The sequence below is a fragment of the Chitinophaga sp. CF118 genome (assembly GCF_900112615.1).
Taxonomy (GTDB): Bacteria; Bacteroidota; Bacteroidia; order Chitinophagales; family Chitinophagaceae; genus Chitinophaga.
Genome location: NZ_FOMK01000006.1, coordinates 57,672 through 115,342 on the forward strand (window position 1 = coordinate 57,672; position 57,671 = coordinate 115,342).

41 protein-coding genes and 1 pseudogene (2 of these 42 cut by a window edge) are annotated in these 57,671 nt (G+C 41.0%); 31 read left to right on the forward strand and 11 right to left on the reverse strand.

Going from position 1 to position 57,671, the window contains the following annotated elements; all coding sequences use genetic code 11:
- From BM176_RS22420 to BM176_RS22440, 5 genes are all read right to left on the reverse strand, one after another.
- Positions 1-223, reverse strand: partial view of a PKD domain-containing protein gene (locus tag BM176_RS22420; RefSeq protein WP_090106577.1) — the start only. It extends 2,231 nt beyond the left edge of the window; the window shows 223 of its 2,454 coding nt (coding positions 1-223); it begins with the start codon at positions 221-223; its stop codon lies off the left edge, out of view.
- 242 nt (positions 224-465) lie between these two features.
- Positions 466-765: a protease inhibitor I42 family protein gene (locus BM176_RS22425; protein ID WP_090106578.1), complete on the reverse strand. Its 300-nt coding sequence runs from the start codon at positions 763-765 to the stop codon at positions 466-468.
- A gap of 119 nt (positions 766-884) precedes the next feature.
- Positions 885-2,555 (reverse strand): DUF8189 domain-containing protein, encoded by a 1,671-nt coding sequence (locus BM176_RS22430; RefSeq protein WP_090106579.1) that lies wholly within the window; start codon positions 2,553-2,555, stop codon positions 885-887.
- 298 nt (positions 2,556-2,853) lie between these two features.
- On the reverse strand, positions 2,854-4,437 hold the full coding sequence (locus BM176_RS22435) for an ATP-binding protein (RefSeq protein WP_090106580.1): 1,584 nt from the start codon (positions 4,435-4,437) through the stop codon (positions 2,854-2,856).
- Positions 4,434-5,615: an ATP-binding protein gene (locus BM176_RS22440; protein WP_090106581.1), complete on the reverse strand. Its 1,182-nt coding sequence runs from the start codon at positions 5,613-5,615 to the stop codon at positions 4,434-4,436. The genes BM176_RS22435 and BM176_RS22440 overlap by 4 nt, the downstream gene beginning before the upstream one ends.
- A gap of 164 nt (positions 5,616-5,779) precedes the next feature.
- On the opposite strand from BM176_RS22440, the gene BM176_RS22445 reads away from it, so the two are divergent.
- From BM176_RS22445 to BM176_RS22485, 9 genes are all read left to right on the forward strand, one after another.
- Complete coding sequence (locus tag BM176_RS22445; RefSeq protein WP_177230495.1) at positions 5,780-6,352, forward strand: RNA polymerase sigma factor; 573 nt, start codon at positions 5,780-5,782, stop codon at positions 6,350-6,352.
- A 76-nt stretch (positions 6,353-6,428) separates the two neighbouring features.
- A complete protein-coding gene (locus BM176_RS22450) occupies positions 6,429-7,409 on the forward strand; it encodes a FecR family protein (protein ID WP_177230496.1) in 981 nt (326 codons plus the stop codon).
- A gap of 50 nt (positions 7,410-7,459) precedes the next feature.
- Positions 7,460-11,086, forward strand: coding sequence for a SusC/RagA family TonB-linked outer membrane protein (locus BM176_RS22455; RefSeq protein WP_090106584.1), 3,627 nt, complete (start codon positions 7,460-7,462; stop codon positions 11,084-11,086).
- A 21-nt stretch (positions 11,087-11,107) separates the two neighbouring features.
- On the forward strand, positions 11,108-12,484 hold the full coding sequence (locus tag BM176_RS22460) for a RagB/SusD family nutrient uptake outer membrane protein (protein WP_090106585.1): 1,377 nt from the start codon (positions 11,108-11,110) through the stop codon (positions 12,482-12,484).
- Positions 12,481-14,400, forward strand: coding sequence for a TlpA family protein disulfide reductase (locus BM176_RS33075; protein ID WP_090106586.1), 1,920 nt, complete (start codon positions 12,481-12,483; stop codon positions 14,398-14,400). Before BM176_RS22460 ends, BM176_RS33075 begins: the two co-directional genes overlap by 4 nt.
- A gap of 73 nt (positions 14,401-14,473) precedes the next feature.
- Positions 14,474-15,532, forward strand: a complete 1,059-nt coding sequence (locus tag BM176_RS22470) for an alpha/beta hydrolase family protein (protein ID WP_255373574.1) — start codon at positions 14,474-14,476, stop codon at positions 15,530-15,532.
- An 86-nt stretch (positions 15,533-15,618) separates the two neighbouring features.
- Positions 15,619-16,626, forward strand: coding sequence for a DUF2157 domain-containing protein (locus BM176_RS22475; protein ID WP_090106588.1), 1,008 nt, complete (start codon positions 15,619-15,621; stop codon positions 16,624-16,626).
- Complete coding sequence (locus BM176_RS22480; protein ID WP_090106589.1) at positions 16,623-17,777, forward strand: hypothetical protein; 1,155 nt, start codon at positions 16,623-16,625, stop codon at positions 17,775-17,777. Before BM176_RS22475 ends, BM176_RS22480 begins: the two co-directional genes overlap by 4 nt.
- A 405-nt stretch (positions 17,778-18,182) precedes the next feature.
- Positions 18,183-20,198 (forward strand): RagB/SusD family nutrient uptake outer membrane protein, encoded by a 2,016-nt coding sequence (locus BM176_RS22485; RefSeq protein ID WP_090106590.1) that lies wholly within the window; start codon positions 18,183-18,185, stop codon positions 20,196-20,198.
- A gap of 71 nt (positions 20,199-20,269) precedes the next feature.
- Here BM176_RS22485 and BM176_RS22490 read toward each other — a convergent pair whose 3' ends face one another.
- Entirely contained in the window at positions 20,270-21,244 is a 975-nt protein-coding gene (locus BM176_RS22490) for a fatty acid desaturase family protein (protein WP_090106591.1), read from the reverse strand.
- Between the two features lie 33 nt (positions 21,245-21,277).
- A complete protein-coding gene (locus tag BM176_RS22495) occupies positions 21,278-22,213 on the reverse strand; it encodes a lysophospholipid acyltransferase family protein (protein WP_369823752.1) in 936 nt (311 codons plus the stop codon).
- Positions 22,214-22,353: 140 nt separating this feature from the next.
- Between BM176_RS22495 and BM176_RS33155 the strand changes: the two are divergent.
- From BM176_RS33155 to BM176_RS22535, 9 genes and pseudogenes are all read left to right on the forward strand, one after another.
- Positions 22,354-22,680, forward strand: a pseudogene (locus BM176_RS33155) (DUF4369 domain-containing protein); the annotation flags it as partial.
- A 33-nt stretch (positions 22,681-22,713) separates the two neighbouring features.
- Positions 22,714-23,526: a TlpA family protein disulfide reductase gene (locus tag BM176_RS22500; protein ID WP_369823753.1), complete on the forward strand. Its 813-nt coding sequence runs from the start codon at positions 22,714-22,716 to the stop codon at positions 23,524-23,526.
- A gap of 65 nt (positions 23,527-23,591) precedes the next feature.
- A complete protein-coding gene (locus BM176_RS22505; protein ID WP_255373575.1) occupies positions 23,592-24,917 on the forward strand; it encodes an alpha-L-fucosidase in 1,326 nt (441 codons plus the stop codon).
- A gap of 38 nt (positions 24,918-24,955) precedes the next feature.
- Positions 24,956-25,405 carry a DoxX family protein gene (locus tag BM176_RS22510; protein WP_090106595.1) on the forward strand — a complete coding sequence of 150 codons (450 nt, stop codon included), beginning with the start codon at positions 24,956-24,958 and terminating at the stop codon, positions 25,403-25,405.
- A 184-nt stretch (positions 25,406-25,589) separates the two neighbouring features.
- Positions 25,590-26,108, forward strand: a complete 519-nt coding sequence (locus tag BM176_RS22515; RefSeq protein WP_090106596.1) for an RNA polymerase sigma factor — start codon at positions 25,590-25,592, stop codon at positions 26,106-26,108.
- Positions 26,109-26,190: 82 nt separating this feature from the next.
- Positions 26,191-27,105, forward strand: coding sequence for a FecR family protein (locus BM176_RS22520; protein WP_090106597.1), 915 nt, complete (start codon positions 26,191-26,193; stop codon positions 27,103-27,105).
- Positions 27,106-27,110: 5 nt separating this feature from the next.
- The gene (locus BM176_RS22525) at positions 27,111-28,004 is read left to right on the forward strand and encodes a glycerophosphodiester phosphodiesterase family protein (protein WP_090106750.1); all 894 of its coding nucleotides are present in this window, start codon (positions 27,111-27,113) and stop codon (positions 28,002-28,004) included.
- 77 nt (positions 28,005-28,081) lie between these two features.
- A complete protein-coding gene (locus BM176_RS22530) occupies positions 28,082-30,892 on the forward strand; it encodes an FAD-binding and (Fe-S)-binding domain-containing protein (protein WP_090106598.1) in 2,811 nt (936 codons plus the stop codon).
- Positions 30,893-30,967: 75 nt separating this feature from the next.
- Entirely contained in the window at positions 30,968-32,314 is a 1,347-nt protein-coding gene (locus BM176_RS22535; RefSeq protein ID WP_090106599.1) for a DEAD/DEAH box helicase, read from the forward strand.
- A 463-nt stretch (positions 32,315-32,777) separates the two neighbouring features.
- On the opposite strand, the gene BM176_RS22540 is transcribed toward BM176_RS22535, so the two are convergent.
- From BM176_RS22540 to BM176_RS22550, 3 genes are all read right to left on the reverse strand, one after another.
- Positions 32,778-33,548, reverse strand: coding sequence for an isocitrate lyase/PEP mutase family protein (locus BM176_RS22540; RefSeq protein WP_090106600.1), 771 nt, complete (start codon positions 33,546-33,548; stop codon positions 32,778-32,780).
- Between the two features lie 93 nt (positions 33,549-33,641).
- Positions 33,642-34,454 (reverse strand): helix-turn-helix transcriptional regulator, encoded by an 813-nt coding sequence (locus BM176_RS22545; RefSeq protein WP_090106601.1) that lies wholly within the window; start codon positions 34,452-34,454, stop codon positions 33,642-33,644.
- Between the two features lie 76 nt (positions 34,455-34,530).
- Positions 34,531-36,789: a glycosyl hydrolase 2 galactose-binding domain-containing protein gene (locus BM176_RS22550; RefSeq protein WP_090106602.1), complete on the reverse strand. Its 2,259-nt coding sequence runs from the start codon at positions 36,787-36,789 to the stop codon at positions 34,531-34,533.
- A gap of 287 nt (positions 36,790-37,076) precedes the next feature.
- On the opposite strand from BM176_RS22550, the gene BM176_RS22555 reads away from it, so the two are divergent.
- From BM176_RS22555 to BM176_RS22565, 3 genes are all read left to right on the forward strand, one after another.
- The gene (locus BM176_RS22555) at positions 37,077-39,494 is read left to right on the forward strand and encodes an ABC transporter permease (protein ID WP_090106751.1); all 2,418 of its coding nucleotides are present in this window, start codon (positions 37,077-37,079) and stop codon (positions 39,492-39,494) included.
- Between the two features lie 112 nt (positions 39,495-39,606).
- Positions 39,607-40,137, forward strand: coding sequence for an isoprenylcysteine carboxyl methyltransferase family protein (locus tag BM176_RS22560; protein ID WP_090106603.1), 531 nt, complete (start codon positions 39,607-39,609; stop codon positions 40,135-40,137).
- Positions 40,138-40,532: 395 nt separating this feature from the next.
- On the forward strand, positions 40,533-43,145 hold the full coding sequence (locus BM176_RS22565) for a leucine-rich repeat domain-containing protein (RefSeq protein WP_090106604.1): 2,613 nt from the start codon (positions 40,533-40,535) through the stop codon (positions 43,143-43,145).
- 51 nt (positions 43,146-43,196) lie between these two features.
- Here the strand turns inward: BM176_RS22565 and BM176_RS22570 are convergent, their stop codons facing one another.
- The gene (locus BM176_RS22570; protein WP_090106605.1) at positions 43,197-45,056 is read right to left on the reverse strand and encodes a helix-turn-helix transcriptional regulator; all 1,860 of its coding nucleotides are present in this window, start codon (positions 45,054-45,056) and stop codon (positions 43,197-43,199) included.
- A gap of 279 nt (positions 45,057-45,335) precedes the next feature.
- On the opposite strand from BM176_RS22570, the gene BM176_RS32995 reads away from it, so the two are divergent.
- The 10 genes from BM176_RS32995 to BM176_RS22610 all read left to right on the forward strand — a co-directional run.
- Positions 45,336-45,464 (forward strand): hypothetical protein, encoded by a 129-nt coding sequence (locus BM176_RS32995; RefSeq protein WP_255373576.1) that lies wholly within the window; start codon positions 45,336-45,338, stop codon positions 45,462-45,464.
- Between the two features lie 50 nt (positions 45,465-45,514).
- Positions 45,515-48,781: a leucine-rich repeat domain-containing protein gene (locus BM176_RS22575; protein WP_090106606.1), complete on the forward strand. Its 3,267-nt coding sequence runs from the start codon at positions 45,515-45,517 to the stop codon at positions 48,779-48,781.
- Between the two features lie 69 nt (positions 48,782-48,850).
- Positions 48,851-50,374 carry a hypothetical protein gene (locus BM176_RS22580; protein WP_090106607.1) on the forward strand — a complete coding sequence of 508 codons (1,524 nt, stop codon included), beginning with the start codon at positions 48,851-48,853 and terminating at the stop codon, positions 50,372-50,374.
- Positions 50,375-50,386: 12 nt separating this feature from the next.
- Positions 50,387-51,181, forward strand: coding sequence for a hypothetical protein (locus tag BM176_RS22585; RefSeq protein WP_090106608.1), 795 nt, complete (start codon positions 50,387-50,389; stop codon positions 51,179-51,181).
- A gap of 38 nt (positions 51,182-51,219) precedes the next feature.
- Positions 51,220-51,951, forward strand: coding sequence for an SMI1/KNR4 family protein (locus BM176_RS22590; protein WP_090106609.1), 732 nt, complete (start codon positions 51,220-51,222; stop codon positions 51,949-51,951).
- Positions 51,952-52,052: 101 nt separating this feature from the next.
- Entirely contained in the window at positions 52,053-52,673 is a 621-nt protein-coding gene (locus BM176_RS22595; protein WP_090106610.1) for a hypothetical protein, read from the forward strand.
- Positions 52,670-54,220: a tetratricopeptide repeat protein gene (locus BM176_RS22600; RefSeq protein ID WP_090106611.1), complete on the forward strand. Its 1,551-nt coding sequence runs from the start codon at positions 52,670-52,672 to the stop codon at positions 54,218-54,220. Before BM176_RS22595 ends, BM176_RS22600 begins: the two co-directional genes overlap by 4 nt.
- A 9-nt stretch (positions 54,221-54,229) precedes the next feature.
- Positions 54,230-54,397 carry a hypothetical protein gene (locus BM176_RS32560; RefSeq protein ID WP_177230498.1) on the forward strand — a complete coding sequence of 56 codons (168 nt, stop codon included), beginning with the start codon at positions 54,230-54,232 and terminating at the stop codon, positions 54,395-54,397.
- Positions 54,398-54,424: 27 nt separating this feature from the next.
- Entirely contained in the window at positions 54,425-56,002 is a 1,578-nt protein-coding gene (locus BM176_RS22605) for an SMI1/KNR4 family protein (protein WP_090106612.1), read from the forward strand.
- Between the two features lie 59 nt (positions 56,003-56,061).
- Positions 56,062-57,671, forward strand: partial view of a leucine-rich repeat domain-containing protein gene (locus BM176_RS22610; RefSeq protein WP_090106613.1) — the 5' portion only. 166 nt of this gene lie beyond the right edge of the window; only the first 1,610 of its 1,776 coding nucleotides appear in the window; its start codon is at positions 56,062-56,064; its stop codon lies off the right edge, out of view.

Below are 57,671 nucleotides of genomic sequence, written 5' to 3' on the forward strand. Positions count from 1 at the left end.
TACCTCCCGTTACACCATTAAGTGTTGCAAAGTTAGTGGTGTAGATGACGTGATTGCTTCCGTCTATTACGGTAGATGTTACAGCAACCGCATTGTTACCCGCTTCAGCTACGATATCACTATTAAAACCTGTAACTGGTACAGGGATAAAAGTTTGGGCCAATAAGATCTTTGTACTGAACAGAAATACTGCCAGCAGGGTAGTGGTAAGGGTACGATTCATGAATGGTCATTATAGGTTAGCATTAAACAAAAATGTCTGCGGTAAAGGCATAGGCATACCGCGACTGTAAATGGATATGATAAGGGCATAGCCGCACACAAGGCATGGAACATCGGGAAAGCGATGCTCCTGCCTATACATTTAACCTTCACCTTTAAATACTGTGGGAGAGAAAAAATGGGGGGGTAGGGGAATATATATATTTTATTCCAATAGCTAAATTCTGTGTAAAATAAAGGGTTTTATACAACGTTGATATCGAATTTTCTGGTATTAATAGCATTGCCATCCTTTTCCCAGACTCTTCTTTGTTCAAAAATAATGGTTGTATGGCCGGGAGCTTTGCCGGTTAGCATGAAAACATCATCATGACTGGTACCTGCTTCCCGGTATATGGCATCTACGGTATAATCATAAGGTCGTACGTCTATACTATCAGAATTGTCCAGCTTGAAAAACCACTGAAAGCCTGCCGTCCCCAGGCCTGGTAATATAATAGGTAAGGAAGTGCCCACCTTGAATTCTTTAGACTCGCTTTCCATAATGTGTTATTTAATAAAATTGCGGATCACATATCACTATCAGGTTAAGTGGCTCAATCATCGGGCCAGATTCTCCTGTAGTAATGTGCAATCCGCAATCTACAATCAATCAGTATTTGTTACACATACCATTTATGGTACATAGCGGAGTCAGTACCTTGTACAAAGCAGTCAAGTCTGCCTGACTGCCAGGAGGAAACTCCTACATCAGAAGAAAGGATGCCTCCAAGGTTTTCTTCGCCACTCCATGTAGCGCCATCCCACCATTTGTGCATCATGTTAAAGGTTTGACCGGGATAGAATACATCTATCCTGTTTGGACCCCATGATTCAGCAGCAGGACTGCCCATCATGCTAACGCCCAGGTCTTCCCAGTTGCTCCAGCCACCACTGAACCATTTATGGAACAGATGGTTATTGGTACCGCGTGCAAAACAATCCAGTCTGCCTGCAGACCATGATGACACTGCTGGTGCAGAAGTGATCACACCACCCAGGTCTTCCCATCCATGCCAGTTGCCATCATACCAAAGATGCCACATAGATGAGTTCATGCCACGGGCAAAGATATCGATGCGGTTAGGTCCCCAGCTTACGCATGCTGGTTCTGAAGAGAGAACGCCGCCAAGATCTTCCCATTTGCTCCAGCCACCCTGGTAGTAGCGATGCCACAGGTGATGGTTTAATCCTACACCAAAGACATCCAGTCTTCCATTGGCCCATGAGCAGATAGAGGGAGCACCCTGTATTTGTCCGCCAAGAGATTCCCAGCCTTGCCATGAACTACCATTCCACCATTTATGATATACAGCAGAGTCCAGGCCTCTAACTACTACATCAATACGGTTAGCTGCCCATGAAACTGCATTAGGTCTTGAAGTCAGCAGACCACCCAGGTTTTCATATCCATGCCATCCATGTGCAGGAGCTGGCAGTTTAACGCCGCTGGCTGTCCAGAATGGGAATTCAGTATCTATACCGGCTTGTCCGTAACCTATTTTAAAGAATCCGCCTTTACCCCATCCGGCACCCCAGGAGTTCTTACAGATCCAGCAATGTTCAGTTTCAGAGTAACCGATCACTGTTACGCAATGCAGACCTTTATCTGCACCACTTACGTGAGTATATACGCCATTCGCATAAGAGAAGAAATCTTCAAACACGTGCATCACAGCAGAACAAGGCCCGTTGTTGGTCAGGTAGTTCTTACGTTCTGTGATATTGGCAATTGTAGTAGAGTTGGTGATCTTTACCGCTCTTGAATCACGGTTAGGTCCTACTGTGCAATGAGGAGGTTGCTGCCAGATGTTATTGCTCGGAAAAGCGGTTGCATAAGGGAAGCAGGCTTCGTCCGGAATACCACGGGTTTTTATTTGTGTAAAGGCATCTGTAGGCCACCATCCGCCGCAATTCGCGCCGTGTGATGAGCAGAAGTGCAGATCTGCTTCAGAAAGATCCAGTAGTTGTCCCAGTTCAATAGAAGCCATTGCTTCTGTTACAGATGTTGTACAGAAAGATACGCAGGAGCCGCATCCTCCCTGGTCTTTTACCGGGGTAATATGATTTCCGTTGTGGTTACGCCAGTCAACTGACTGTGCATAATTTACAACAGGAGCAGCAGCAGCAGTGGGCTTCATCACTGACGCCAGTTCTGATTGGTTTACTATAACGCCTAATAAGGCCAATTGCTGTGGTTCGGACAGTTGAGAAACAGACGTTTCTCTGGCTTGCCACTGGAGGTTAGACTTGTCAATGTCTGCTACCAGGTCCTTAATTTTGAGAGTGGACATGATTGTGATGGGTTGTTTATTGAAGTGAATAAAATAAGAGTTCCCCTGCCTTCGGACAGATAGAAATTAAGGTTCAATAAATTGGGTAAATCCAGACTGTTGTGTTAGAAATTGGGGTATATATAATAGAATTCACATAACATTAAAAGGAATCACATGCATGTCAGTTTCCTGATGAGACTAAAGCTAAAACTAAGGATGATAGAAAAAAAATAAACTTTGGTTGCAATCAATTGCAGGCGAAAAATAGGTATTTATACGTATGGAGGTAAAATGTTCTTTAATTAGTAAGGAGTCATTAGATTCCCCCTGTCTTCTCAAATTTAATTTGTGTTTGAACTAAAGACGTAATCAACTTTAATACGGTCTCTTTTTTTTCAGAGCCTAAAGATATAAATAGGTCTTCATTTTTATTTTCTGTGAAATATTTTGTAATATAAAATATGACATGATGCTTTAAATATTCTGAATCTTCTGTCATTGATTTATTTAAAGTATTCAAAGCTAACTGATAATGTTTTGTTATTAAAAGTGCAAAAACCGAGTCAATTAATTGTGAAAAATGTTCAGGAATATTATTTTTAAGAGATGACTTAATTTCTGGTTTTATCTTTTCAAAGAAGGAATAAGTCTGTGCATAAAATTCTTCACTTCGTTTATCCAAATCTCTTTTCTGGATTTTACTGATATAGTTAATTGTTCTCTTTTCCAGTTCCTTCTTGTCACTCCACATCTCCAGGAACTTCACCAGCCATATCACACTTTCCCTATCCTGTTTACGACCATAGCGCATCAGATACCAGATATTAAAAAACCTTTCCTGTAATAAGTAAATATGATTCTTGGTACTGGTAGCTCTTTTTTCTATTACCTGGTTTTTTTCTAATTGCCCTAACTGTGCAGATATTATTTTACTTTCCATACGCAGGCGCTCTGTCAGCTGTTTAACACTGATTGCTTCCCAGTTTCTGGCTACAGCATCTACAATCCTCTGTTGTTGCGCAGGAAGATCGTCCATTCTGTGTTTGTAGAGTGGGGTAAAGGCATCCAGTACTTTTTCCAGATCATTCAATGCATTGCCGTATTCATTATCAACAAATATCTGGAAGAGTAACGCAATCGTTCGGGGAGTGCCTCCTGAAAGCATTCTAAGTGTTTCAATACGGGATGGATTCTTATCAATAATCCGGTCTATTTTCTTTGTTTCATTATTTAACGCTGCCAGTTTACTTAAAAGCAGTACGCTTTCATCATAGTCAAGCCCCTGAAGATATATAACTTTGAAAAACTCAAATAAAGGTTGTGTATAATCAATGACTTCAATTAATACTTCAGGAGTAGTAGCTATTAACCGGATATGAGCATCTGTTTGCAAAATCGCTCTTAACCGGTGGACTTCAATTCTATCGAATCTTTTTAGCAGATCCCCGATATTATCTACCAGCAGGATTATTTTTTTCTTTTGTTTATCTAATGCTTTAGTAAGGATATTGAAGACATTTTCTTCAAAATATTTGTCTTGCACATGTTTTACAATTTCTTTGGTTAGACCATCAAAACCATATTCATCTTCAAGATATGTTGCAATCTGTTCCCATACATCACTTAGCTTCCAAATATGATACTGCTCTTCCCTGAAAATAACAGGTAGCAGCCATTTATTTAATACAGGATCATCTTCTACTGCGTATTTAAGCCGCAGCAGCAAAGTGGTTTTTCCAGTGCCCTCCGGCCCAAGCAATAAGTAATGTTGCTCAGGATACTTCATATCCCCGGACTGAATGTCTGAGAATATTCCTTTCAATACTTTATTACGGATAACAAATTCGTCGATGAGATCTTGTTTGTTCTTACGATCAGGGTTATATAAAAAAGTGCTCATGTTTCACAAATGAATTTAAGCCACCAGCGTTGTAATATTGGAGAATTGAATCGATAGAATCTGGTAGCATCTTCAAAATAAATATAACCATCATATAACAGGCTTTCGATAATATGTCTGTGCTCGGTTACCTGGTATTGTAATGCTAATTCTCCAAGGATTTTTTTATTAACAGCATTCTTTTCAGCTATTTCCTTCAATACGGCATTTGCATATTTAAAACTCTCATCCGTGAAATGTGTTTTCAGTCGCGTATAATAATGATCAAAATGATTCTTATATCTCAGGTCAATGATCTTGTTGAGGGCTTTTTCTACTACCGCAACAGTAATTAAATCATTATCGGCAGTATTATTGACTATTTCCTGAACAAGCAATTGTATATGAAATGGAATATACCATTGTAGTACTTCCTGAAGACATTCTTCTGCAGATGAATGAACTATTCTGGTGTTACTTTCCAACAATTTCCGAAACAGGTCTTTGGCTTCTGTTTCACTCAATGGCCCTACTTCTATGGAATTAAGATCATTGATAGTCGCTGTAGCACTTAATACGGATACAGTCTGATTCAAACCTATAGATCCGGTATAAATGAATTTTACTTTTTTACTTATTTCCGGATTCAGTCTTAATGCCCTTTTTCTCTGCAAAAACTGAATAGCGCTTTGTTCACTATTCTTCCTGATATTTTCAATAGTTTGAGGAAATTCATCAATTAATATCACCAGTTCTGCATCTTCAGCTCCCGCATATCCAGTTAAAAAATCCTCAAATTCATCACAATAATCTCTTTCAGGAGACTCATTATTGAATGCTATTCCTGTGTTCAGTAACTGTATACTCTTTATTTTTCTGAAAAAACGGTTAGTCCCATTTTTAAAACCAGCTATTAATTGCCGGGAGCCGGATATCTTATCGTTTTTCAATATTTCCATTAATAACTTCTGGTAGAATGATTGCTCATCTGTAATATTTTCAGTATCCACATATACATAGTGATGTCCTGCAATGTCATTATCCAGTAAGTGTAATAGAATAGAAGTTTTACCCACACGGCGTGGGGCAGTTATCTGTATATTATTCCCATTCCTTAAACTATCTGTAATTTTTTTTACTTCCCTTCCCCGTTCATAAAAGTTATGACCTCTTGCTGGGGAACCTATAATATTCTTCATACAATGGATTTATCTCCCAAAATTAATGACAATAAATTTATTGTCAAAATATTTAACAATGAATTTATTGTCAACTCGTAAGAGCCTCTTCCTGCCCCTTACTTTGGGAATACTTAAATCTATAGTACATTTATACAGCAAACCGGGCTAATAAAATAATCGTATTGTCAAGTGAACAGTCTTTATGGGATGGATTAAAAAAGGGCGATGTACAAAGCCTGGAAGCATTATATACACAGTATAATGAATTGCTTTATGGCTATGGGAAAAAGTTTACGACCGATACACACCTCGTACAGGACGCCATCCAGGAAACATTCATCTCACTCTGGAAGTATCGTAACACCATCAATGCCGGAGGCACTTTTAATTATTATCTGCTCAAATCGTTCCGTAACCAGTTACTGAGGCTGATCAAAGAACGGGCAAATACCACTTATACAGATGAGAATAATGAATTCTCCTTCGAAGTAGGTTTTGATAACCACATCATAGCCGGTGAGGAGTATGCATTGTTATCCAGGCAGGTGAAGAATGCCCTGGAACAGTTAACAGCCAGACAGCGGGAAATTATCTATTTCCGTTTTTTCGAAGGACTATCATTTGAAGAAATTGCCGGTATTATGGATATGCAGGTAAGAGCTACCTATAAATTAACAGCCCGGGCATTGGCCGCTTTAAAAGAAATTATGGATGGAAGCCTGTTATTACTGTTCATTGTCAGTCATTTATCCTGAAAAATAAAAATAATTCAAAATCATGGGGCACTTTCTGTGCCCTTTTGTCTTTTATATCCGGAACACCACATTAAACATGCAACACTCTATTCATCATTATAGCAATTACACCATGCATCAGTTGCTGGCAGCGCCTTACTTCCTGGAGTGGGTAAGATTCCCTGATGCGGCGAATAGTGCTTTCTGGGAGGCGTTTGTTCAGGCATATCCGCAGAGGGCAGCAGATATCACAAAGGCCGTTGCTATAGCGAAGACTATGTATGTGGTGAATGAAAAGCCGCAACCGGGAGAAAGCCGGGCGGTATGGAATGAAATCTATAAAGAGATCAAACCGGTAAGACGTATCAGCATCCTCTGGAAAGCGGCAGCTGTATTTTTAGTAGCTATGGTGGCTGCCTGGATGATTTTCCGGACCAATACAAACAACCGTATTGAAGTAGCATCCCGTTTTGGTGAAGTGAAAAAACTGTTGTTACCGGATAGTTCTGAGGTAACGTTGAATGGTAATTCCAGTATCAGTTACAGTAAAGAATGGAATAAGAGAGAAGTATGGATTGATGGGGAAGCCTTTTTTAATATAAGACATTCAGATACCAGAGGATTTGAAGTACACAGCACAGGACTTGATGTGAATGTATTGGGTACCTCTTTTAATATCCGTAATCGCCGGGGAATTACATCAGTAGTATTGAACAGTGGGAAAGTATTGGTAGCAGCAGAAGATAATAAAAAGTTGCTGTTATCTAAGCCGGGAGACATGGCTTTATATAGCAAAAAAGAAAATGGCCTTACAGGCAAACATGTGCCGGTAGATCATTATACAAGCTGGCAGCAGCAAAAATTACAACTGGATCAGGTACCAGTATCTGGTATGTTTGAAATGCTGGAAGATGACTGGGGATATCATATACAACTTAGAGACTCATCATTGCTGAAGAAAAAGATCAGTGGTGAGATTGATATGAAAGATAAACAGGTGCTAATGGACGCATTAGCCATTATTCTGAATGCAAATGTAACACAGCAGGGATCAACCATTATTGTCACTCCCAACTGATTTTCGAAAAGGGACAGGTACTATTATTTGTAATTTAAAATGCTCTGGGCATGATCAATCTGAAAAGGATTGCGGCCTTCTGTTGCCTGCTGCTTTGCAGTAGCTTACAGATGTTTGCTGCCGTAACCGACCAAAGTCAACCAACACAAACATTGAAAGATGCTTTAAATAATGCATCAAAATTATTTCATGTATCCTTTATCTATGAAGATGAACTGGTAGCGAATAAAAGAGTGAATATGCCTGCCGATGGCAGTTACAGGAAAGTGGAAGATTACTTATCAGCGGTACTGAAACCATTTAATCTGCAGTTTAAAAAGCTGGGGAGTACACAGTACGCTATTTATTCAAAAGCACCGGCTAAGTCAAAAGATAATAACCAAACCAACCAGGTAGTACCTGCAGAAGCTGTTTCGGAGGAAGCAGCTTCCAGCAGGGTGCCATCCGCAGTAACAGCAACAACAGAGGATACAACACCGCAGATCCGTATGGTGCTGGGTATGGTAACAGATGAATCATTGGAACCCGTATCTGCTGCTACTGTAATGGTTCCTGGCACAAGGAACATGGTAATGACCAACAGTAAAGGACAGTTTGAAATCAAAATCCCTGTTACTACGAAAACATTACAGGTATCATGTGTGGCGTATGAAAGTCAGCAGATTCCGGTAAACAGAACGGTTTGGTACAGCATTGCGCTGAAAGATAAAACAGGTTACCTGAAACCTGTGGAAGTGGTTTCTACTGGTTATGTGAATTTGCCTAAAGAACGTGCTACCGGATCGTTTGGCGTAATAACAAGTAAAGAACTGGAAAAGGTACCGACGGCTAACGTGATTCAACGACTGGAAGGTCAGGTACCCGGTTTGCAGATGCAGATAACTTCCGGAGATAATAGTTTTGTGTATGATAACAATACACCTGCTCCATCCAGTAATACAAGAACGATTGGCAGAAACGATTATAATTTTAATATCAGGGGTACGAGTACCATTAACAGTGAAAAATCTCCGTTAATAGTAGTAGATGGTTTTCCTACTGAACTGGATATGAAAACACTTAATCCAAACGACATTGCACAAATCACTTTTTTAAGAGATGCTGCTGCAGCATCCATCTGGGGGGCACGTGCGGCTAATGGCGTAATTGTGATTGAAACAAAAAAAGGACGTACACGTATGCCCGTAGTTAATGTTTCTATCGGATTCAGCACACAGGACAAACCCGATATCGGCTACTTAAAACTGATGAACTCCACACAGGAACTGAACTACGAAAAAGAACTGGTAGATAAAGGACTGGTGAATACTTCAATTTATAACCCGTATACAGCGGGTGTTAAAAGTTATGTAAGTGATGGGATGGATCTCGCATTCCAGTTGAAGTCCGGCAGGATTACACAGGCGGAATATGATGCAAGGGCTGCACAGATGGGTGCGATCAATAATTACGGACAGATCACCAAATACCTGATGCAGCGCGCTAATAGCCAGTCGTACAACCTGTCTGTAAGTGGTGGCAGTGATGTACATACTTATTTCCTGTCCGGTTCCTACGCAAAAGAAACACCGAGTACAAAAGGAAATTCCGGCGAAAGACTCACATTAACAGCTAACCAGGAATTTAAGATTATAAAGAAGATTACGTTATCTACCAGTCTGAAAGCAGCATTCTTCAATTATGCTGCAAATGGTATAGGGTTGAGTGCGTTATCAAGTGGTGGCAGAACATTCATGCCTTATAATGATATACACGATAAATTCTATTATAGTGCGGGCCGCCATTATGCTGATTCATTACAGGGACTTGGTTACCAGAACTGGGGATATGATTACCTGAAAGAACTGGAGCTTTCCAGTAACAGCTCTCATGATAATAATTACAGCGGAAATTTAAACCTGAATATTCCTATCTATAAAGGGCTTGCTTTTACAGCTGCTTATGCGCTGGAACGTACTTATTATAATTCCCGCATCTATTTTGGCGACAGTAGTTTTAATAACAGGGATCTGTACAATACAGGCACTACCATTGTTGCCGGTAAACTGGTGAAAGGTGTACCTAATGGTGGTATACTGAGTGTTGGTAATTCTTCTCTTAATAATTACAGCGCCCGCGGGCAGTTTGTATACAATGGTACAATTGGAAAGATCCATGAACTGAATGCGCTGGCAGGTATGGAAGCTCGTCAAACATCTATCAGCCAGAATCTCTACACGCTGTGGGGATATAACCAGTCGACAGGCATCAGTCAGCCTCCCGCTTATGGCGTGCAGTATAATACTTACAATTATGGTTCGGGTTCACTGTATGGTGCACCTTCGCAGATTGATAAAGTAAAACGTTTCCTTTCCTATTATGGTAATGCAGCTTACACCTTAATGAGCCGTTATACCTTATCTGCCAGTGTACGCTATGATGATTATAATAACTTTGGACTGGACAGAAAATACCGTGCTAAACCTTTCTGGTCGTCGGGGATCAGCTGGAATATCAACAGGGAGAAATTTATGCAGCCGGTTAGCTGGGTGAATAACCTGTCATTGCGTGTTACTTATGGCATCAATGGTAATATCAACCAGGAGATCATGCCGTTTACAAATATCAGTTTAGGTGCTGCAGATTACCAGACCGGATTACCTTATGCCGTTATTAGTTCTGCTGCTAACCCCACACTGAGATGGGAAAAAACCTATGTATTTAATGCAGGCGTTGATTACTCATTGTTTAATGGTCGCCTGGGTGGTAGTATCGATGTATATAACAAAAAAGGTAAGGACCTGATCTCTACTTTTGATGTGAACCCGACGTACACCGGTATTAACAATAGCACTCTATCGCTGAATGGTGCAACGATGTCCAATAAAGGGATTGATATCGGATTAAACGGAGCGATTATTGACAGCAAATCATTTGGCTGGAATATGATACTCAACTTCTCTTATAACAGCAATAAGATTACAGATAACCGCTTTAAAGCTACCAGTAGTTTCTTTTCAAGTTTGAGTGGTAGTTTAATTAAAGATTACCCGGTAGATGCAATATTTGCATATAGAAGTGCTGGTCTTGACAGTACAGGATTGATGCAGGTGTATGCAGGAGATGGAAGCAAGCTCAAAGCTAATCAGACCATAACAGACATGAAATCCATTAAATATGCAGGCCGTCCCTCAGCTCCTTATTATGGTTCTTTTACCAATACATTCCGTTATCATCAGTGGTCATTGTATGTACTGACTACATACAGTTTCGGCAGTGTATTCAGGAATCCAACGGTATCTTCTTATCCTACTACCAGGAGACTGAGTTATAACGTGAGTGCTGATATTGCCAATCGTTGGCAGAAGCCGGGAGATGAGGCTATCACCAATGTTCCTGGTGTAGCTGGCACCTATGCGTTTAACAGTACGCTACGATATGCTTATTCAGATCTGAATATTCAGCCGGGAGATTATATCCGCTTACGTGAAATATCCCTGGGATATGAAGTGCCTAAAAATATAGCAGGAAAAATCCTTGCCAAGAACCTGCATGTGAATGCTGCAGTACGAAATCTCGGATTAATATGGAAGAAGAATAAGGTAGGAGTAGATCCTGATTTTCTGCCAAACCTGGGTAATGTATTGCATCTGCCTCCAACAGTGCAATATAACCTGATGGTGAATGTTAGTTTTTAATTCAGCTCAAAAAAAGAAAGAATGAGAAACATATATATAGCCGTATTGTGGCTGGGTGTAATACTTTCAGCAGGATGCAGCAAATTCACAGATATAAAAACACAGGGCAGCCTGATTCCAAAGGAGACGGTGAATTACCGTTATCTCCTGAATTATACCGGTACATTTGAGGCAGGCGGGAAATTGCCTGATTTTATTTCCGCAGATGTTGCGATAACAGATAGTATACAGCAGGCATCCATAGCAGGTAACAGCAGTTATACTTTTATAATGAACTGTTATACCTGGCAGTCACCGGTCTATCCGTTATCTACTGACAGGGATAAAGATTGGGATACTTACTACGCACGTATTTATAACTGTAATATTATTATCGATGAAGTGCCGGAGAGTACAGGTGGTTCTGATTCAGTAAAGGCAGAATTGATTGCAGAAGCGATGGTTCACCGTGCAGATGCTTATCTGAACCTGGTAAATGAATATGCAAAGCCGTATAATGCAACGACTGCTTCTTCAGATTTAGGGGTGCCGTTATTACTGACCCCCAGTCTGGATGCAAAACTGAACCGTGCTACAGTCGCCACTGTATACAACAGGCTGGAAGCAGATCTGAAAGGCGCTGTCAATGCTTTGCCTAAGTTTACAAGTGTTAATACATTGCCAGGGAAAGCTGCGGCATATTCATTGCTTGCACGTATGTACCTTTTTATGGGTAATTACGCCAGTGCAGGATTATATGCGGATAGCACCTTGCTGTTACAGTCCGCATTGAATGATCTGGCCACCATCACTACTTATCCCAGAAAGCTACAGGATCCGGAAATTATCCTTGAAAAGATAGCATATGAATCTGCCAGTTATCCTCCATCTACATTAAGATTGAGTGACGAACTGCTTGTACTGCTGGGTACACAGGATCTCCGCTATAAATTATTTACATTAGATGCAGCCACTAACCTTGGGAGCGGTTATACCGGAAGGTTCTTTTCCCGTGAAAGATATACTTTCGATACCCGTAACATTGGTACTTCCGTACCTGAAATGATCCTGATCAAAGCAGAAAGTCTGGCGCGTAATAATGATGCCAATGGCGCTATGACGATGGTGAACCAGTTGAGAGTAAAACGTTTTGCAGCAGCAGATTATACACCACTCTCCGCAACAGATGCGAATGATGCAGTTGTAAAAGTAGTGGAAGAACGCCGTCGTGAATTCTTCTGTCGTCATCTTCCCTGGTATGATCAGCGCCGCCTGAAAAATGATCCACTGTTTAGCCGTACCTATACGCGTACCTGGCAGGGTGTAACATATACACTGGATCCTAACAGTAACCGGTATGTATTTCCTATAGCGGCTTACAATATCAGTTTTAACCCGGAAATAGAACAAAACCCATGATATTAAGAAGAACAATGTGCCTGATAACTGCGTTGTGCAGTGTATCACTGGCAAAAGCGCAGATAGAAAAAAATCTGGTTATAACACCAAACGCACCGGAAGTAGGTAAGCAGATTACGCTAGCCTATCATCCTGATAGTACTATGCTGGCAACCGGTAAACCGGTAAAAGCAGTGGCATATTATTATGATACTTTATACCGTTGGTCTGTAGCTGATATAAAACTGGATGAAAACTATAAAGTAACCATTCAGCTACCACCTGCGGCAGGATTTGTGGCATTCAAATTCAAAGCCGGTAATGTAACTGATAATAACCGCGACAGTGGATATATGCGTATGATAACTCATCCGGGTCGTCAACAGGCTGCTGCTAATAATGCAGGATATGCATTTCTCAGAGCTCCCAGGTTACACCTTGGTATTCCTGACTATTTCCAATCATATAACATTAGTGACAGCGCCGTTTTTTTCTGGATAGGCAATGAAATTGCCCGCTTCCGTGGAGCCAGCAGAGCATTGGCTATAACCTATATCTCTACTGCCGGCAGGCTGGAACAGATTGGCGCTACTGGTCTTGCAGATGCAACCCGTATGAATAGAGCTGCTTCCTATATGCTGCATCAGCCTGATTTAAAAGATAAAGAACGTTTTCAGTTGGCAGATGTGTATGAACGTTATCTCCATCAGCCAGCACGGGCAGATTCTATCAGGACTCTTTTACCAGCTAAACAGCCTGCATACCTGACAGCTTCCAAAGAAAAAGATCCCGATAAGCGCGTGTTGTTATGGAAACAATTCTTAAAAGACTTCCCGGCTTCTTACGAACTGGATGAAGCAATGGGTATTGACTACAGTAAAATCTACCGGGATCTCTTTTCTGTAAGCATCGCAAGACAAGATACCGCTATATTAAGATCCTACATTAAAGACTGTCCGTTCATCGTATTAGCCTTCGTCTATTACAAAATGGTGGAAATCCCTTATGCCGACTGGAAAACGATGCCTGCTAAAACAGCTTATACATTCTCTCAACCAATAATGGATCGCTTTCAGCAGCTAAAGGCAGCACAACCTGTGGAGTACTGGTATTATTCACCGGATGAATGGCGGGAGTATTGTGATAAAATGTTTGTAAATGACTATATCACACATGCCCGCATCTTAAAAGAAACCGGCAGAAATAAAGAAGCACTGGAACTGGCCAGTTATGCACAACAGTTATTGCAATACACAAGAGCAGAGCTGAATGAAGTACAGGCAGAGTTATTACAGCAGGCAGATAAAAAGAAAGAACTGTCTGAAGTATTACGCAACAGTGTACGGTTAAACCAGGCATCCGCAACCATTTTTGATCTCCTGAAAAAAGAATACAATAACGATAATGGTTTTGATGCTTACCTGGCTTCTCTTAAAGATGCTCATACCATGGAGTTGCTGAAAGAAGATGTGAAAGCATCTATGATCAGTACACCAGCTGCGCCCTTTGTACTTAGTGACCTGAACGGTAAAGAGGTTTCCCTGGAGAAATTGAAAGGTAAAGTAGTAGTGCTCGACTTCTGGGCAACCTGGTGTGCCCCCTGTAAAGCGGGCATGCCTGGCATGAAGATGGCTCAGGAACATTTTAAGAAGGATAGCAATGTTGTATTCTTATTTGTAGACACACAGGAACGTGCGCCGGATTATAAAGAAAAGGTGAAGACATTTATCACTGATAAAAAATACCCTTTCCAGGTATTGTTTGATAAAGGGGAAGATACTTATGCCGCATATGCAAAGCTTATCAAAACCTCCGGTATTCCTTTTAAGGTAGTGATTGATGGTAAAGGAGAGATCCGTTTCGCAGAAGTTGGATATAAGGGGAGTCCCAGTGGACTGGCGGACGAAATCAGTATGATGATTGAACTGGCTAAATAATTTCGAATAATAATAAGAGTGATGAACCTGAGGGGTAGTATCCACTACCTCTCTTTTTTAAATGATCAATAGTATGATGATAATTGCAGCGATGATGATGATGGTATTGCCGGTAAAGGATACTCCTTACATAGCCGAAAAGATACAATACTATAATGCAGACAGTAGTATTCACTTTGGTGCTACATTAACTATTCCTGAAAACAAGAAAAAATCCCCTGCCGTCATCCTCGTATCCGGAACGGGCCGGCAGGACCGTGATGGTACAATGGCCGGGCATAAGATGTTCCTCGTTATTGCAGACTATCTCTCCCGCAATGGATATGCTGTATTAAGAGTAGATGACAGGGGAGTAGGTGAAACCACCGGTAAGTATGAAAACGCTACTACAGCAGATTTTGCAAAAGACGTACTCACCGGCATTGACTATCTCAAAACAAGAAAAGAAATCAGTAAGATTGGTTTAATAGGACATAGCGAAGGCGGTGCTGCTGCCTATATGGCCGCTGCGCAGAGCAAAGACGTTGCTTTCGTAATCAGTCTTGCCGGACTGGCAACTTCGGGCCTAACGGCTTTAAAACAACAGAATACAGCCATTGTGAGCAGTGCTCCCATCTCTCAGCAGTCAAAGGATAGATACAATGCTGTAAACAATACCCTGTTCGATACAGTTTATGCCTATGCAGATGCACCGGATCTGGAACAACATATCCGTTCTGCCTATGCAGTGTGGAAGATATTGGATGATGAGAAGATGGCAAGAGAGGGTTCTCAGGAAAAGGGTAAAGGACATTTCTTCTTCCCGCTGGAAAGTTATATTATGCAGGCTACCGGCCCCTGGTATCGTTGCCATATCCGGTTTGATCCTGTGCCTTATCTTAAACAGGTAAAGGGTCCCTTATTAGCCATTAATGGAGATAAGGATATTATGGTGGATGCAACACAGAACTTAGGCAATTACCAGCGGTATGTAAAACATGTGCAGGTGATAACAGCTAAGGGGTTGAATCATCTTTTTCAGCATTGTGTAACCTGTACTATGCAGGAGCCAGCTACCCTGAAAGAAGATTTTGCACCGGAAGTATTAGAGGATATAAAGGTGTGGTTAAATAAACAGAGGGGAGTAAAGTGATTGTAACGGCATGAAAATAAGTATTTTACATCAAATCGTAGTTAATGTAAATTAAATGTTATATTTTTCGTGGCATTCTATAAGTCATGAATATACATTTGTTTGAGAAACTTCAAAATGATGGGTTAGTTTCCCCCACTTCTACAGAGAAGGTACGTTTAATTTCAGCGAATAAGTTGTTTTCCCTTCACTGGGAACTAAAAACAATACTCTACCTCGGAGTATTGCTGCTGAGCGGAGGGTTGGGGATTCTTATCTACAAGAATATTGACACAATCGGTCATCAGGCAATATTAGCGCTGATAGCACTGATAAGTGCCGGCTGCTTTGCATATTGCTATCGTAAAAAGTTGCCTTTCTCCTGGAATAAGGTACTTGCACCCAATGGCTTTTTTGATTATGTGCTGTTACTGGGATGTTTAACCTTTCTCACATTCTTAGCCTATTTGCAGGTACAGTACAATGTATTCGGTACGCGTTATGGTGCCGCTACATTTATCCCGATGCTGGTATTGCTTTTCTGTGCTTACTTCTTTGATCATCTGGGCATCCTGAGTATGGCTATCACAAACTTTGCCGCCTGGCTTGGACTAACGGTAACGCCTTTACAGCTTTTTCAGTCAAATGATTTTTTTGTTACCGGACGGCTTATTAATACAGGCGTTTTCATTGGAGCATTACTTGTCTTCATTGCCTATATGGGCGACCGTAAGAATTTAAAAAAACACTTTGCATTTACATACAGCAACTTCGGTGTACATATTTTCATGATTGCCTGTCTTGCAGGATTAATGGGTGATGGATTTGGGAACCGGTACGGGGATGAAAATGGATACGGTTACCTGGGATGGTTCCTGTTAATGGCTGCTGTTACTGTGTTCTGTTACATGCAGGCAATGAAGAAACGCTCTTTTTATTTCCTGCTCATCGTTGCACTGTATGGTTATATAGGATTAAGTTATATGGTGGTAAGAGGCTTGGTAGCCATTGATAGTATGGGCGCATTCTATCTTGGAATGCTTTATTTCATAGTCTCTGGTATTGGTGCTGTGGTATTCCTCGTAAACATTAACAAAAGAATTAAGAAAGCATGATTTCCTATAATAGTAAAACGCTGGATAACATTGAGGTAATTGAAGCTGCAGAAAAAGCGCTACATAAAAAGTGTATCACAGCAGAAGAATATCAGCAGATCAAAACGGCTTATCCTGTAGATCTTTATACCCCTAATCCTTATGTGCGGATCGGACTTTTTATACTGACAGTGATTATTGTGTTCTTTTCTTTTGGTCTTTTCTGCCTGTTAACAATGAACGGTGGAGAAAAGGCGATTGGAGTACTGACATTCATTTTCGGATTGGGCTGTTATGCTGCCATTGAGTATATGGTACATGAAAAGAAACACCATAAATCAGGAGTTGATACTGCTCTGATGTGGATGAGCGGATCAGCTATTATTACAGCAGTTTTTATAATAACGGATATGCATATGCCACCATCGTTGATGTGTTTACTGGTATTGTTACCAGCCACGTTTTTCGTGCTGCGTTTTGCGGATGTGCTGATGAGTGTTGTAGCTTTCCTCTCTTTCCTGGCACTGTTATATTGTATACTCATCTCTGCAGGATGGATGATCATTCCTTTCACGATGATGGGAGCTTCATTCGCCGTATACCTGGCAGCTGTGCAACTGGCAAAGGTGCAAACTTACAGGCATTATTTAAGTTGTCTGCAAATGTTGCAGATCGTTTCCCTTATCACCCTTTACCTGGCAGGAAACTATTTTGTAGTAAGAGAGGTTAGCAATGAGATGTTTAATCTTTACCTGCTGACCGGAGAGAGTATTCCCGGGGGATGGATCTTCTGGATCTTCACCATCATATTGCCACCCCTATACATATTTGCGGGCATCCGTAAAAAGGACAGGATTCTGATCCGGACCGGGTTATTCCTTATAGCGGGAATTGTATTTACGATCCGTGCCTATCATAGTGTGGCACCCATAGAAGTAGCAATGACATTAGGCGGTATCGTCCTGATTGCTGTGGCATATGGCATTACAAAATTACTGCAGCCATCCCGTAAAGGATTTACATCGGAACAGACAGATGATGATGTAACAGATGCTATACAGCTTGAATCATTGATTATCGCACAATCCTTTCATCAGGGAGGAACACAGGGAGACCATTTCGATTTTGGTGGAGGTTCCGGCAGTGGTGGTGGAGCAAGTGGTACATACTAGCTATACTATAAACAATTTGTATGATAAGAAAGGGCATTTTCTGTTAAGAGAGTGCCCTTTCTCTATTTATAACTCATTCAATAAGAGTAGGTTAAGGGTCATCCTTCGTTCATCCTTCGTTTTTAAACGGAGGATGAACGAAGGATGATCGAATCTCTACCGGATCTTTTCCGGCTTTTTACCGCATCTGTATTGGATCTACGGAATAACTCAGGAATAACCCGGCAATAACTCCGGAATAACGCAAATATGTAAACCCACATTATCCCTGGAAAATGCAGTCACATTAAAATAATTTAGTATATTGCATGATGTTTGTAGCAATCTGAAGCCTCTGAACTTATACTTTTATTAAAGGGACAATATTGAAAATCACCTATATATCCTTAATCAACATATAGCTCTATGAAAAAAATCCTTTTTCCGCTTTTGGTATGCGGCCTTTTTGCATGCTCAAAAAAAGACAATGAGAACTCCCCGTCCACACAGCCGGAAGCTGTCACAGAAATTACAACTTATTTATCAGGGGTAGACTCCTTAAGCCAGTTTGGAATAGCACTTAAAAAGACCACTATCAGCGCTACAGATGCTGCTGGAGGATTAACCGTATTTGCTACCGGCGATGAAGCAATCGGGACCTACGATATAGGTGCAAAAACAATGGGAAGTGATCTCCCGGACAGCGTTGTGAAAAGTCATATCGTAAAGGGTGTGATCAAAGCTTCTGACCTGACGGATGGTAAAATACTTATTGCTCTCAGTGGTAAAGAACTGAAAGTGAAAGTAGTTGACGGCCATATCTATATCAATGGAGTGCTGATTCTATTTGCCGATGGTAAGGCTGGAAAGCAGATAGTGCATATCATTGCTAAATTGCTCACTACCAGTCCGGGTAAAGCCAACATTACTGTGTATGATGCTACTAAATGGAATACAGAGCATCGCAGTGGTGTGCTGCTTGCTGGTGCTACAGTAAACCTTTATCTTACCAGCCTGGAATATCAGAATCATACTCCTCATTATACAGCTACTACCGATGACAATGGTATTGCACATTTTACTGGTATTACACCTGCCAGTTATTTCGCCGTTGTAACAAAAGGAAATCTGTCCAACATCTGGCCTGATGCAAACGGTAATACTTATGTAACCACAGATACACTTTTCCAGTCGACAGCAGAAATAAGCAATGCACCGATGCAATTAGGCGCTGTACCCGGTGATTTCCGCTTTACTGATTTAAACCAGGATGGTATTGTTAATGCTAATGATAAAGGAACTGCACCTATTCGTGAGATTACTATCGCCTACGGTGAAACGACTACGCAGAAAATACTGATTGGTTATGAAGTAAACCACGTGATGGCTACTATCAAAACCGTTGATGAGGCGCAAACAGCGTTAATCAATGCTGCGAAAACAATAGGTGCTCAGCAGAAACTGCTCATTATGATGGACGGTATGCTGAGTGATGAGGCAGATTGTAACGGCTTCCCTAACTGGTGTACTTTTGATCAGTTTACCTTTGGAGCTTCTGATAATACCATTGCCAATATATGGAAGGCCGAATATTCAGCCATCCAGCAGGTGAACAGGATTATCCTGAGTCTTTCTACCATGACAGGCGATACTACAAATATAGCCGCACAGGCAAGAGCTTTACGTGCTTATGCATACCTGGAACTGGCTACCTATTTCGGCGGAGTGCCTGTCAATACGGAATTGAGTATGTCTCCCAATATAAGCCGCAGCACACTTGCTGATACTTACCAATTCATAAAGAAGGAGCTTAATATTGCATTACCCGCTTTGCCGGCTAAAGTTAATTCCGGTGATTACCGCCCTATGACTTCAGGTGCTGCTAAAGTGTTCCTGGCCAGAATAGCATTGGCTGGTAAGGATTTCGTAACAGCAAAATCATATGCAGATGCAATTATTCAGAGCGGTAATTATTCCCTGATAGATTCTATCCGGATCTATGAAGATCCCGCGAATACGGAGGTATTATGGGATCTTTCTTACAGCCTTTCCGGCGACTTCTTACAGTATTTCTATCGTGGAACGATGATTGTGAACTTCTGTCCGGCAGCACGTTATGCAGAGGCATACCTGATCCGTGCAGAAGCAGATATTGAATTAGGTAATCTGGGTAGCGCTGTTGAGTTCATCAACATGCTCCGTATCAGAGCAGGAAGGTCAACTGTGGGTGTGTCCACTGCAGATGATGCAAGAGCAGAATTGAAGATTGCATATGGAATTGAATTCTATAGAGAAGGATTCCGCTTTGCAAACCTGGTGCGTTGGAATTTAGCTTCGCAGATACTTAGTAACTATGGTTACAAAGAGTATAGCAAAGCGCTTCCAATCCCGCAGACAATTATTGAAAACTATCCTAACATAGGCCAGAATGTAGGATATTAATAAACTGATTATAAATAAAAAAGAGAGGCTGGATCAAATGACCCAGCCTCTCTTTTTTATTTATAATCAGTTTATAACTGGCTTAATGGTACCATCGCATTTACATCCGGATTCCACACTTTTAGTTTCAGGCAGGCAACAATTGCAGAAGGAGCCAGTCTTGTTGTTTTAGCCTGTTGTAATTCAGGTATGGCCTCCATAACCTCCGGCAGGCGGTAAAAAGGAATACGTGAATTCAGGTGATGAATATGATGATAACCGATGTTTCCGGTTACCCAGTTCCAGAAAGGATTCATTAACATGTAACTGGAAGAAGCCATAGCCGCATTCTCGTGACACCAGCCTTCTTTCTCCCTGAAGGTTACTCCGGGAAAATTATGTTGTGCATAAAAAAGATAAGCGCCGATAGCGCAAGCTAAGAAGAAGGGTAGTACCATTAGCAACAGGCAGCTTACCCATCCCATATAAATAAATATAAGAGTACCTGCGGCAAAGTGGAATAAGATTGCCAGCAGGGAATCAAAATGGCGTGAAGGGCTGCTCAAAAATGAGCGGGAACACATGCCCACCAGGAACATGCTGGTGTATCCGAATAAGATAGTTAACGGATGGCGTTGTACCAGGTAAGCACGTCGTTCAGCTTCAGAAGATTCCAGGAATTTCTGTTTGGTCATAATCGGGTAGGAGCCGATACTTGCAGTGAACAGCTTAGAATTATGGGCATGGTGATGATCATGAGAACGTTTCCAGATACTTGCCGGAGCGAGAATGAAAACACCGAATACCGAAAAAAGGATGTTGGCAATTTTTGATTTGTAAAGGATCGTGTGGTGCTGGTAATCATGATAGATCACAAACATCCTCACCATTACCAGTCCGCAGAGCACACTGCATAGTATGCGGACAGGCAGAAATGGAATGAATGCTACAGATGCAAAGAGACCGATGAGGATGGCAGCTGTTGAAAGCGTATAATACCAGCTCTTCCACGGTGTTTCTTTGGCAAATGGTTTGGTAGCCAGAATCAGTTGTTTTCCTTTAAGCATTGTAGGTGTAAGTATATATTTAGTGTTGTGTCTTTATTTTTTTGCATTTTCCGGACGTGTATGTTTCCATCTTCTGTGACTCCACAGCCAGTATTCGGGTTGTGCACAAATATCAGTTTCAAGCGCCTTTGTGTGTGCAGCGGAAATTTCACCATCAGCAGTTTTAGCGGGTTCTTCAAAAAGTGTTCTGGCCGAAATCTCATAATATCCTCTTTTTACCCGTTGTACTTTGGCATATACTACCGGGTAGTTCAGCTTGCGGGCTATTTTTTCTGTTCCCCAGAAAACAGGTGTGTCCTGGTTCAGGAAGTTAGTCCAGAAAGCAGTGGCAGGTGCGGGTGTCTGATCAGCAATAAAAGCGGTGGCGCTCAGCTCGCTTTTATTTTGTACCATATCGCGGAAAGTATCTTTCATGGGAATGAGCCCGGTGCCAAAACGGCTGCGCATTCTGTAGATCAGTCCGTCGAAGTGTTTGTTAGACAACGGGTGATATACCACATACAGATGATGTTTGCATTCCAGGCTGAATGTATTTCCTGCCCATTCCCAGTTACCGTAATGCCCCATCACTATCATAATGCTCTTATTCTCAGAGGCATAACGGTCAAAAACTTCCCGTGCCTCTGGAGTCAGTTTGCAACGTTTGATAGCAGATGCTTTTGAAATAGTCAGTGTTTTGAATGTTTCCAGCAGCAAATCGCAGAAATATCTGTAAAAACGACGGCTGATTGCCCTGATCTCTTTTTCTGATTTTTCAGGAAACGCATTACGCAAATTCTGCATAACTACCTTCTTACGGTAACCCGTAACGTAGTATAGCAGTACGAACATGAAATCACATACCCCATAAAATATTGGAAATGGTAGTAAGGAAATCAGATAGATAAATGGCAAAACGAAAAAATACATTGACATATTCGCCACAAAATACGATATATTAAAATTTAAAAAAATGTATTTTAGTTGTATAACAACAGTTTAACACATAAACAATAACGCTAAAATTACAGTATACCCCTACGGGGGCCTTTATTTGGGTAAAAGAGATGATATTTTGTTGTAATTCGTCATTTTTCTCCGTAGTATCACCCCCGAAATCCATTAGACTGATGAAGAGGTTTTTATCATTATGTATTGTGCTGTTAGGAACAACGGAGCTGGTTGCACAATCTTTTGTAATAAATGGGCATATAACCGGTAGCCGGCAGAAATATATTTACCTCTCTTATGAGGGCCATAAGGACAGTTCAAAAATAGAAAATGGCCAGTTTCGGCTGAAAGGAAGTATCTCTGAACCGGCAAACGCAATACTCCATTTTACCCCATTTCCCACTGATGAAGAATATCAGTTAACAAGAGAATTCATGCTGGAACCTTCCGTGATTGAGATCTCTGTTAAAGGAGGAAATCTGCGGTTAGCTGTCATAAAAGGATCTGTATCACAAGCAGAATCCGAAAGCCTGGATAACATGAGGGTGCAGGTAAAAAAGGAAACGGAACGGCTTTCAATAAAATATGATAAAGCCGAAAATGCCTGGGGAAAGGCCGTTGATGCTCAGCAAAGTGAACGCGTGCAGGACTCCCTGAAAGCAATTGTATCAGCTATACATGATCAGTTGAGTTCTTATGACAATGCGATTCAGCAACATACGCTAAACTTTATATCCACACATCCGGATTCTTATATCAGCGGTTTAGAGTTGAGTTTATTTGTACGAATACTTCCGCTGGATACCTTACGGAAAATGTATCTGCAATTAACACCCCGCATAAAAGAGAGTTTTGCCGGTAAAGAAATATCCAAAGAAATCCATGTGATGACTGCCGCATCACCGGGTAGTGAAGCGACCGATTTTGCAACAGTTGATATTAACAATAAACCGTTGCAATTATCTTCATTCAGAGGCAGTGTGGTATTATTAGACTTCTGGGCCAGCTGGTGCGTACCATGCAGGGTAAGTAATCCTCATCTCATCGCCCTGTTTAATAAATATAAAAGCAAAGGATTTACTATCATCGGCATAGCGGATGATAACAGGAATCCTCAGGCATGGCGTACTGCTGTTGAGCAGGATCATATAGGAATCTGGTATCACGTGCTTCGTGGATCTGATTTGGTAAATCAGTTGAAAGGACTTCCTAGTGAAGAAGATATCGGTCATAAGTTTGCGATCTACTCATTGCCCGTTAAAATTCTGATAGATAAGAACGGAGTGATCATTGGCAGATATGGATCTGAAGATGAAGCCGCGCTGGAAAAGAAACTGGAAGAAATATTATAGATCATAATAGCTTGCAATTCCCCGTTTTTCTCCGTATTATTATCACCATGTTGAAACGTTCTTTGATGGCAGTAGTCTGCCTTGTCATATGTCTTTATGCCAATGCGCAAAAAACATCTAATAGTCCGGAGAAAGAGAAATGGTTCATGGATCTGGGCCTGGGTATGTTCATCCACTGGAGTGTGGACGTACAGGTGGGAGCGGTGATCAGTCATTCTATGGCTGGCGCTTCCGATGATTATCTCAAACGCTTCACGGAAGAACTGCCCAAAACATTCAATCCACACAAATTTAATCCGGACGACTGGGCCGTACTGGCAAAACTGGCTGGTATGAAATACGTGGTATTCACGGCAAAACACCATGCCGGATTCTGTATGTGGGATACCAAAACCACGGAATTCAATATCATGAATACCCCTTTTAAAAAGGATGCCACAAGGGCTATCTTCGATGCCTTCCGTAAACAGGGTATTGCTATTGGGGTGTATTATTCTCCTGAAGACTTCTACTATTTATACAAACATCATATTCCAATTGGCAGAATGCAGCATCCTCAGCATTTTCCTGAAAAGAATCCCGGCCTCATGGCATATGATAAATCACAGATTAAAGAATTACTCACCAACTACGGTAAGATAGATTTTATCTTCTTTGACGGACCGGCAGAAGGATTAAAAGAATACGCCTGGCAGTTACAACCGGAGATCGTGGTAACCCGGGGCGCCATGAATACACCTGAACAGGAACTTCCGGATTCCATTTTACCAGGCCCCTGGGAAGCATGCTTCACCATGGGAACCGACTGGCAATACAAACCTACTAACGACCCTCAGAAGTCAGGTACGGAAATGATTAATATGCTGATAGAAACCCGTGCAAAAGGTGGTAACCTGCTGTTGAATGTAGGTCCCAAACCAGATGGAGAAATCCAGATAGAACAGGAAGCATTACTGCGTGAACTTGCCTTGTGGAACCTTGCAAATGGCGAATCTGTAAGTGGCGTAAGGCCCTGGAATATTGCACATGAAGGAAATGTATGGTTCACCCGTGGCAAAGATACCAGCACCGTATATGCTTTTGTTCCCGGTGGAAAAGACTGGAAATACGGAGAAAGGAAAGACCTTGTACTAAGAACCTTGCAGGGCAATGAACATACTAAAGTATCTATACTTGGATATGGTAGTGAACTGGTAGAATATAAAGAAGGATTTGATGCCGGTATTTATTCGCAGTCCACACCAGTGGGATTATTAATCAGTGCTGTAAACGGGCAACGTTTTTATACTGACAGGAAGTGGCCTAACCCAGTGGTGATTAAGATTGAGAATGTGAAGTATAAACCTGCTATCAGTAATTATAAACAGAGTACGATTGATGGTGCAAAATAGCCTGTTATGACATACTTTTGCATGACAAATACTATCTTATGAAAAACAATACGTCCTTTTTTCAACTCTACCTGCGTATAGCCCTGGCAGCGAGTTACCTTTGTGCAGGACTCGACCGCTTCGGTGTTTGGGGCCCTAATGGAGCTTCCCGCGTAACCTGGGGCGACTGGAAGCATTTCATGGTGTATGCCAATAAAGTGATATTCTTTTTACCTGAAGGCCTTGCAGAGATCTTTGCGGCAGTGGCCTCAGGAAGTGAAATTATTTTTGGTGTTCTTCTTATCATTGGCCTCTGGACCCGCTGGGCTGCAATAGGCAGCGGCATACTCACCTTGTTATTCGCATTGTGTATGACATTTGCATTTGGTATACAAGCACCCCTGAACTATTCAGTGTTTACAGCAAGCGCCGGGAGCTTTTTACTGTCAACTATTCCTGTGTACAAATGGAGCCTGGATAGTTTTTTGAATAAGAAGTCTCAAAAATAAATCAGGGGGCTGAGAATTATAAGAACAACTATATATATCTATAAAATCAGGCTGTATTGGACTTATGATACAGCCTGATTCTGATTAACCCAGTTAACAGTAATATAACTTTACGTCTCAACATTTATACTCAATTTGCAGACTTCCTTTGCCAAATAGATCACTGTTGCAAATTTTTGTATTAATGAGTGTAATCTCACAACTGAATAATGGAGACGAAAAGGTGTTCAAACAAACCTATGATTTGTTGCACCGCAAAGTATTCCGCTTTTTTCTTAAAAGGAATGATTCTCATGATACTGCAAAGGAGCTGACACAAAGGACTTTTATTAAGCTCTGGCAATACAAACATACCCTGAAAGAAGAGTTTTCTCTGGAAACACAGCTGTTTACGATCGCCAATTCTGTTCTGGTGGATCATTTCCGGAGGGAAACCCATCAGAATAATATGCAGGCAACACTGATCGTACAAATGCGGGATAACCAGACTATCGCGCATCCCATGCAGGAGTTTGAACAGGTAAACTATCTCAATGCCGCTATCGCAAATCTCCCACCGGTACGGAAAAAAGTAATTGAACTCAGGTTAGTACATGGCTTTACAAACAAAGAAATAGCTCATCATCTGTCTATTCAGGTGAAGACTGTGGAAGATCATATTACAAAAGCATTACGCCATGTGAGATCAATTGGTATTATCTAAATGTTAACAGCAGGGGGTACACGACTGCTCATACGTACCCATTTTGATATTATTATATTAACACTAAATGTAAGACCTAACATTGCGACAGGACGACTTAAAAGATGATTGGGATAAGGCTGATGCTGAAACACCACTACCTGCTAATTTAAGTGAAGGGATGTACCGTCAGATTGAAGCAGAACTGTTTAATAAAAAGAAGCGCCTGACCTTAAGAAAGAGTTTGTGGTCTGCCGTTGCTGCGACTGTATTATTGTTTATAACAATAGGCATATTTAAAAGGAATAATAGTAAACCTGCGATGATTGCGTCATTGCCAAAGAGAACGAAAAATCTTGTGCAATGGGAAGAGAAACGTAATGATACTAATACAAAGGAAATAATCACCTTGCCGGACGGTACTGTAGTTCAATTATTTAAACACAGCGCCATTCGTTTTAAGCAACCCTTTGTACAGTTGAAACGGGAAATTGTTCTGGAAGGACATGCTTCTTTTAATGTTTCTAAGAATCAGAAAAACCCTTTTGTGGTGTATGCCGGACCAACAGCCACAACGGTATTAGGAACATCTTTTAATGTAGCACAGAATGCAGGTGATATAACAGTAAAATTGTATAGCGGAAAAGTAATGGTAAAACCTGCCGGGCAGCCGTCCGCCAATTGGAAAAAAGCTATCTATCTTTCTCCCGGTCAGCAAATGAAATACAATGTGGAAAAGGGTGTGGTAGCAGTGACTGTATTTAAAACAGATACTATACAACATATAGAATCAATGACCTTTAGTAATTCGCCCATTCAACTTGTACTTGATTCATTGGCTGCTAAATACCATGTGCAGATTTTATATGATGCCAGGGAACTGGATAAAATCTATTTTACAGGAACTATCCAGCCTACAGATTCACTCATGGAAATATTACAGTCGATGGGGAATATGAATAAACTGGCAATAGCGGAACAAAATAACACAATCATTATTAAAGGTCCTCAACATTAATGTATATGATAAAATATATTCTTCTTGTTTCGTTAATAGTTACTTCGGCTGCTTCTGCACAACAAAAAATAGATGTACAGGCACATCGTGGTGGTCGTGCTTTAATGCCGGAAAACACGATTCCTGCAATGATCCATGCCATTGATCTGGGTGTGAGAACACTGGAGCTGGATTGTGTGATTTCTTCAGATAATAAGGTTGTAGTATCACATGATGTGTATATGTCGTCCGGCTTTATGCGTACGCCTGACAGCAAGGATATTGATAAAAAGAATGAGAAGAGTTATGCCATTTATAAAATGACTTACGATAGTGTTCGTAAATATGATGCAGGTACAAAACCTCATGCGGAGTTTCCTGATCAGAAAAAAATAAAAACATACAGACCACTGTTGTCTGAGCTGATTGACAGTGTGGAAGCATATGTTAAGTTGCATCATCTGAAACCGGTGTATTATAATATGGAAACGAAATGTTCTCCGGAGGGCGATGGTGTTTTTCATCCCAAACCGGATGTGTTTTCTGCACTGGTAATGGAGGTGATCAACAAAAAACATATTGCTGAGAGAGTGATTATTCAATCGTTCGACATCAGAACGTTGCAAATCATTCACAAAGATTTTCCTAAACAAAAAACAGCATTGCTGATCTACAATGAAGAAGGTTTGGATGCTAACATAAAAACACTGGGATTTACACCTGATATCTATAGTCCTTATTTTGCTGTGGTTACACCTGAGCTGGTAAAAGAAGCACACGGAAAGAAAGTGGCTGTTTTACCGTGGACGGTAAATGAGGTACGCGATATGGAGAAAATGATCTCCTATGGTGTAGATGGCATTATTACTGATTGTCCTGACAAACTGGTTGCCGTTGCCGGCAGTTATCAAAAGAAATAGCTATCTAACCTATGACAACCCTGGTCGTCCGAGTCATTTGACTTTGACGGCCTTTTTTTTGTATTATTGTTCCCATTATGGTAACAGCAGAAATTGTGGGGCACCTGGGAAGTATATTTCCTGCCGGGCGTATCAAAAGCCGCCTTTTAGATCTTGTTTCTTATGCTGCAGATGCGGGTTTTTATCATATGGTCCCGAAGGCTGTAGTGCAGCCAGCCAATATAGAAGAAGTCAGGGCGTTATTTGCTTTATGCAGGCAGCTGAATATTCCGCTTACTTTCAGGGCCGGAGGAAGCAGTTTGTCAGGGCAGGCTATTACAGATGGTATCCTTGCCGATCTGAGCCAACATTGGCGGAAAGTACAGCCATTGGATCATGGAGCCACGGTAAAGGTGCAGCCTGGTGTTACAGGCAGTGTGGTGAATTATACGTTGAAAAGTCATAACGTAAAAATAGGACCAGATCCCGCTTCTATCAATACCGCCATGATGGGAGGAATCCTTTCCAACAACGCCAGCGGAATGTGCTGTGGCGTAAAACTGAATTCCTATCATACCCTCAGATCATTACATTTTATACTGCCCGACGGGAAGGAATATAATACCGCTATACCGAAAGACTATACCCGGTTTGAGGCCGAATCTGCCGCTCTGGCCGCAGGATTGAAAACCTTGCGGGGTCAGGTACATCACAATACCACTTTGTACGATCGCATCCGTAAGAAATACCTTACTAAAAACACCGTTGGTTATTCATTAAATGCTTTTGTAGACTATACACATCCGCTGGACATCTTTGCCCACCTGATGATAGGTGCAGAAGGTACACTGGGATTCATTGCAGAAGCAGTAATGGATACGGTGCCCGATTACCCGGCAAAGGCTACCACTATCCTGTTCTTTAAGAATATGAAGGATGCCTGTGATGCTATTGTGCCATTGAGAGATTCTGGTGCTGAGATGATAGAACTGATGGACAGAGCCTCTTTACGGTCTATTGAAACCATCAAAGGTATTCCCTCTATCATAGAATTTTTACCGGAACCAGCAGCTGCTTTGCTGGTAGAGTACCAGGATGTGGATGAGCAGAAGGTGGCACAAAAGATTCTTGCTTTTGAACAGATCCCTTTATCCCTGCTTACACCGGCTACATTTACTATAGATACGTATACCCGTGAACTTTACTGGAAAATAAGGAAAGGAATGTTCCCTTCTGTGGGCGCTGTGCGTGCCAAAGGCACTACGGTGGTGCTGGAAGATGTTGCTTTCCCGGTAGAGCAACTAGCCGCTGCCTTGTCGGACCTGCAAGCGTTGTTCATCAAATATGAATACCTGAATGCAATCATTTTCGGTCATGCAAAAGACGGCAATATCCATTTTGTGGTTACACAATCTTTCAATACCGAAATGGAAATTGAACGTTACCGGCTGTTTATGGATGAAGTGGTTTCACTAGTAGTCAACAAATACGATGGTGCCCTGAAAGCTGAGCATGGTACCGGACGTAATATGGCGCCATTTGTAGAAGTGGAGTGGGGAGCAGAAGCCTATCAGATTATGCGGCAACTGAAAGAACTGGTAGATCCGCAGCAGATTCTAAACCCCGGCGTGATCATTAACGATGATAAACTGGCTCATATTAAACACCTGAAGTCATTGCCCGAAGTAGAGGAAGAAGTGGATAAATGTATTGAATGCGGATTCTGTGAACATAAATGTCCGAGCCGTGATCTTACCATGACACCTCGCAGAAGAATCGTAGCGAGACGCGCTCTGGCAAACTTTAAAAAGGATAATAACACTGCTGATTATAAAACATTGCTGCATCAATATCAGTACGACGGGTTAGATACCTGTGCTGTAGATGGCCTTTGTGCTACTGAGTGCCCGGTGAACATTAATACCGGCGACCTCGTAAAGCGATTAAGAAAAGAGAATCATTCAGCCTTTGCAAATAAAGTAGCAAAACAGGCTGCCATGCATTTCAATACAGTGGAAAGTGTGGTGAAGTTGTTGTTGAGATCCGGAGTACTTGTGAACAAAGTGTTTGGTAAGCAGGCAATGACAAAATTAACAGGCTTCTTAAAGAAGGTGGTACCATCTTTCCCACTGTGGATGGCGGAACAAACCGGGCCTATTCGGATCAGAAAGACTATCGTTCCCCAGCCCTCCTTCATTTATTTTGCCACTTGTATCACCCGAAGTATGGGGAGCAGTATGGAAGGTAAAAAGAGTATGATTGACAGTCTTCTGACTGTAGCACAGCGTGCGGGTATCAACATACAGATCCCTGTGAATATTCATGGTCATTGCTGCGGACAGCCCTTTTCTTCCAAAGGATTTGCCGATGCAGCTGCTTATACAAAGAACAAAATAATTGAGTGGCTATGGCAGGAAACGCAGCAGGGGCAACTGCCGGTGATCCTGGACATGAGCTCCTGTACTTATACTTTGCTGGAATGCCGGCCTTACCTGAACGAAACCAACAAAGCCCGTTTTGATAAGCTGATTATTCTTGATACTGTTGATTTCTTAAATGATCATGTAGTTCCTTCTTTGCCTATTAAAGTGAAGAAAAATACGGTGGCTCTGCATCCCGTTTGTTCATTAACGAAGATGAAGAATGCCTATAAACTTACCAATATCGCCAAAGCATGTGCAGAGAATGTAAATGTTCCTGTGTATGCAGGATGCTGTGGAATGGCGGGCGACAGGGGCTTTTTATTCCCGGAACTGGTGAAATCTGCTACCGGACAGGAAGCCGAAGAAGTGTTGCAGAATGAGAAGCAAGGATATTATTCCAGCTCCAAAACCTGCGAAATGGCATTGGCGGATGTAACGAAGAAGAATTATGAATCTATTGTATACCTGGTAGAAGAATGTAGCTGATTATTGTAAAAAGGACGCAAATTCTTCCCGGCAGGATCTAAAGATTACACTACCTTTGCGGTTTATTTTAGAAATATGACTTTTGAAGAATTAAACCTGAGTAAGCCTTTATTGAATGCTTTGAATGATAAGGGGTATGCCATACCGACTACCATTCAGGAGAAGGTTTTCTCTGTAGTAATGTCCGGCAGGGATGTATGTGGTATCGCCCAAACAGGCACTGGTAAGACTTTTGCCTATCTGCTTCCCTGTTTGCGGCTGTTCAGGTTTTCGAAAGACAGGTACGCCCAGATCCTGATCGTTGTACCTACCCGCGAACTGGTAGCGCAGGTGGTGGAAGCAGTGAAAACACTAACCAGCTATATGAGTGTGGAAGTGGCCGGATTTTACGGCGGTGTGAACATGAACCCTCAGATGGTAACTGCAGAAGGTAAGCTGGATGTGGTAGTAGCCACCCCCGGCCGCCTGGTAGACCTGATTATGAGCGGGGCTTTAAAGATGAAAGCTCTCAAAAGGCTGATCATTGACGAGGTGGATGAAATGCTGAACCTGGGTTTCCGTGCCCAGTTGAACATGATCCTGGATCTTTTACCTCCTAAAAGGCAGAATCTGTTGTTTTCTGCCACAATCACCGAAGAGGTAGAAAAGCTGATTGCCACTTACTTTAACGACCCTGTAACGATAGAAGCCGCCCCTGTAGGTACTCCATTAAAGAATATCAGGCAGATAGGATACAACGTTCCCAACTTCTATACGAAAGTGAACCTGCTGGAACTGCTGCTTACCGAAAACGCAGAGATGTCCAGGGTGTTGGTATTCGTGGCCACAAAGGAAATGGCCAACGAATTATATGAACATATTTCTACCAGGTTCCCGGATAAAGTGGGTGTAATGCATTCCAATAAGGAGCAGAATCACCGTTTTAATACTGTTAAGCAATTCAAGGAAGGGAATTATCGCTTCATCATTGCTACCGATATCATTGCCCGCGGGTTGGATATTGCAGAAGTAACACATGTGATCAATTTCGATACTCCTGAAGTCCCTGAGAACTACCTGCACCGTATTGGTAGAACCGGTAGGGCTGATAAAGACGGGGTATCGCTGGTTTTTGTAACTGAAAAGGAAAAGGAATTCCAGGAAAAGATTGAGGGATTGATGAACTACCAGATTCCAATGGAACCTTTACCAGAGAACCTGGTAATCTCTGATGTGCTTACAGACGACGAAATGCCACAGGTGAAAATGAAAACTTACCTGATTGCATTACCACCCAAGGAATTATCTGGTCCTGCTTTTCATGAGAAGTCTGCCAAGAACAGTAAAGTAAACAGGAAGGTTTCCCATGCAGATAAGATGATGAAAAAGTATGGTAAACCTAAGAAGAGAGGAGCAAAGGATAAGAATAAAAAGAAACGGTAAACACTACTTATATTTTTTGCAAGTGTTGTATAAAAACAAATGACCTGTCGCTTTGACAGGTCATTTGTTTTTCAGGAATTTTAAGCCACAAGTTTAGTTTCAGATAGGTGTTAACTCCATAATGTTTTGTCCATACATGGGTAAAGGTTATAGTTTTGTGCTATTAAGTTCGGGGAGTCTTGGAGGAGACTTGCTAGTAAGTAGCACCTTTGATAGGTGATTGATAGGTCTTTGATAGGTGTTTGGTAGGTGTTTGGTAGGTCATGACCTATCAAACACCTACCAAACACCTATCAAAGACTTACCAAACCTGCAAGACTCCAGCAACTTACTCCGAAGTTTCTCCGAACTCTCCCCAGTCGCTCCCAATTAGAAATAAAGGGATTAATGCTTCCGTAACTCCAGAATAATCATTTAGTAGTTACCCGGACAGAAGATTAGAAGTGGTGGCGTATATGGAAATCTAGGATAGAATTGAGGAGAAGTTTTTATTGCTGTTTATTTCCTTTGAAAGTTTCCCGATGTAATCATAGACTTTATTAAAAAAGAATGGCCCCATACTGATCCTTTTTACCCCCAGCGATTCTAACTCTTCAAAATCTGGCAGGTCGGGCATACACATTACGTTAATGGGAAGATGAGTGGCTTTCACCACCTCTTTAATATCATTCCTGTTGGTAATACAGGGAACAAAAATCCCGTCAGCGCCGGAGTCCTGATAGCTTTTAATCCGGGTAAGTGTTTCGGGAAGAGCTGTGGGCATACCAAGAAGGAATCCATCAGTCCTGATGTTTATAAAAATATCTAAATTATTCCGGCTGATGTGATTTGCCACTGCGGAAAGGATTTTTTGAAATTCAGCAACTGATTGTAATTGACGTGTAGCGTCGGGAATAGTATCTTCCAGGTTTATTCCCACTACACCCGCATCATGTAATTTTTCTATGTTTCTGGTAATGCCGTCAATCGTCCGGCTATATCCTCCTTCTATATCAACCGAAAAAGGTATACGTACTACATCCACAACGTTTTTAGCTAATTGAAGGAGGGTTTCAAACGGCAGCTTTTCTCCATCTTCATAACCAAAGGAATTTGCCAGTGCCTGGCTCGATGTGGCAATTGCTTTAAAACCATTGGCTTCAAACATTCTTGCACTATTTACATCCCATATATTTCCTAACAGGAGAGGTGTTGCACTTTGATGCAGTTGTGAAAATGTTTCAAAAGAACTCATACAATAGAAGTTTATAGTTTGCTTAATAATTAACTTTTAGCAAAGCTATTACAGCAATAAACTTTTAAATTGTACAAATCGGAACACTTTTATTTATTGGAGAAAGGCCTGGTTAACAGGGAATCTGTTTTCCAGATAGGCCGAAGGAGTGACGCCGGTAAATGATTTAAAATCTCTTATAAAATGTGACTGGTCAAAATAACCGCACTCATAAGCAATGGAAGTGAAAGGCTGTTCATTTTTAGCAATGAGCCTGAGACTAAGCTGAAACCGGTTTATTTTATTGAATGATTTGGGAGAAAGGCCTGTATGCTGATAAATTATTTTTTGCAGATAACGGCTGGTAATACCATAGGTTGATGCAATATTACTAATGTTATTTTCTGCGGAATCTGTTTTTATACTGGTTAAAATGCTGGCGACTTTGTCAATTTTGAAAGATCTTTTTTCGCTGCGTACCAGCCTTTTTAATAAAAAGCTTTCTATAAGTTCTATTCTTTTGCTCAGTTTTGTTGTTTCCAGAAGTTGTGAATGTAAAACCTTTACCGGTTTACCAATTATATCTGAAAGATCGGAAACCTGGTTGTTAAACACTCCAATTTCATCGTTTAAAAAATATGCCGCTGAATGGGTGAAAAATCTAATGCCGAGCATGGTATGCCTGCCTTTTGATTTTATTGCCAGCGGTTTTGTAATCTGCCCCCATAATTCTATCTGAGGAGTTCTGAGGAATTTATTTTCAGCAGATGATTCCCATGTACCTTCTCCTAGATTAAAAATCACTTCCATATCGCCACTAGGGAATACGGTATCTTCAAATTCAATGTCTGAATCTGACTCAAAGATATAATAATGCTTTACGTAAGGCTTTAAGATATCAGATGGAGGGAAGTGTTTAAATTCCATATTGTGAAATTATGAAATTCTGCTGGTTTATCTTCCCTAATAAGATCATGGTAAGTATACCATATTCTCAATTTTACTATGGCCAGGTGTTCTCTCCTTTTTTCATCTTATCCATTATTTCCTTATAAATGTCCTGATCACTTTCAGGAGAAAGTATTAATGCCTTTTCCTGCCATTTCAGGGCCTCTTCTTTTTTGCCAAGTTTGTAAAGGATATTCGCATAAGCGCTCATCGTAACAGAGTTCTTTTCCATCTCTACTACCTGCTGCATCCAAGCAAGTGCCTGGTTGAGCATAACTGTATCATTAGTACCAGTAAATACTTTTGTTGCCATGCTGCTTATTTTAGCAGGAGAGAAGCTATTACCTCCTTTTTTCAGATAGTCTGTCAGGTTATCAGTCATAGGTTTCCAGTCGTGACTCTTTTTAGCATCTGCTTCCTGTTCCAGGATGACCAGGAACTGTTTGCGGTTAGGGTCGGGGATGGAAGAAGTATCTGCATCTTTTAGTCCCAGTGCAGGGATGAGCCTTTTACTGCGTTCCTGTGGAATAAAGGGAGCATGGATTTTACGGAGTATGTTCAGCGGAACTTTGATAATTTCACGGTCGTAAGTCATGAGTCCGTTTTCTTCTATTTCCACATCGTAAGGTTCTGTGTAAATGGAACCGGAGAGCCCTTCTGTTTCATATACTTTCAGCCGTTTTACCATACCAGCGTATTTACCGTTCATTTCTGAAGGGGTGATCTTTACATATCCCCAGCCAGCAGGAGCATTCCACTGGTGGCCTTTTACGGGCACACCCACACCGCCCCATTCGCCCAGCACGCGGGCTTTACCTGGTAAGGCTGGCGCAGTACCCGGGCCCGGGTAATCATGAATATCTGTAAGGTCGCTGTTGGCCCACTTCTCAGCAGGGTTCTGCGGACCGTCTGTACCATAGTTTTCGCCGGTATGTCCGTTGATCAGTCGCGAGTGATCCATTTTATGTAATGCTTCCGTTAAGCGGGGCTGATCGTAGCTATACCATCCTTCATTAAATAGTACCCAGCAGATAATTGAAGGGTAGTTGAATAACTGGCGGATATTAGCTTCATTTTCTGTTTCAAATTCTTTTTTAGCTTCAGGTTCCAGATTGGCGCAGGTTACCATATCCTGCCATACCAGCATCCCCAGTTTATCAGCATGATAATACCATCTTGCAGGTTCTATTTTAATGTGTTTGCGGATGGTGTTAAAGCCCATGCTTTTGATGGCAGCGATATCGAATTGTAAAGCAGCATCAGTAGGAGCGGTGTAGATCCCATCGGGCCAGAAGCCCTGATCCAGTACGCCCAGGTTGTAGGTATATTTATCATTCAGGAAGATACGTTCCTGTCCTTTAATGTCTTTTTTGATTGCAATCTTGCGCATCCCAAAGTAAGAGGTCACCTGATCTATAGTAGTGCCTTTTTTTATGAGATGGATGGAGAGGTCGTAGAGGAAAGGATCTTCCGGATTCCAGAGATGTGCATTGCGAATAGGTAGTTTGAGTCCTTCATTAGCAGCACCCTTTACACTACCAGCCATTTTTCCGTTTGCATTAGCTACAGCTTCTATGGAGTAGTCATCTGCATTGCCTGTGATATGAACTTTCAGACAGAGGTAGCCACCATCTACTTCCGGTACCATTTCCAGGGAGGAGATGTATACCGGCGGAACTATTTCCAGCCATACCGTTTGCCAGATGCCTGTGGTTGCTGTATACCGGATACCCTGGGGAGCCAGTACCTGTTTACCATGAGGGTTAGGGCCTTTGTCCGTAGGGTCGTATACGTTTACAACCAGTTCGTTATCTCCATTTTCTAGCAGGTCTGTAATGTCGAAAGAGAAGTTCTGGTATCCACCAGTATGGCTGCCGGCTTTCTTACCGTTTATATAAACAGTGGTTTGCCAGTCTACTGCCCCAAAGTGGAGTAGTACCCGTTTGTTGGTGTCTGGTTTTGTGAAGGTCCGTTTGTACCAGAGGCGCTGGGTAGGCAGTACCGGTTTTTTAACGCCGGATAATGCTGATTCGATAGGAAAAGGAACCAGGATTTGTCCATCGAATTGTGTGGGCTGTGCGGCATCTTTGTCTGTGATGGCGTATTGCCAGAGGCCGTTCAGGTTTTGCCATTCATTACGTACCAGCTGTGGGCGGGGATATTCTGGCAGCACTTTGTCCGGATTCACATCTTTTGCCCAGCGGGTTTGTAATGGCGTAGGCTGCATTTGCCAGGTCGATTGGGCTTGCAGGTGAGGCAGACAGCTACAAAACATGGAAACAAAGAGCGGAAATAGTTTTACATAACGCTTCATGGAATGTGCCGGTGGTTTTTAATTCTGACGAATATAACGGCCGGGGGCTGTAGTACGTTCGCAGTCAGGTACAATTTTAATTTATTAGGATTTTATTGCAGAAGTACGCGAAAGGTAACATACTCATAAAAACATAAGGTGGCCAGACTAAGGAATGTCCATTTTAGCACAGGAAAGTGTCCATATATGAACAGGTTTTAGCATGATGAAATGGTGCAGTCCGCCATAGCCGGACATTTCTTTATATGGCATTTGTTTTGAACATAGGGAGCGTAATAACATCAGCCATGATCAAAAATTATCTTAAGGTCGCATGGAGAAGCCTTGCCAGGAATAAGATTTATTCCCTGATTAATATCACCGGTTTAACAGTAGGTATTACCTGTTGCATCCTGATCACATTATATGTAAAAGATGAATTATCATACGATCGTTATAATCAACATTATAATGAAACTTACCGGGTAGTGCAGGCTTTCCGGAGTGCTAAAAATGTAAAGGAATTAGCTCCGCCTGCGCCGGAAGAATACCAGGTATGGGGCTGCGCCCCACTGGCTGCTGCAATGAAAGCTGATTTCCCGGAAGTGACCAAAATAGCACAGTTTACAAGTCCCAGTACATACCTGCTCCAGTACAAGGATAAACACTTCCAGGAAAACGGTATCGTATTTGCCGATCCTTCGATGTTTGACATCTTTAGCTGGAAGATGATATATGGAGATAAGACTACAGCCTTAAAAGGAGTGAATTCTATCGTACTCACCAAAAGTATTGCTGAAAAATATTTTGGGAACAGCAATCCTGTAGGCCAGATGCTAAAGGTGGATGACGATAAATCGATCATGGTGACCGGCGTAATGGAAGATGTTCCTGCCAATTCTCATTTTACGTTTAATGGCATGATTTCCATGAGTACTTTCAGAAAAATAAGACCTGAGATCTTTGACTCCTGGGGATATGTTGATTTCTATACTTACTTTACTGTAGCTGAACATACAGATATAAAAGCGATGCAGGCAAAGGCCGATGCATTCGTACAACGTCATCATCCTGATAACATTGAGAATAGTTATGCTATTGCTTTTGAGCCCTTAAAGAATGCGTATCTGCATTCAACCGCAAAAAGGCAGCCGGGTGTAACAGGCAGTTTATCTAATGTGTATATCTTCTCTCTGGTAGCCGTTTTCATTCTGTTCATTGCCTGTATCAATTTCATCAATCTCTCTACTGCGCGTTCTATGGAAAGGGCAAAGGAGATCGGAGTGCGTAAAGCAGTAGGAGCATACCAGGGAGGGCTGATGTTCCAGTACCTGACAGAGTCTGTATTGATTGCCTTCCTAGCTACTGTACTGGGAGTGGTATTAGCGGTTTGTTTATTGCCGGTTGTGCGTGAGATGTCAGGTAAGCCCTTACCTTTTGCTGCAGTGATATCCTGGAAGATGCTGTTGGCATACCTTTTAGCACCTGTATTAGTGGGTATTCCGGCGGGTATTTATCCTGCCTGGGTATTAGCCCGGTTTAAACCAGCGCTTGTGTTAAAGGGCAAGTTTCATTCGTCCGGTAAAGGAATACAATTGAGACAAGGGTTGGTGGTATTCCAGTTTAGCTTATCCATTGCATTGATTGCCTGTACTGCTATTGTATTTTCACAACTGAATCATCTCAGGTCTCACGATCTTGGTTTTCGCCAGGACCAGATGCTGGTAATAGACTATGGTGGCGATAACAATATCAATAAAAATATTGAAGCAGTAAAGGCTACACTGGCGCGTAATCCAGCCGTAACATCTATTTCAGCTTCAAGAACAGTACCTGGAGATTTCCTGCCCAATGGAACAACAATGATCGAATCGTCGAATGGAGACAAATTATCATTTGATCCCGGCCTTTATGAAATAGATGCAGATTTTTTACCTGCTTACGAGATTAAGATGGCAGCCGGCAGGGCTTATTCCAAAAGTTTTTCCACAGATTCAACGCAGGCGATCATCATTAATGAAGCGGCTGCAAAAATGTATGGATATGCTAATCCCGCGGATGTTGTTGGTAAACCTTTTGATCAATGGGGGCGTAAAGGAACGGTGATAGGTGTAACAAAAGATTTTAATTATCAGTCGCTCCATAACAAAGTAGAACCGCTCACAATAAGAATAGCAAATTTTTACTCGTTCAATAAACTATCCCTGCGTGTAAAATCTGAGCATTTATCAAAAACGATTGCTGAACTGGGAAATTCCTGGGCAACAATAGCACCAACCCGGCCTTTCCTGTATAGTTTCATGGATAAGTCGTTTAACGAGCAATACCAGAAGGATTTACGCTTTGGAGAGATCTTTATGACCTTTGGTTGTCTCACTATATTTATTGCCTGTATGGGCCTGTTTGGTCTGGCTACTTATTCAACAGAGAAGAGATTAAAGGAGATAGGTATCAGGAAGATCCTGGGTGCATCTGTTGCCAATATTGTAAGCTTATTATCCGGTGATTTTGTAAAGCTGGTATTGGTAGCAATCGTTATTGCCACACCATTTGCCTGGTGGGGAATGAACCATTGGCTGAACGACTTTGCATACCGGGTAGCTATTCAATGGTGGATCTTTGGCATAGCAGGATTGATGGCAGTAGTTATTGCACTGCTGACAGTAGGGTTCCTGGCTTTAAAAGCCGCTATAGGCAATCCGGTAAAATCATTAAGAGCAGAGTAAAATAAAAATTGCTCAATAATAAGCAAGAGGGTATATCAGGCTTTGATATACCCTCTTGCTATGTATAAACCGGAAAAATTTCTACATTTGCCGGTAGACACACTATGTTTTTATGCAAACCATTATCCTGATAACCTTTTTTACCTTTATTGTACTCCGGTTGATTACTATTGTTATTTCTGCTATCAATGAGAAAAAACTGAAAAAACATGGAGCTGTTGAATATGGCAAAGCGAATTCTACTTTTCTGATCGTTGCGCATTTTGCTTACTATTTTTCCTGTGTATTTGAAGGTACGCAACGGGGAGCTTTCTTCTATGACACAATCAGTTATGCCGGATTAGGGATTTACGTTTTTGCTGTGCTGGTATTGTATTATGTTATTTATGCCATCCGTCATGTATGGACCGTAAAGCTGATTATTGCCCCATCATCAATGCATACTATTAATAAGTCTCCCTTATTCAGGTATGTGAAACATCCTAATTACTTTCTGAATATTATTCCTGAACTGATCGGTATCGCTTTGTTCTTCCATGCCTGGATTACACTGGTAGTGGGGATGATCATCTACCTGATTCCTTTGATTACCAGGATAAGACAGGAAGAAGCTATAATGAAAGAGAAATTTGCTGATTATTAACGATTAGCGATAACGTTCCCCATATATTTATCAATGACTTTGGCAGGTAGCAGTATTATGTCGTAACCTCAAAGAAAATTCTTCTGAGATAGCACGTTATGCAGAGAACCGGGAATGTTCTGTGCCTTTACAACTACAAAATGTATGCGGTATAACAAAACTAACAGGTTGATTTCCTGGCTCATATGCAGAATTGTAGATCTTTTGTAGTGAACATTTTATTTTAGGATGTAGTGCATTTGTAGTAGATGATTATTCGCAATATTAATTTTCAGTACCTATTTTTGAAGGATATATATGAAGATATGGATATATACTAATCCATGAAATTTTTTGTATAGGGACAAAACAATAGAACAGAAATTATTATAAAAATTGAAAAGCCTCATTTAAAAATGGTACAGTATTTCGAATTTAATGAAGATGCTTCTTCCAAATTCTGGGAGATAACCCTGGATAATAATATTGTAAAGACCCGTTACGGAAAAATTGGAACGGATGGTAAATCTACAGAGAAAGAATTTGCTGATGCAGCGGCAGCCAGTAAAGAATATGATAAACTGGTAAAGGAAAAGACCAAAAAAGGATATCAGGAAGTTAAGCAGGGGGGCACACCATCTGCTGAAACGCCCAAGGTACTTACCATGAAAGAGGCAAAGAAACAATTCGACCTGAGTGGTTACGATCCTATGGGAGATATTGGTTATGATGCTGTATTAGTCTTTGAAGGAGATACACATGTAGATAGTGATCTGCAGGAGTGGGCAAAGAAAATTTCAACAACCCTGGGAGATAAGACCAAGGGTATGAATCTGTTCCTGATAAACGGAAACCTGACCGTAAAAGGGGACGTAGATATAACCAGTCACCTGCTTGTATTAGGCAATGTTACATGCGATGTGCTGATGAGTTACGATGAGTGTATACACATCACCGGTGATGCGAACATTAAATATGCATTTGATGGAAACTATAATGATGGCAGTATCACTATTGAGGGAACAACCTATGTACCATATGTACTCAACTCGGATCATAGCTCATCTATCACTCCCGAAGGAGCAATCCTGATTAATTATTTTGGAGATTATAATGACTTCTTCGATTATGATTATACGGAGCAGGATTTTGAAAGAATCATGGTGCCGGAAGTATTTGATGAGAAGATGCGTTTTAAGCAGCATAAATTTATCGAATTACTGAAAGAAGGAAAATCACCTTTACAGGAGGATGCACGCCCTGCACGTCAAATCCTTGAGGAGGAGATGGAACAGTTGGCAAGTGAAGATAGTGGAGGAATTGAGGAAGTGAATATGACTGATAAACGGCTGAATAAATTTCCAATATCAGTGACAGAGATTACTTCTCTCAAAAGGTTGGTCCTGAATGATAATCCCATTAAAACTATTCCTGCTGAAATAGAGAAGCTGGTGAAGCTGGAAGAATTGCAGCTGGAATCGTGCTACCTGGAATCACTGGATTTTAAAATAGAGAAGCTGGAAAAACTGAAAGTACTGAACCTTTCCAGTAATTACGATTTACCTGTACCGGAAGGGATAGGTAAACTTTCATCACTGAGAACACTGAATATTGAGCGTAACGGATTTAAATGGCTGGAATCAATTGGTAGCTTGAAGAAACTGGAAGAACTGGATTGCTCTTATTGTACAGAAGCTGCTCCTGTTGAATTTCCGGAGGTTATTACACAATTGACCGGGCTTAAAAAATTGTTTATTAGACGTAATTCTGTAAGAACAATTCCGGAAAGTATACTACATCTTGAGAATCTGGAAGAGTTAGACCTGGATTCCAGTTTGTGTTACCTGAATGAATTGCCTGATTTGTCAAAGTTGAAAAAGCTGAAAATTCTGAATGCAGACGGTATGGGTTCTTATACTATACGCCCCAAGCAGAGTTTGTTGCAATCATTCTTTAACATTACAAGTCTGGAAGAATTATATATTGACAGGCATGGAAAAGAGGAAGCGGCATTTATCAAAAAAGATCAATTTGCTGAGATAGAGCAGAACCTGGCACATGATCCTGAAAGATTCAAAGCATTTGCAGATGCAGTCAGCACCATTGTTCCCAACAGTATATATGGTGATGGTCGTAAAGGAACTATCAGACATGAATTAACAGCTGCACACCTGGAAGGCATCTCAAAGCTGAAGAATCTGAAAGTATTAGACCTTTCATTTAATGGTCTGATTAATCTTCCGGAAGAAATCTTCACAATGAAGAATCTGCAGTTCTTAGATCTGCGTTATAACCGTTTGTCTACAGCAGAGCGTTTAAAGATCAGCAAGAATCTGCCGGGATGTACGATTGATTTCCGTGATAACCGTCCTGAAAGTGATTCTGCCGATACGGAAGAAGTAAAGCAGTGGCAGATGATGAACGCGCTTATGATAAGAGCAAATACTTTCATGGTGGCAAAAGACGATGAAAAGAGATTGCGTAGTTCATTGGTGGCATATGATCAGGTGCTGGACCTCTTCCGTTCCGGTCAGGTGGTAGATGAGTATAATCTGTTGTATGCGAATTATGGTAAGGTCTGTGCATATAATTACCTGCTTTCAAATCATGCCGCTACTTTTTCTCCTGCTGAATTACTTGAAGGCAGACTTGCAGCTATTGATCTGGGATTGAAAACCCTGGATCTGATTCCTGCTGTGATCTGGCACTTTACAAATCTGGGTGCTTTCCATAAAGAAGTGACCCGCATTACTGCCAATATGGTGGCGTGGCAGATGTATGAGATCTATGATAAAACCGAAGATCTGGAAAAGGCATTGGGTATAATTGCCAAAGGAGTGGAATTCATATCAGATGAAGATCATTACTTTGTTTATGATACACAGGTAAGGATCTTACTGAAACTTGGAAGAACAGAAGAAGCCTGGCAGATTGTAAAAAGAACGTTAACACTGTTACCAGATTTTGCTGACTTTCAGGATCTCAAGAAAAATGAAGCTTATAAGAAATGGAAGAAAAAGAATAAGTAAAACCAATGCCGTTTAGTTAAGGAACTTAGCTAAACGGCATTGTAAATAAATCTATAACGTTCCTATATATTCATCGAGATCAACATCTTTACCCAGCCCCAGTTTTAATTTGATGCGGTAACGAGCCATCAGGATACTTTTGGGAGCAATACCTAAGCGCTGGGCGATCTCTTTATTGGTTAATCCGATGGATATATAGGAACAATGTTTCAGATCTAACCTGGACAATGTATTGGCTGATTTTTCCTTCAGCTTCTCAAAAAACTCCGGGTTGATATTGTCAAAGTCTGCCTTATAAGTACTTAAAGTATCATCTATTCTCTTATTCTGGTCAATGATCTGATTGATCTGCTTCAGTACAGCATCGCCACTTTTATTAGATTCAATCTTCTTTTGAACTGCCTGCAGCAGTTCATCTTTCTGTTCCACCTGCAAGCTACCCGCTAGTAAATCTCTCTGTAAACGATCCTGTCGTTCCTGTAATAATTGTTGTTCTGCCATTAAACGCATAGCTTCTTCTTCCTTTAAGCGTGCATGTAATTCAGCATCTTCCTTCTCTTTTGCCAGCAGCAGCTGCTGATGGCGGGTGGCTTTTAACCGGAAGTGATAAGACCAGAAAAGGAGTAATAATGCTATAATGGCCACTATGGTCAGGAATATGTAGAGATAGTTAAGTTTCTTGTTCAGGGCAGCCGTTTGTCTGAGTGATTTCAGCGCCGCTTCATTCTTTTCAGATTGATATTGTGCCTCCAGGCGTCTGGATATAGACAGTTTTTCGGCATCAAATACTTCCTGGGATGTTTTGTAATATTCTTTATAATATCTAAGTGCTTCTACATAATCTCCTTTTTTCTCAGATACGTTAGATAAGCCTTGCATGAAAGCTGCCATCGTTCGCGTATAACTGGCACTGTCAGAAAGAAGTACACTTAACCCTGTAGCTAATAAAGCTTCGGCTCGCTGATAATTGCCTGCTGCCATTTCATAGGCACTCATCACACCATAACAGCTTCCAATCACGGCAATCTGCCTGGTTTCCTGTCCTATTTTCAGTGCAATGTCGAGATAGTGAACAACGCTGTCTTTATAACTGGCCGGAAAATATTCCTGATACAGATCGGCGATATTTAATGCTACAACTGCCATGATGTTATTGAAAATGAGCCGGTGCTGTTGTGCAAAATAGATGCTGATAACGTTATGGTTATAAAAGAGGGCCGAATCCAGAAGTGTCCTGTTTTCCTTGTCTTGCTTATAACGGTAATGATAGTATGTGGCCATGGCCTGTTGACCATGAGCCATGTTATCAAAATTCCCGCTTTTCTCTGCCGTCTGCACACATAATTCCGCATATTTCCTTTCAGCAGGCAGATCTTCCCATTTGGCATAGGTCCCTGCTATGTTATAGTAAACAAAGGATTCATAATCATAGGCTCCCGTTCCTTCCAGGTATTTCAATGCTTCTAAACAGCTTTTGATAGACTCTCTGGGGTTTTCCTGGGTGTCCTCCAGGAAGGCTTTTCTATACCATGCAATACCTTTTATACGCCTGTTGGTGGTTTTATCGGCATACAACATTGCACTGTCTGATGCTGCCTGGGCTTTCGGTAAATCACGCTGCTGATAATACAGTAGCACCAGGGTACTATAGATAAATGTCCTGTATTGGGGGTCGGGTAAAGTCTTGCTCAATTGTAAAGCTTGTTGACCAATTTTCAGGGCTTTATTTATTTCCGTGAGCGATTTGGCTCTTGCCAGCATCCCCATGGTCATCACACGATTTTCAACAGGCAAGTCCTTTTGTGATAATACACTACTCAGAGAGTCGGCAATTATCTGCGCTTGAGTAACTACAGACAGTATACATAATAAAAGGGTGAAAACGCTTATTCGATTGATTTTCTGACTCATGTGGCAAATGGATTGGCTGCAAATTTACAATCGTAGGGTATTTGTAGTGAGCATTTTAGGAGCATGTAGAGCATTTGTAGTAGTCCATTATTCAAATTATAGCGTTTCAGGGCCTATTTTTGATTATATATTAAATATACAATTATATATATACCAAACGAAATTCTGTAGATAAGTTATTGAGGGGGGACATTTTCATCAGCAAGATGACCTGACTGAGGCAAAACATATATATAATGGTGTGGTTTAGCAATAAAATCCGGATGAAGACATTTGAATATGGAAAGATATAAACACCTCAAAGGCGAGTTTTCCGGTTGTGCGATACGCGGGCGTAATAATGTTGCGTTCTTTGGTCAGCAGTGGACAAATGATGATCCCCTGGAAATATGCCCTACTGGAACCTGAAATCTGATACCCAAAAGAATTAATCCATAAATATTAAAGACCTAAAGTAAATGATACAGTACTTCGAACTGAAAGACGATACTTCTTCCAAATTCTGGGAAATAACCCTGGAGAATAACATTGTAAAAACCCGTTACGGGAAAATAGGGACAGATGGCAAATCAACAGAAAAAGAATTTAGTGATGCTGCCACAGCCCAAAAAGAATACGATAAACTGGTAAAGGAAAAAACAAAAAAAGGGTACACTGAAGTTGCTCCGCTGGTATATCCTCCGTATACACTGATCACTGAGAAAGAAGCTAAGAAACGCTTTAAGTTTTCCAAATACATTGATGGTGGCTATGGAAACGAATGCAATTACATATTGCTGGAAGGGGAGGTTGTCCTGGACGGGGATCTGGATATGGACCAATTCTGCTCGCCGCTGGATACCTATGGGATTATTGTTGATGGTAACCTGACCGTAAACGGGGGGATTATTCAAACAGAGATGGATTCAGGTCCGGCATTCTTTGTAACCGGAAATGTAAAGGCTAAAAACCTTTGTAAAGGAGGTAGTGAATTTTATATTAAAGGAGACCTTATTGTTGAACAAACGATTTATGGTTACTATAATCATGGTCGTCTGACAGTAGATGGTAACACAGAAGCCATAACGATTTTTGCAGAGGATCATCATTTTGTGTTTAAAGGAGATGTACAGGGACTGATCATAGATACCGGTGAAGTAGAAGGTGCAGAAGCGGATTTTGGAACAACAGAACCTTTGCTGGATGAACTGATTAATAATGAAGATTACAGTAACGGTGATATTGTAATTGATTATATCATTGAAGGTAAGCATATTATTAAGGATAAATACCTTCCCGCTGTATCAGAAGCGATTGTTAACAAAACATCTGCTATCGCCAAACTGATTACGGAAGACGAAGCAAAGGAGAAATTTGACCTGAGCCTGTATGATTCCTTTGATGATATGGGTTTTCAGAAAGTAATTTTCCTGGATGGGGATGTTTATGTTGATGGAGATATGGACAATGCCTGGTCAGTAAATATACTGAAAACGCTGGGTAAAGACGGTGATACATCAGATACATTAATTCTGATCAATGGTAATCTGACGGTGGTAGGTACCATGGAAATAGCAGCTTCAGATGATAGTTATCCTTTTCTACTGGTACTGGGTAACGTTAAATGTGATGTCTTACATAGTTATGACGAATTCATTTATATAACCGGTGATGCAGATATTAAATATGCATTCAACGGTAATTATAATCATGGCCAGATCCAGGTAGAAGGTAAAACAAGAGTACCTTATCTCCTCAATTCAGATCATAGTTCTGTACTGAAACCTGAAGGTGCCACTGTTATTAATTATTATGGAGATTACGAAGACTTTTTCGAGTATGATTATACCGAAAAAGATTTTGAAGAGGTGATGGTATCCGCTGTTTACAATGACAAAGGAAAATTCTCTGTACGGCAATTTATAGAATTGGTAAAAGCAGGGAAATCTCCGCTGAAAAAAGGAGCACGCCCGGCCCGTCTGATATTGGAAGAACAATTAGCACAATTGGGAACTAACAATGACGAGATTGTAGAACTGGATCTTACGGGTAAAAAGCTGAAACAATTTCCCCGTACCCTGTTAAAACTACCTAAGCTTAAAACGTTAACCCTGAATGACAATCCTATTGAAAGTGTACCTTCTGATATTTATGATTTAATCGAACTGGAAGAATTACATTTAGAGAAATGCGGGTTGACGAGATTACCTGGTGAAATAAGTGATCTCAAAAAACTCCGTTTATTAAATGTATCCCGCAACTGGGAACTGAAATTACCGAAGAGTATCAATGATATACCTTCATTGAGAGCACTGAATATATCTGATAATACAGGTTTCGGCTTCCCTGCATCTGTCGAAGGTTTGAATGAGCTGGAAGAACTGAATTGTGCTGACTGTTCAGGCCCTGCTCCGATTGATTTTCCGGTTGAAATTACACAGCTGACAGGACTTAAAAGATTGTTCATGGGTACGGTTTCTATTAAAACTATTCCGGACAGCTTTCTGCAGCTTGAAAAACTGGAAGAGCTTGATCTGGATGCCAGCTTATGTTATCTCAACGAATTGCCGGATTTGTCTAAGTTGAAGAACCTGAGAATCCTGCATGGAGATGGATTGATTTCTAATACTACACGTCCCTGCCCTAAACAGAGCATCATAAAATCATTCTTTACAATTACCAGTCTGGAAGAATTATATATCGATAGGCATGGAGAACGTAAAGAAGCGTTTATCAAAAAGGATCAGTTTGAAGAGATCAGGAATAACCTTGCACATGATCCTGAAAGATTTAAAGCTTTCGAAGCATCTGTCAGTGAGTTGGTTCCTAACAGTATCTATGGTGATGGCCGTAAAGGTATTGTAAGAGAAGCCCTGAAAGCGGAGCATCTGGAAGGTATTTCAAATCTGAAAAATCTGCGGGTACTGGATCTCTCTTTTAATGATCTGGCCAGCTTGCCGGAAGAGATTCATACAATGACACACCTGCAGTTCCTGAACCTTCGTTATAACCGTCTTCCAACTGCTGAACGTTTAAAGTTGAATCGCAGTCTTCCGGGATGTACCATTGATTTTCGTGATAACCGTCCGGAAAATGATGCAGCAGATACAGAAGATGTGAAACAGTGGCAGGCCATGAATACATTGATGAAGGAAGCCAATGTATTGATGAATGCAAAGAATGATGTGGAGAAATTACGTGCATCACTGGGTGTGTATGATCAGGTGCTTGAGTTCTTTAGTTCAGGAAAAGTGGTGGATGAATATAATCTGTTGTATGCGAACTATGGTAAAATGTATGCTTACAACTACCTGAATTCATTTCATAAAGACGCTTATTCGAAAAAAGGATTGCTGGAGTTGAGCCAGACTGCTATTCAGCATGGATTAAAAACACTGGCGCTGATACCATCTATGATCTGGCACTTTACGGATATGGGTGCATTCCATGAAGAAGTAACCCGCATTGTTGCGAATGCAGTAGCATGGCAGATGTATGAGCTCTATGATAAGAAAAAAGATCTCGAAAAGGCATTGGAGATTATTGCAAAGGCGGTCGAATTTGTATCAACAGAACACCATTACTTTATCTACGATACACAGGTGAGAATCTTACTGAAGATGGAACAGAAAGAAGAAGCCTATAGAATAGTAAAGAAAACGTTAGCCATGGCATCGGACTTTGAAGATTTTAAAGACTTTAAAAGTGATGCAGATTACCAGGAATGGTTGGTGAAACAAGCCTGATTCGTATGACAATTTTGCAATCAATTGCTTGTTAACGGTGGGAATTATCTGGCTTATAAAAGAATAACAATGAGTGTTGATATTAGAAAAATAAAATCGTTTAAACAACTGTATGTTGCTACGAATAACATATTAGTTCGTTTTGAAGAAATGGGTAACACAGCTCCTTTGGATGATCAGGCTATTGATCAGGCTATCCGTAACATGGATGAGTTGATAGAGATGTTGCCGCTGGAAGTCCCTGTTTTACCTATTAATCTGAAAGATGCAGAAGATGAACCAGTGGAAACTGATAGCAATAAAGATGTTACAATTTTATATGAAAAGTCAATATTGTTAGCGCTGGAAAACTGGAAGTTTCTGGTCTGGAACCATGTGTTGTTTTTATTTAAAGATCTTGCTGTCAAAACGAAATATGTTCCGCTGATGCTGGCCCAGGCAGAAAGATGTATTACTTATTATGCGGATGGGGCTTATTGGGGGGAATGGGGAAAAGCGAATCTGATAAGGTATACCAACCAGATTGGCTGGTATGCATCAGAAAATGAACAGGATCCTGAAAAACTGGAGAGGGCTTTTCTTATACTGCTAAGAGGGTATAACATTTCTAACTGGTATAATCAGAAGTACATTAAATATACAATGGTCCGCATGTTGATTAAACTCGGCAGGGAAGACGACGCTTATCCGATTGTTACAGAGGCGCTTAAAAGAAATTCTGCAGATGAAGATTTTCAGGGTTTCAAAAATGATGAGCCGTATTTAACCTGGACAAAGGAAGTTACACGGCGGGAAGAAGAAGCGAAGGTACAATTGGAGAAAGCATATCAGAATTTTCTACTGCTGCTAAAAGAAGAACAGGTAAAGATAAAAGACCAGTTCGTATATCCGGATCATCCATTGGTGAAACAGCATGCAGAAATACTTAACCTGATTAAGGAACGAATGGTGGCCATCCGGTTAAAAAGGATGTATAGAAAATCTGGTTGGATAACAGCGGATCATACGGATCAGGATACTTTTATACTTGAGAAGATGAGTATAGAACAGATACAGGAATTTGAAGAGAAGAATGCGATTCATTTACCGGATGAACTGAAAGTATACCTGATGGAAATTGGTACTGGTGGCGGAGGTTATACCTGTTATGGTGGTGATATGGAGATTTACGACACACAATGGGATGAAATAAGAAAGCCTTTTCCTATCACACCCGATAAAATACATCCTATTAATCATCGCTGGAATATTAAGGCCTGGGTTTACAGTGACAGTACAGATTGGAAAAAGATGGGAGTATTTAAGGAAGAGGATGATATGAAGGCATTGTTCGGTTTAGCTCCTGGAACAGCTATTACAGATGGTTGTATGAATCTTGGTAATTCCAGTGCCCAGGACGAACTGTATCTTATTATGAACGGCCCGTTCGAAGGAGAGGTGTGGGTGGATACATTGCAGTATGGTGCAGAGGTGGGTGGATGCTTTGGAGCTGCCACAGCAAAGCAGCTTAAACTATTGGAATACCTGGCTGAAAGTTTGCTGGCAAAATACCAGGGATATACAGAGGCTTCTGATCAGGGAGCATGGATATAATATAAAATAACAATGAAAGTAGAAACTGAACAGGCTTTCCTTCAACTGGTAGCTGCCGAACAGGCAAAGGTGATAGATCAGTTTGACTATCCGGAACACCCGCTTGTTATACGACACGCAGCTGTGCTTAATCTTATTAAGCAACGTATGGTTGCAGTGAAATTAACATCAGAAGTGAAGGATGGATTTGAGTTAGTGAAATGGCCGCTTAAGAAGATAGAAAAGTTTGAATCCGATAAAGGACTTCGTTTACCGGATGAACTGAAGGTCTACCTGATGGAAATAGGAGAGTATGGGAACTCCTATTTTTATCTTAATGGTGTCTCGTTACCAGTCAAAAATAAGGACGTTACAAGGATGAAGAAACCTTTCCCTATAACGCCTGATAAAATGCACCAGATAGGACGGAACTGGAATGAAGGGTGGATCAATCCCGATAATAATGACGGTTGGCTGGAAGTAGGGATCAACCAAACAGAAGAAGAGCCGGGTACATTGATCTGGTATACACAGGAAGAGCTGGATACACTCTTTGGATTACCGCCAGGAGCATCAATGGAGGATGGCTGTATGTTTCTTGCATACGCTACTATTGCTCATGATAAAATCTCTCTTATTATGAATGGGGTATTTGAAGGAGAAGTATGGATAGATACTTTGCAGTATGGAGCTGATGCAGGAGGTTGTTTTAGTCCTGCCTCCAGGGAAAGATTAAAGTTGTTGGCATTTATCGCAGAAAGTCTGCTGGAAAAACAGAAAGGACATGTAGATATGGGTGATCTGAGTGGAAGTGGAATCTGGATGTAATTAACAATTATAAGTTTTGCTTTTTAAATAATACAGTAGTGAGTAAGAACCAGTTCGTATATCCGGATCATCCGCTTGTGAAACAGCATGCAGAAACGCTTAATCTGATTAAGGAAAGGATGATGGCCATCCGGTTACGAAGGATGTATAGAAAATCTCGTTGGATAACAGCAGACCATACAACTGAAAATACTTTTATACTTAAGAAGAAAAGTATAGAAGTACTGCAGGCATTTGAGGAAAAGAACGATGTTCGTTTACCGGATGAACTCAAAGTATACCTGATGGAAGTTGGTGCCGGGGGAGGAGCAGGTTATACCTGTTATGGTGAAGGAATAGAGATCTATCAATGGCAACTGGAATTAATAAAAAAACCTTTTCCGGTAACTCCCGATAAGATCCATCCTATCAATCATCACTGGAATATTAAGGCATGGGTATATCCTGATGATACTAATTGGAAAAAGAGGAAAATATTTAAGGAAGAAGATGATATGAAGGCATTGTTTGGTTTACCTCCGGGAACAGACATTACGGATGGTTGTATACATATCGCTAATTCCCATGATCAGAACGAATTGTTTCTCATTATGAATGGCGCGTTTGAAGGAGAAGTGTGGGTGGACACTTTGCAGTATGGTGCAAAAGCAGGGGGATGCTTTGCAGCTGCCTCTGCAAAGCGGCTTAAGCTACTGGAGTTTATAGCAGAGAGTTTGCTGGCAAATTACCAGGGATATGCAGAGGCTTCTGATCAGGGAGAATGGATATAATGGTTTTTTTTGCGGCTTCTACAAAAGATGGAAACTGCTGGCTAAACAACATAATTACGATGATAATCAGGGTGCCTGGATGTAACTATTAAAAGAATACTATGCCGGATATACGTTATATCTCTTTAGAGGAAGCTGCCCAACTGATTCAGCAAGCTCCTGATGGTGATACGAAAATAAATATGCAGCAACATCTTGACGCTTTTGCCGAGTTTGTGGAAGATGGAACATCCCGGATTGCTTTGTATGAAGGCAATACTGTATTGCCTTATCTGGCAGTAAAGGATGACCTGATCATCGTGAATGGCAACCTTACAGTAACAGGCACGCTGGAAGACTGTCTCGAAGTGAACTTGTCTCTGTTGCTGGTATTCGGAAATGTAACAACTCAACACCTGTTTACATTCTCACAAATCTGTATAACTGGTGATCTGACTGTTAAAGATATCCTTGTTGCTGATTCTATCTGTATATCCAGTCTGGATGTTCAGGGAGATGTGCGTGCACGAATGATCTTTGAAGACGGGCATTGGTTTGATATTAAAGGCACAATAACTGCTGATAATATATATGCCTCACATTCTAAAAAGCCACGTGGTGTATTACAGTCTAATCTGGAGGATGAGGATCTTCCGGATGAACTGAAAGAAAAGGGAAAATTAGACCTGAGCAATTTGATGCAGGCTTTGATGAATAACAATGCTGATTTCCTGAAAGTATGAGTGAAAATATAAAAACCATCCGGCGCCTGTATACCGCTACGCGTAAAATGATGCTTCACTTTGAAGCAAGTGCTGAAAAAGGGATATTTGAGGAACAAAATACAACGCAGGCTATTATCAATATAAATGAGATGATAGCATTACTGCCTTCGAAATATCCGACAACATCTCCCAAATACCCTGATAACACTTTTATTGCTATTAATCAGGATGATGGCGAGGATGAGCCAAAGGAACAGCAACAGGGGTTTCCTGCAGGTACAATGCTCTTGTTTAAGTATAACGCACAAACAATACTGGAAGACTGGAAATTTCTCATATGGTCACGTATCATCTTCTTTTTTAAAGCCGCACATGAAAAATATATTCCGCTTGTCCTTGCGCAGGCAGATATATGTCTGGCCTTCTTTGCTGAACAATACTTTTTACGGGAATGGGAAAAAGGGATGATCGTTTTTTATTGCAACCAGATTGGCTGGGCGGCTCTTGAATATGAAAAGGATCCGCACAAACTGGGCATTGCTTTAGATAAAATGAAAAGAGGGGTTGACTACGCTGACTGGCAGGACCGCAAATACATTAAAGAAACCTGGGTGCGCCTCTTACTAAAAGCAGGCCGAAAGGATGAAGCCTACGAGGTAGTGTCTGAAGTTTTACAAAAGAATCAGGATGACCCTGATTTCGCTGATTTGAAAGCAGATGTGCAGTATGTGGATTGGGTGAAGAATAAAGCACTGAAGGAAAAGAATGCCAAACAGGAAAAAAAGAAGGCCTATAAATCCTTTCTCCGTTTTGTAGCAGAAGAGCAGGCGAAAGTAACAGGCCAGTTTGAAAATCCGGAACATCCGCTTGTAATAAAGCATGCGGCAGTGCTGAACCTTATTAAGCAACGGATGGTTTCGGTGAAACTACATCTGCAGTATAGTGGTTCCGGATGGGAAACAGCGAATGAAGAAACGGATGATGATACATTTGTTCTGCACAAACTAAGCCTGAAAGAGCTGGAACAGTTTGAGAAAATAAATAAACTTCCATTACCGGAAGAACTGAAAGTATACCTGATGGAAATAGGTGAGGGTGGTGAAGGATACTTTTGTTATGGAGGTGTTAATCTACCCGCGAAAGCGAAGATAAAAAAAGTCAAAAAACCTTTCCCGGTTACACCAGATAAAATTCATCCTATCAAACATTACTGGAAGATTAATGCCTGGATCGATCCGTCTGACAAAGACGAGTGGGTAGAAGAAAAGGTATTTAAGAAAAAGGATGATCTGGAAGCGCTGTTTGGTTTGCCGGGCGAGGCTGATACAAAAGATGGTTGTCTGTATCTGGGGCCATCCTTTGGTCAGGATGAACTGTATCTTATTATGAACGGGGCATTTGAAGGGGAAGTATGGGTAGATACCTTATCATCTGGTCCTGAAGTGGGTGGTTGTTTGGGTGCTGCTTCACAGGAGCGGCTTACATTTTTACCATTTATTGCAGAAAGTTTACTGGCAAACCAGCAGGGGTATGTGGATGCTTCTGATAAGGGAGCCTGGATCTAATCAATATTTATGAGCCAGTATACATTTTATAAAGAGGGGCCAATAAATGTGCTCAGGGAATTACGCCTGGGAGCAACAGATGATAAACATCATGAAAGGGTGATGGATAACTGGTTGCCTGGCCTTGGATTATATGGTACTCAGGCGCACCTGGCTAAACCGGCTCGACATAAGTGAGAACCGCATTTAAAATCAAAAATATAAATGAATAATTCAGAAAGAATCCTGGCATTTAAACGTTTATATGTTGCCGCGGATAAGTTAATGAGAAATGTCCAGGAAAGCATATCAAAAGGAACATTAGATGAAGCTGATATAGATCAGACTATAACTTACCTGGATGACATGCTGGCGCTGTTGCCAATCAGCCCAACCGGGGTATTGCATTATTCGGATGAACCTGTGTTGCTAGTCAACCTCAAAGACCCTGAAGATGAACCGAAGGAAATAAAGATAACGGAAAATGGAATGACAAAATATGTTATTTCGGAAGATGTCATGGCATTAAAAGAGTCAGGCATACTGTTTATTTTGGAAGACTGGAAGTTTATACTTTTTAATATTGTTACAGTACAAGCTCCGGAAGAAAGCAGCAGACAAAAATACAAACCCCTCATGCTCGCCCAGGCAGAGAAATGTCTTGGGTTTTTTACTAATAAGAACCAATTATATTTCCATGAAATAGACAAGGTTGTGCTATACGCGAATCAGATAGGTTGGTGTGCTTTTGAAGATGAAGAAGATCCTGTTAAACTGAGGAAGGCTTTGGCTATACTGGAAGATGGTGCTAAACGTTCCAACTGGTATGACCAGAAATACATCAAAGATACTTATGTACGATTACTGTTGAAACTCGGTAAGGGGGAAGAAGCTTATCCTATTGTAGCCGAAGCGTTTGTAATAGATCCCGAATATCCTGATTTCCAGGATCTGAAAAATGATGAACAGTATATCCGCTGGGGAGAAGGAGATGCAAAACGGAAAAAGGCAGAAGCAAAACGTAAAGAAGAAGAAGAGATGGTTTTTCTTAAAAGTGTAAGTGATGAACAGGAGAAAGTAAAAAATCAGTTCATGAACCCTGATCATATACTTGTGCAACAGCATACTGCTATACTTAACGTAATCAAACAACGTATGGTGGCCCGCCGGATGCTCTTGTTGAATGACGCAGAACCAGATGAAATTGATGATTATATGGAGGACTTTAAGCGTTACCCTTATTCTGTACAGGAGCTTGAAGCATTTGAAACAAAGCATGGATTACAATTACCCGATGAATATAAAGTATATCTCATGGAGATCGGCAGTGGTGGTGTCGCCTATTTCTGGCAAGACGGTATTGGAGGTATTGATGAGATTAACAATAAGAAAATTAAACAGATGAAAAATGCTTTCCCGGTAACAGCTGATAAAATTCATGATGTGGATAATTTCTATGGTGTTAAAGCCTGGATATACCCGGATGATGAAGAATGGATAGAGGAAGGTATTCTCCCGGAAGGAACTGACATGGAAACACTTTTTGGTTTACCGGATAAAGCTGATATAACCGATGGCTGCATGTTCCTGGCTAACTCAGGTGCACAGAATGCACTATTCATGATCATGAACGGTGAATTTAAAGGTGAAATATGGTCAGACAGATTGCAGTATGGCGCTGATGTAAGAGGTTGTTTTGGCCCGGCTTCGACTAAACGATTGAAGCTATTGGAATATATAGCTGAGAGTCTGTACTCTAAAGAAAAGGGGGCTAAAAATGCTGATGAAGGAGATTGGATGTAACGAATTCTTTACAGATATTGTTGCGTTCTTAAAATCAAAATTGTAATATTAAATAAACTATGAAATCACCTACGCCAAAATTACTGACCAAAGAAGAGATTAATCAACGTTTTGATCTGCGTAAATACGATTCAATAAATCACCTTGATCATGAGCGGATCATTCTCTTTGATGGTGATACAACCATTACTGAAAACCTCGATTCAGACTGGGCAGTGGAAGTGCTGCGGGAATTAAACGAAAATACTTCCTTGTATTCCGTATTGATTATGATTAACGGTAATTTAACAGTGGAAGGAGATATTAACATTGCTGACTATCACCCGCTGCTGCTCGTATTGGGCAGTGTCCATTGTGATGTGTTAAAAAGCGGGGACGATACTATTTACGTTACTGGTGATGCGCATGTCAAATATGCTTTCTATGGTCATTATAACGATGGTAGTATTACTGTTGAAGGAACCACCTATGTGCCGTATGTATTGAACGAAGATCACTCATCTTCCATCACACCGGAAGGAGCTACACTTATCAATCTGTACAGTGATCAGAATGATTTTTTCGAGTATGATTATACACGTAACGTTCTTTCTGATATTGTTATCCCTGCTGCTTTGGATAAAAATGAAGAGGTGGATGTATGGAAGTTTATTGATATTGTTAAATCGGGTCAGTCACCTTTTAAAGAAGGTGTAAAACCTACCAGGTTAGTACATGAAGAAGAACTTGCCAGGTATACATCCGGCAGTATTGAAGAAGTACTGGAACTGGATTGGTCAGACAAGAAGTTAAACGTGTTTCCGGAGTCCATTGCCAAATTGAAGCAGCTTAAAAAACTCAACCTGTCAAAAAATGACATTAGTGAAATTCCTGCCAGCATTGGAGAGCTTGAAAACCTGGAAGAGCTTTATATGCAGAATTGTGGTGTGAAAACCATTTCCGAAGCTGTGGGCAAACTTAAAAAACTACGCATATGGGATCTGAACGGAAACTACCATCTGAACTCCCTGCCAGATGCTATTGGTGACCTAAGTGATTTGCAAACGCTGAAGATTGACTACATACCGGTAGCTCTTCCTGGAAGTTTAGCCCGTCTGGAAAAACTGGAAGAAATCAGTATGTATAAGTGCTATACAGATACCAATAATCCCGCTCCATTTCCTGAAGTGTTAACAAGGTTGAAGAATCTGAAGAGGTTTGATTTTCGCGCAAATCACATTAAAGAGATGCCAGAAAGCATACTTAATATTCAAACGCTGGAGGATTTCATATGGACAGACGGAAGTACGATCTCTTCTAATTTCCCTGATTTTGCACACTTTAAGAATCTTAGGAAATTAGTGATCAGTAAGAAATTTAATAGCTGGAAAGTGAGGGTATTTAATATTCACTCTTTAGAGCATCTGGTAATTAATCAGAACAAAGAGGTTAAGGAGTATTTTGATCAGGAGACGCTTGATATCTGGGCAGAGCTTTCTCTTGAAAATGACGAAAAATTTAAGCAGCGCCTTCAGTGGATTATAGAAAATAAACAACTGGAAACCGATGGACGGTTTTCATGCGTTACTATTCCTGGTATGAAACCTGAAGAACTACAGGATATTTATAAATTACAGCAATTGAAGCACCTCGATCTGTCATCCAATGATTTATCACACCTGCCGGATAC

Bases quoted from the DNA above. Each gene is read 5' to 3' on its own strand.
- BM176_RS22425 (WP_090106578.1), bottom strand. From the start codon at position 765: ATGGAAAGCGAGTCTAAAGAATTCAAGGTGGGCACTTCCTTACCTATT.
- BM176_RS22430 (WP_090106579.1), bottom strand. From the start codon at position 2,555: ATGTCCACTCTCAAAATTAAGGACCTGGTAGCAGACATTGACAAGTCT.
- BM176_RS22435 (WP_090106580.1), bottom strand. From the start codon at position 4,437: ATGAGCACTTTTTTATATAACCCTGATCGTAAGAACAAACAAGATCTC.
- BM176_RS22440 (WP_090106581.1), bottom strand. From the start codon at position 5,615: ATGAAGAATATTATAGGTTCCCCAGCAAGAGGTCATAACTTTTATGAA.
- BM176_RS22450 (WP_177230496.1), top strand. From the start codon at position 6,429: ATGCAACACTCTATTCATCATTATAGCAATTACACCATGCATCAGTTG.
- BM176_RS22455 (WP_090106584.1), top strand. From the start codon at position 7,460: ATGATCAATCTGAAAAGGATTGCGGCCTTCTGTTGCCTGCTGCTTTGC.
- BM176_RS22460 (WP_090106585.1), top strand. From the start codon at position 11,108: ATGAGAAACATATATATAGCCGTATTGTGGCTGGGTGTAATACTTTCA.
- BM176_RS33075 (WP_090106586.1), top strand. From the start codon at position 12,481: ATGATATTAAGAAGAACAATGTGCCTGATAACTGCGTTGTGCAGTGTA.
- BM176_RS22470 (WP_255373574.1), top strand. From the start codon at position 14,474: ATGATGATAATTGCAGCGATGATGATGATGGTATTGCCGGTAAAGGAT.
- BM176_RS22475 (WP_090106588.1), top strand. From the start codon at position 15,619: ATGAATATACATTTGTTTGAGAAACTTCAAAATGATGGGTTAGTTTCC.
- BM176_RS22480 (WP_090106589.1), top strand. From the start codon at position 16,623: ATGATTTCCTATAATAGTAAAACGCTGGATAACATTGAGGTAATTGAA.
- BM176_RS22485 (WP_090106590.1), top strand. From the start codon at position 18,183: ATGAAAAAAATCCTTTTTCCGCTTTTGGTATGCGGCCTTTTTGCATGC.
- BM176_RS22490 (WP_090106591.1), bottom strand. From the start codon at position 21,244: ATGCTTAAAGGAAAACAACTGATTCTGGCTACCAAACCATTTGCCAAA.
- BM176_RS22500 (WP_369823753.1), top strand. From the start codon at position 22,714: ATGAGGGTGCAGGTAAAAAAGGAAACGGAACGGCTTTCAATAAAATAT.
- BM176_RS22505 (WP_255373575.1), top strand. From the start codon at position 23,592: ATGGCAGTAGTCTGCCTTGTCATATGTCTTTATGCCAATGCGCAAAAA.
- BM176_RS22510 (WP_090106595.1), top strand. From the start codon at position 24,956: ATGAAAAACAATACGTCCTTTTTTCAACTCTACCTGCGTATAGCCCTG.
- BM176_RS22515 (WP_090106596.1), top strand. From the start codon at position 25,590: ATGAGTGTAATCTCACAACTGAATAATGGAGACGAAAAGGTGTTCAAA.
- BM176_RS22525 (WP_090106750.1), top strand. From the start codon at position 27,111: ATGATAAAATATATTCTTCTTGTTTCGTTAATAGTTACTTCGGCTGCT.
- BM176_RS22530 (WP_090106598.1), top strand. From the start codon at position 28,082: ATGGTAACAGCAGAAATTGTGGGGCACCTGGGAAGTATATTTCCTGCC.
- BM176_RS22535 (WP_090106599.1), top strand. From the start codon at position 30,968: ATGACTTTTGAAGAATTAAACCTGAGTAAGCCTTTATTGAATGCTTTG.
- BM176_RS22540 (WP_090106600.1), bottom strand. From the start codon at position 33,548: ATGAGTTCTTTTGAAACATTTTCACAACTGCATCAAAGTGCAACACCT.
- BM176_RS22545 (WP_090106601.1), bottom strand. From the start codon at position 34,454: ATGGAATTTAAACACTTCCCTCCATCTGATATCTTAAAGCCTTACGTA.
- BM176_RS22550 (WP_090106602.1), bottom strand. From the start codon at position 36,789: ATGAAGCGTTATGTAAAACTATTTCCGCTCTTTGTTTCCATGTTTTGT.
- BM176_RS22555 (WP_090106751.1), top strand. From the start codon at position 37,077: ATGATCAAAAATTATCTTAAGGTCGCATGGAGAAGCCTTGCCAGGAAT.
- BM176_RS22560 (WP_090106603.1), top strand. From the start codon at position 39,607: ATGCAAACCATTATCCTGATAACCTTTTTTACCTTTATTGTACTCCGG.
- BM176_RS22565 (WP_090106604.1), top strand. From the start codon at position 40,533: ATGGTACAGTATTTCGAATTTAATGAAGATGCTTCTTCCAAATTCTGG.
- BM176_RS22570 (WP_090106605.1), bottom strand. From the start codon at position 45,056: ATGAGTCAGAAAATCAATCGAATAAGCGTTTTCACCCTTTTATTATGT.
- BM176_RS32995 (WP_255373576.1), top strand. From the start codon at position 45,336: ATGGAAAGATATAAACACCTCAAAGGCGAGTTTTCCGGTTGTGCGATA.
- BM176_RS22575 (WP_090106606.1), top strand. From the start codon at position 45,515: ATGATACAGTACTTCGAACTGAAAGACGATACTTCTTCCAAATTCTGG.
- BM176_RS22580 (WP_090106607.1), top strand. From the start codon at position 48,851: ATGAGTGTTGATATTAGAAAAATAAAATCGTTTAAACAACTGTATGTT.
- BM176_RS22585 (WP_090106608.1), top strand. From the start codon at position 50,387: ATGAAAGTAGAAACTGAACAGGCTTTCCTTCAACTGGTAGCTGCCGAA.
- BM176_RS22595 (WP_090106610.1), top strand. From the start codon at position 52,053: ATGCCGGATATACGTTATATCTCTTTAGAGGAAGCTGCCCAACTGATT.
- BM176_RS22600 (WP_090106611.1), top strand. From the start codon at position 52,670: ATGAGTGAAAATATAAAAACCATCCGGCGCCTGTATACCGCTACGCGT.
- BM176_RS32560 (WP_177230498.1), top strand. From the start codon at position 54,230: ATGAGCCAGTATACATTTTATAAAGAGGGGCCAATAAATGTGCTCAGG.
- BM176_RS22605 (WP_090106612.1), top strand. From the start codon at position 54,425: ATGAATAATTCAGAAAGAATCCTGGCATTTAAACGTTTATATGTTGCC.